We start from the raw sequence: 55,585 nt of genomic DNA, 5'->3' as shown, positions 1-55,585 counted from the left end.
AGTCACGAAAGGCGTCCGCGGGGCGCGTCATGTAGGCGAGGACGATGTCTTCCAGACCCAGCGGGCTCACGCTCCAGGACGGGTCGTGCACCGCGGTGTCGGTGCGCACCAGCAGCGTGGTCTGCCGGTCGGTGTGGCTGGCGGAGATGACGTGCAGGCCGGGCGGAAGGGTGGCCGGGTCGCGGCGCGGGCCGGTCAGGCGGTGGTGGGAGGCGACCAGGTCGTCGATGTCGCCGGCCACCTGCACCCGGGAGTCGACGAGGACGATGACGTAGTCACATGTGCGCTCCACATCGGAGACCAGGTGCGAGGAGAGCAGCACGCTCATCTCGTGCTCGGCGACGGCCTCCATCAGGTCCTGCATGAACTCCCGCCGGGCCAACGGGTCCAGGGCGGCCACCGGCTCGTCCAGGATGAGCAGCTCCGGACGCTTGGCGATGCCCAGGGTCAGGGCGAGCTGCGCGCGCTGGCCGCCGGAGAGTTTCCCGGCCCGCTGTTTGGGGTCCAGTCCCAGGCGGCGCACCCGCTCCTGGGCCACGGCCAGATCCCAGTGCGGGTTCAGGCGTCTGCCGAGGTCGAGGTGGTCGGCGACGCTCAAGGAGGCGTAGGTGGGGGTGTCCTGGGCGACGAAGCCGACCTTGGCCAGCTGCTCCACACTGTCGGCGGGCAGGGCTCCGCACACCTCGATGGCACCGACGGTGGGGGTGAGCAGGCCCGAGGCCAGGTTCAGCAGCGTGGATTTTCCTGCCCCGTTGGGGCCGACCAGGCCCACCACCCGGCCGGCGGGAACGTCCAGGTCGCAGTTCTGCAGTGCCCAGCGCTGCTTGTATTTCTTGCCCAGACCCTGGGTCCGTAAGACGGCGCTCACGCTACGTCCTCTCCTGCTGCGTTGTGAAAGGTGTTCACGAACAGTGCCTCGATGCTTTCCTCGTCGAGTCCGGCCAGGCGGGCCTTGGTCAGCCAGCGCTGCAGGTCCTTGCGCAGCGGTCCGTGCGCGGCGAGCGTGTCGTCGGCCAGTGTCCGGGTCACGAACGTCCCCACCCCGGGCCGGGCGGCCACCAGGCCCTCGTGCTCCAGCTCGCGGTAGGCCTTGAGCACCGTGTTCGGGTTGACCGCGATCTGCTTCGCCACGTCCTTGACGGTGGGCAGCTTGTCGCCCTCCTTCAGCAGTCCAAGGCGCAGTGCATGGCGCACCTGCTGGACCAGCTGCTGGTAGGGAGACAGACCGGACCGGGTGTTCAGGTGGAACTCAATCACCGGATCCTCCATTTAGCTAGTTGCCTAGCACTATAGCTCTCTAGGTCAACTGTGCGGCAAGCCCCTGGTCATGAAGTGGACTTGAGGGAGCGCCCCTGCGAGGCGTGCGGGCACGGCACCACGCAAGGGAGCCGACCCTGGGGGCTCAGGTTCCCCGGCGCCGAAGCCGCAGATGACGGGCCGGACGGTCTCCGAGGGGTCTATCGGCGCCGCCCCTGGCGCCCGTCAGGAGCCTGGCGGTTGCGTCACATCGTGAGCCCTCAAGCGTCAGAACCAATGCCGTTGCCCTGACGCCTCGTCAAGTTCGTACTCCAGCGCCCCTCGACGAGCAGCACTCGACCCCACGGCGACAGGCCCCGCAGTCGACCCCGGCACACCAGTTCCCTCACCGCGCAGAGCCGTCACCAAGTTCCCCCACGAACGAGGACGGACCGGAGAACCTTGCATGGCCCACACCCAGCCAGGTCTCTTCCTCCGCACGCCCGGAGATCGCATTCCGCCGCCAAGGGGCGCTGCTGAGGCGCGGTCCCAGACGCCTGCCGCCCGGAGTCTTGCCAGTCGCAACCTCCTCCACGCGGGCGGCGCAGCAGCCAACTCCGTGTCGCCGGTTGCCGGTGGCGGCGCCGTTCGTGGAGCAGTGCTGCGTTCTGGCCGCCGAAACCGCGACAGGCCGAGACGGTAGTTCACGACGGTGTAGAGGGGCTGGTCAGCGACGCGGTACTGCCACTATCGCAGCGATCCGCCTGCGACTGCGGCCATGAACGCGCCTAGACCGTCTGCTTCCGCAATCTGACCCACGCGGCGAAATCCTCTACGCCGTCGATGATCGCCTCGAAGCGGAAGGAGTGGAAGAGGTCGAAGGCGTGGTGTCCGCCGGGGAGTTCGGCGTAGACGACCGGGGAGGTGGAGACGGAGCGCAGCGCGGTGACCAGGGCCCGGGGGTTGTCGGTGTCCACCAGTTCGTCCAGGTCTCCGTGCGCGATGAGGAAGGGTGGTGCATCTGCCGTGACGAGGTTCACCGGCGAGGTCACGGGATCCCCGTCGAAGTACGCCCCGAGAAAGCCGTTGAGCGCGATGGCGGCGGTCACCGAGGTGTCCGCCTTCTCGAAGCCGGGCTGGTAGGCAGGTTCGTTGGGCGTGAGGGCGGCGAGGGCTGCCATGTGGGCGCCCGCGGAACTTCCCGATACGAACACCCCCGCAGCGGGGTCCGCGCCGTACTCGTGGGCATGTTCGCGGGCCCAGGCGATGACTTTCTTCGCGTCGATGAGATGGTCGGGGTGGGAAAAGGCGGGCCTCAGGCGGTAGTTGGCGCTGATGCAGATCCAGCCTTTGCTCGCGAGCCGGTAGAGCAGGGGCAGCGACTGGGTGTTCTTGCGGCCTTGGTCGTAGTGTCCGCCATGGAAGTGGATCAGTATCGGGCCGCCCTCGGGGCGCGAGCGGTGATGGTAGACGTCGAGGAGGTTGCGACGGCCTGCTTCCCCGTAGCTGAGGTTGGCCACCCGCCTGACATCGCCGCGGCGACGGAAGAAGGGTCTGAGCACAATGCGCGCCAGCGGCGGCCGGCGACGTGTACCCGTGCCGGCGCCGAGCGCCTCCTCCAGGGCAAGCCTGACCACGGACGGTGCCCGCATCCCCCGCCGGGCGACCACCGCGAGCCCGGCAGCCGATACCCCGGCCAGAGCGACGGCCAGCCGGTCGGCGACCGTAGCGATGTCTCCCTGCGCGAAGGCCAGCGCCGTAGATGCCACCAGCGCGTAGATGACAAGCAACGGCATCTCGTTGAAGACCAGACCGAGCCGGTAACTGAAGTAGAACAGCGGCTTCGGCCCGCGGATGCGGGTAAGGCAGAACACCGCGATCAGCGCGGCCAGTACAACGGTCACCAGATAACCGACAGCCATCAGAGTCACTCCCCGTTCGACACCCGATCCGAAAGCACCCCACCTGTGGTACCACGGATGGGGTACTTTTGGATACGTGAATCAGGAAAGACGCAATCGCCTGCGCGATGCAGCTATCGAAGTACTGGCGCAGTCCGGCAGCCGAGGGCTGACGCACCGGGCCGTCGACGCCGCGGCCGATGTACCGCTGGGCACCACCAAGAACTACTTCCCCACCAGGGATGCCCTGTTGCGGGCCGGCACGGAGCGCATCATCGAGCTGCACGAGGCCATCCCCAGAACCACGCCCGCCGACCTGCCGGGCCTCACCGTTCTGCTGCGCACGCTCCTGGAGCACGCCCGGGGACCCGGCCGGGTGCGGGTGCTCGCTCTTTTGGAGCTGCAGCGCGAGGCAACGCGGACTCCGTGGCTGGCAGCCCCGCTCGACGCCTTCGCGGCTGCCGACTTCGCCTACTTCGAACACGCCCAGCGCAGCGCGGGCCTACCCGTGACCCCGCGGCGCGCCGCCACCGTCACGATGGCCCTGCACGCCGCCCTCCCCCACCTGGTGGCCGAGAGCCCTGCCACCCGTGCGGCCGCCGGACTCGACGACCTCGACAGCTTCGTCACCGACCTCCTGGGCACGGTGTACCGAGCAGCATGAGGCTGCCGCCCACGCCCCGGACCTCCGGATCCTCCATCTGCAGCGAACAGCCCTCCAGACGCGGAGAAAAGCAGCTCAGGAGGGCCTTGTTCCTCTCCGCATTCGCCGCACTGTCCGACCCGGCCTCCCGCACTCACTACGACAGGAAGATCGCTTGGGGAAAGCACCACACCCCGGCCCTCCCCTGCCTCGCCCACCGCCGAGCCGACGTCCTCTCCGCTAGCAGCCAGGTTCCGTCACCCCGGCCCGGCGCATCGAGCGCCGCCGCAGTGGGTGGGTCGCCCTGTCCCTGACGAGGAACAGGTGCACTCCCAGCGGGAGCAGGAAGAGGGGCAGACACGCCCACACCAGCCCGGGCAGGCGGTACCGGCCCAGGGGCGTCCAGGAGTCGGCCTTGAAGCCCAGGGTCACGTACGCGTCGCCTTCGACGGCCCGGGCGTCCAGGAAGATCCCCGTCGGGTCGTCGTCATCTCCGGGCTTGTAGAAACCGCCGAGCGAGTAGTAGCGCCCGTAACGCTGCTGGCCCTCCTCGCTGAAGTGGACGACGACTTGCTGGCCGTACGAGAAGACGGAAGACGGCCCGCGGTCCGGCTGGTCCCACGTGATCACGCACCCCATCCCCCTGTCCTCCACACAACTGCCGGGCAACTCCAGGCGCACAGGGTCTCCGTAGCGCATGGCGTAGCCGGGTGTGTCGTACTGGGATGATGCGACCGCGCCGAACACGGCCACCAGTACGCCGACAGCGATGGGCAAGACGGTGAGTGTCACCCGGGCGCGGACCAGGGCCAGGACGGCTGTGGTCGCCGCCCCCACGACGGCGACGGCAAGCAGCATCAACGCCGGTGCGAGGGCCTGCGGCTCGGTGACGAAAGCACCGACGCTCAGACACCCCGCTGCCGTCGCCAGCGCGCCCGACACGTGTACGGCCAGCGGCAGACCGCGTACCCCGTTGTCGTACCGCACGAACGGCACCGTCGAGGCCATCAGCGCGGCGAGGCCGGCGATCGCCCACACGCAGCCGTTGTCGGAGATCACGTCCGCCATGGCCAGTTCCATCAGGACGATGGCCCCCAGGACGATGAGCAAGTTGCAGCGGTACAGGGGCGACATGTCGTCCCAGTCGCCGGGCTTGTCGCCCGTGTCCTTCGTGTCCTTGTTCAGCGTGACGGCCGTGGCGCCCGCGCCGGGCCGCACGGCAGAGGCGGACTGTGACCGTTTCTCCGCTGTTTCCACACCCCCGTCTCCCCAGATAGCCATTACGGCCGCGAAGGGCACGCCCACTACGGCTGCGGCAATCGCCGCAAAGATGCCCTGGACCACTGTCATGCGCGCCCTTTGTTTGTCGTGTGGATCGCCGGAGGGCCCAGCCTGTCAAGGGCCGGGCGCAGGGAGGTATCAAGAGGCAAAGACAACCGGTTCGAGGGAACCGAACCGCTGGCCGTGACGCGCGTGCCTCACCCGCCTGCGCGTCGTCTCGCACGGCGCCGACGGATCAGGAACCTCAGCACCACCACCCCGAACAGCGCGGCCCCCACCGGCAGGAGCCACCGCTGCACCACGGCCGTCACGCCCCCGCCGCCCTCTTCGCCCGCGGGACGCCCCAGAGCCTCCGAGGTGTCGCCACCCCGCTCCCGGCCCTTCTGCTCCTTGCCGCTGTCCTCCGCGGGGACGCCTCCGCCGAACCACATCTGCCCCTTCGCCCGGTCTTTGGTCGGCTCGTCGAGCGACCGGCCGACGTTGCGGGCCAGGGCGGGCCAGGCGGATTTCATCTGGTCGCCGCTCGCAGAAGTGAACCGTACGTCGGTGAAGTCGACGCCGCCGTAGATGTAGGTCCTGGTGTAGACGCGATCGCCCTTGCGGGTGCGGTGGGTTACCTCGAACTCGTGCTGGGTGTAGGAGCGCACATACGCGTCGAAGGTGTCCCTCGGCTTCCACTTCCCGCGCGTGGCGTACGCGTCGATGTCACCCTTGTCGATCATCTCTGCGTACGTCGTGCTCTTGCGCAGGCTCAGCTCCCGGTACCACTCGGCGGCAACCCTGCTGAGGTACACACGCCGCAGGTCGGCGTAGTCGGGGCCGGTGTTCACTGCCTCGACCACACCGGGCAGGATCATCCGCCGGAACACGGACTCGTTGTGCTCCTGGACCCGCGCGGACTGCTGCGGGCACGAGGCCGCGCCGGAGTCGCCGCGCTGCTTGCGGTACTGCGTCTCCATCTGCACGTTCAACGGCGCTTTGAGGATGTGCAGTTCGTCGCCCCTGGTGTGCACCGTCGCGGGCGACGGCACGATCCAGGTGCGGAACGAGGTGCACTCACCCGACAGCGACCGCCAGTACTTCGCACCCCGCTTCGTGTCCGGGTGGATCAGCTTGCCCGTCGTCTTCTTGAGCATCAGGTCCGCATCCAGCAGCACCCGTCCCGTGTCGGTGCGGCCGAGGCGGGAGTCGATGATGCGGTCGGGCTCGTCGGGGTTGAGGTTGACCCAGAAAGTCGAGGGTTGCAGCTGCAGCCAGGTGAAGAAGGAGTCGGAAGCCCTGCGTGCGTCCGCGAGGCCGGTCAGCGCACCGCCCCTGCCGGACTCCGTGGCCGACGGCGTGAGGGGCGCCCGGAAGGAGTAGCGCAGGCTGTGGCCCGGGCCCGGATCGGCGAGATAGCGCAGTTCGAGGCGGGTGAAGTCGATCCCGCCCGCGTCCCGGGCGCCGGCTGCCAGTCCCTGCGCCAGGCCGCCGGCCTTCTGCGGGCTCGGCTCGCCGCAGCCCGGGGTGCGGCGCACGGTGAAGGCGGCGTGCTGCAGGCCCGTACCGCTGTCGGGGCGCTGCACGCTGTGCGCCTGCGTCGGGGGGCAATCCGAGGGGCGGGCGGTGAACAGGTGTCCTGCCGCTTGCTTCAGCGCGGCGTTGCCTGCCTCGAACTCCCCGGTGTCGTAGCCGGAGTCCGGGTGGATGATGCGGACGTGGGGATCTCCCTCGTACAGTTTCGCGACCACCTCGGCCTGCGCCCTGTTGTCCGCCACGAAGACCACGTTGTCGGCCTGCTTGACGAGGCGGCGGACCTCGGGGTTCCTGCCCAGCTTGTTGTTCACGGTACTGGTGAAGTGCTTCAGGTCGTCAGGGGTGGTCTCGGACTCGGATGTGCCCGTCACATCCACGATGTCGACGCTCAGGAGCTGTCCGTTGCTCCACGCGAGCTTGAGCAGATCGGCGGTCGTGCCGGAGATCACGCCCGGGGCGATCGTCCCCTTGCGGACGTACTCCTCGAAGTCGTGCTGGACGACGTACGTGAATCCGGTCTTGGTCTTGGAGTCGAAGGCCAGCCCTGTCTTCTCCAGCTGCTCGATGATGAAGGGGCGGGCGTCGACCGCGTAGCTGTTGTCCCCCTCGGTCCCGAGGCGGTGCGGGACACCGTTCGCGTCGATGACGAAGTCGTGGCCGCCGATGGTCGTCTCCGTGAGCGGAGCACCCCACTTGGTGTACAGGGGCAGGGTGGGCGGGTCACCGGGGCCGGCCGCCGGTGCCATGCCGGCTCCGGCGCCGAGCAGCGCCGCGACGGCTGTGACGATCACCAGGAGCACCACTGCTGCCCGGTACTGCCGGCGCCCCGGCGGACCTGCCCAGGGGCAGATCATGTTCCGTCGATACATGACTGACCACACCCCGTGTTGCACTTGAGCGACATTCTTCGGAGGCCTGATCCATACACCGTTCTCGGCTGCAACGCCGTTCGCCGTGGACGTGTCGAACCGACAGGTTGACGCGGTGGCGGGCGTGGCCGGTCCAAGCCCGGTCGGTTGGAGTCAGTCCCAGTCGATCGGGGTCAGTTGCGGTCGGTTCTGCTCAGTGTTCCGGTGACGCTGATGCCGGGGGCGAGGCGTCGGGACGTGTGCGGGAGGGGGGCCTCGGTGAGCTTGCCGTCGTGGAGCATCCAGAGGCCGAAGCAGTCGTCCTCCTCGTCGCGAACGAGGACCTGAACGGAGTACGGGTCGGGCCATGGCAGGCCCTGCAAGTGGTCCAGGAGCATGTGCCAGTTGTGCCGGACGAACTGGATGACCCAGGTGTAACACATCTGCGATCCGGGGCCAGTGCCCGCGAAGACGGAGTCGTCGACGGGGGTGAAGCACTGATACCACTCACGCTCGGGGTCCGGGCGGGTCAGCGGCTCCATTACCTCCTCCGCGTCGCGGGCAAGGACGATGACCTCTGCGTATCTGCTCATGCGCTCAGTGTGCCGTGCGCCCGGGATGTCTCGGCGCTGCCCAGCGGGTCGCCGGGACAAGCCGCCGTCGCGGCCCTTCCGAGGCCGTGCCGCACACCGGGGTTTGCGGGCAGGTCGGCTCCAACTTCGCGCCCCGGGGCGCGACCCGGGCTCCCGGCTCCGTCATGGAAGCACAGGCGCAATGCATCTGCCGCGGATCTGACAACCCGGCGATAGCCCTCGCCACCCTCGCCTCCACCGCCGCGCCCGCCACCCGACCGCCCGCGACACCAGCCGCCCCGGCGGAAGGCCCCACCCCCTTGACCGCCCCCTGTTCCCAGCGGGCCGCCTACACCGTCGCCGACGGGGGCTCGATCGATGACACGCTCGCCTTCGCCCCCATGGCCGACCACATCGACCGGCACCGGGCCGCCATCACCGCACTGCCTCGGGAAACCTTCGCCGTCTCCGACCGCCTGGGCGCGAGACCGGCTGGAGCCGCATCACCGACACCACGGCCCCCAGTCCCGCCCTCCCGGACGTGACAACCAGCCGGGCCATTCCGCAGCCCTGCCGCCCGGAGGCCACCTCGCGCGCGGACCCATCGAGGGGGAGCCTCGATCCCTCGCGCCCCCGGCTGCCGCCGCACCAACGCGGCGGCGGCCGGCCACCCACAGCCTCCCACCGCGCGACCGGACCCCGTCCGCATACCCGGCACATTCCCCTGCCTGCCGGGGGCGCTTCCTCACGGCACGGCCGCGGACAGCCCGCCGGTCGCGGCCGGTTCAGCACGACCCCGCACGTTTTCAGATTGCCGCCCTGGTTGCCACGGTCGTGGCGGCGCGGGAAGCAGAACCGTGCTCTGTGACGGGCCTCTTGGGTGGCACGGGCGTGGCCATGGCCCTGGCCTCGAGGCGGACCGCCGCTGCGTGGCGCATCTCCCGAGCGCGAACCCGCATCTCCATGGCCTCCTCCTGCATGCGAAGGGCCAGTTCGGACGTCCGCCGGGCCCCGAGACGCAGCTCCTGGCACCGGGCTTTCTGACCCTGAGGAACGGTAGGGCGCATCATGACTCCGCAGTGTTGGGCGGGCAGTCTCAACCCACAGTGCCTCACGAGTGCCCCGAGCGGCAGAGGGCATTCAGGCCCGCCGGCACCCGGCGGGCGGTTTCGGTGACATATCCGAACCCTGGGCCGGAACTGAAGCACAACGGTCTCGAAGAGCGTTCAGCCCAACCGCCCGCGCGTAATCCCGTGCGGGTGCAGACAGGCCGTGCGGGTCGCGCTGAGGTTGCTCAGCGGCGCGTGGCGCCGGGGCTGCGATGGCCCAGCGGCCCCGGGTGACCCGGCTTTGGTGCGGCTCTCCCGCGGCAGACAGGCGCACTCACCCGTGCCAGCCGCGCACACGGTCACTCCCTCCGGTTGCAGTCCCTGGCCTCCCCCAGCGTCGGAAAGATTCGAAACATGCCTGGTGTCCCGGTGCCTCCAGACGTCGGGCCGTCGTGGTACTCACCGGGCCGGCACACCAGGGCAGATTCACTGACCGACTCAGGTGCCGCAGCAGCGCGTTCCACCCCTCGGCGCTCCTGACCTCGATGCAGGACACATCGACCGCGACCTGCCGACCCGCCAGGCAGGCACCTTCTGCGCCATGTCCAACAGATCAAGGTCCTTTCGGTACGCGACGCCGCCCTCCACCAACTGGGTCGCCCACGCGGTGACGAGCCCTGCCGGCCGCACCGGGGCAACAGCCCCACGTGCGCGCGAAGGCCGGCGGCCGCGTCTCGCCGATCCGTCGCCATCCGAGGCAGGACGAGCGCACACGGTCCCCCCTCGGCCTGCACACGAGTAGCCTTGCAGACACAGGACGTGGCCGCGCATCAGATGTCGGAGCGCTTGCACGGCACTCGGCCCGCTTCGGCTTACCGGAGGATGGATGCACCGGGAAGAGAACATCGCCCGCACCTTCGTGGAGCTGGCCGACACCCTGGCCGATGACTTCGACGTCATCGACTACGTGCAGCAGCTGAGCCTCCGCTGCCGCGAGACCCTCGACATCACCGACGTCGCCGCCCTGCTGGCCACCCCGGACACGCCCGCCTCCCCGGACTCCCACCTCTACGACCCGGCAGCGCCGGTCCGGGACCCCGGGAACACCGATCACGCCCGGGCCGCCCTCATCGACACGGCCGTGCGCGAAGGCCCCGGCGTCGACGCCTGCCGTACCGCTTCCATCATCGCCCCCGGGTACCTCGGCAGTGCCCCCGCCATATGGCGCGACTTCACCTTCCGGGCCCGCGCCGCCGGCTACACCTACGCCGGCGCCGTGCCCCTGCGGCTGCGCCAGGAGACCCTCGGCAGCCTGCTGCTCCTGCGCACCAGCCACAGCCCGATGCCGGACGCCGACCTCGCGCTGGCACGGGCATTCGCCGACGCGGCCGCCATCGGCCTGCTGCACGCCCGCGTTCTGCAGCAGGCCGACGCCCTCAACGAACAGCTGCGCACGGCCCTGCACACCCGCATCGTCATCGAACAGGCCAAAGGCTTCCTCGCCGCCCACCGCGGCATCACCCCCGCCGAGGCCTTCGAGACCCTGCGCCGCCGCGCACGCCACCACCGTGTACGCCTCGCCGCCATCGCCCAGGAGGTCATCGCCACACGAGACCTCCCCCAGACGCCCGCCGCCGCCCGGGATCCGGGCCGGGACAGGCCGACCACCTAAACCCGCGCTCAAGGGACTGTCGTTCGGCAACTGATGAGGGGGCATCATGCTCAACTCGCCCGACACCGGGGGAATCGCCGACTCCTTCGAGCGCTACGACCGGCTGCGCCGCAGGACCCGGGCGGCGCTGGACAGGGCCCTGCAAGTGCAGTCCGCGTCCGTGAGGGTGCGGCTGCAGGCGGTGCGGGCCCGCGCCGCCCGGCAGCGGCTCTCCGCACGCCGAAACCAGGAGGCGTGCCGGCCCGCACCGCCCGGCACACCCCCGCCCGACGGCACTCCGCGTACCGTGCGACTCACCGCCCTGGCCGCCTTCGTGCACGCCCGCCTCGACGAGGAAACAGCCGCCGCAGATCTCTGCCACGAACCCGGCTGCCCGGCCGACGATCCACCCGGTACGCGCGCTCCCGCCCTGTGCCACTGCCGCCGTCCGCGCCGCATCCGCCAGCAGATCGCCGAGCGCCGGAACACCGCCCGGATCGCTGAGACCACCATCCGCCAGGCCGACCACACTGCTCCCCACTGGCCCCGCAACGAGATCAACGCCCTGCAGGACCTGCAGATACTCGCGGCGCCCTACGAACTGCACGGACTGTGGCAGGAAGAATGGCGCCCCTGACATGCACAGGCCGCAGGCCAGGGCAGCCTCCACGGCGAGGTCTGCGCAGTGCTGGCGGAGCCCGCCCGGGGATCAACGGGCGGCAGACCCTGACGCCGCAGCGCCGGTCACACCCGCGCCCCCAGCCTCAACGTCAGGGGACTCCCGTCGGGCACACCCGCGCAGTTGTACGACCCGCTCCCCCGGGGCTGACGCCGCGTACTTGCGGATCGCAGCTCCAGTCCCGCAAATCTGCGTGGGCCATTCGCGGCGCGTGCCCTGACGGCGCTGAGCCATCTTCATTCGGCTTACGCGCCGAGCATGAGCGTCCTCAACGACGAGCCAGTCTGCGCACTGCGCAGACTGCCGCCTACGCCGTGACCATAGCCAGAGGTGTACTCGAGGTTGAGGGCACCACGAGAAGTCGCTCGATGCGGCCACGACGCACAAGAGGCCGTGTACGCCACTATCCGCGCGCTCAAGGACGCCTTCATCGCCCTCACCGACACTGACGAATCGTGAGCACGTTCATACAGACGGCGGGTGCCGCGTTGAACGAGATGCGATGACACCCCGACAGGCCGCATGCCGAAGCGATCACAGGGGGGCCGCCGGCGGCACTCGCGCAGAACTCAGACGACGAAGGCGATGAGCAGCACCATCACGAGCAGCACCACGACTGCGGCTGCCATCACGAAGACTGCTGCGACCGACCCGATCACACTCCAGGCAAACCTCGTCAGGCGCTCCTCGCGCTCGACGGCCTCCTGATAACCGCTGTCACCGTCCCAGTCCCGATCCCAATAGCGGTTCATCCATCCCCCCGCCTGAGACCATACAAGGCGCCCTCAGCACGACCACAACCAACTGCAGGCGCCCCTCGCCACCGTCCCCCTGACGGCCCGCCGTCTCCGTCGTACCGTCAGGAGCAGTCATGACCGAAGAGCTTGAGCGCTTCATCCGGACCTATCTGAACATGGAGCAGGCGCAGGATGTCCGGGGGTATCTGCGTCCGACATTGCACGCGTTCCGCAGCGCCTTCACCGACGGTGTCCGTCACGGACTCGAGCGCATATTGCGTACACGGGAACTGTCCGTCGGCGACTACGAACGGCTCACCGACATCGAATTCGCCGGCGAGAACGCCCTCTACGACTACCTGCACCAGATGCACCAGTACCTCTTCGCCGACCGGGCCCAGCAACCGCTCCCTCCCCAGTAGCACGCTCCGCTCGGACTGACCCGGCAGTGCACCCACTGGAGGATGCGGGCGGGATGCGCGATTCAGCGACGCCTATCGGGGCCCGAGAAACTCGCCTCCGTGTTGCGTTCGCGTGCTTCCCGGCCCGTGCACCGGTGTGCACCATACGAGTTCCTGGGCCGGGTCACCGTAGCCGCCGCCCCAGAACGACATACCGCCGAACGCCAGATGCGCGAACTGGGAATTGGGCAGGTCGGCGAAGCCAGTGTTCATCGGGTCCCCTAGACGCCGTATGGACCAAGCAGGCTGGAGCATCCGGCCCTCACCGTCCGGCCTGCACGGCTCAGTCCAGACATACCGCGAGGATCAACGCTGTCAGCGGCAAGCCGCTGTGCGCCAAGTCCCGTACTCAGCGTGCACCGTGTCCAATGCCTCCGAGGCCAACGAGGCGTTGGTAAAGGCAACTTCGGCACTCGAACCACGCCTGCCACCACCCCCGTAATCATCACGTCACTACCTCCGCTTGACCGGCGTGGATCTTCCACATGAGGCGAACGTGCCACCGCCGCTCGCCCGGCAATACGCGGACGTCCCCAGTGGAGCCGTCACGCCAACGGGCCTTCTGCGGTTACGGCCTGCAGCCCCGGGGGCGTCAACCAGAACGTTTCCTGGCGATCTGACTGGCCGAGTAAAACCAGGTGCAGCCGCTCGCCGCGATGGTGTGAGATGCGGGGCATGACGATCGTTCTGAACGAGCCCGGTGTCGACGGGCTGACCGGGGCCGTGGACGCCCTCCGCGTATGGCAGGACGACCGCACGCCGCTGCAACTCCATCCGGGAGACCTCGGCTGGGCCTGGGCGCTGGGCGCGGAGAGGCTGGCCGCGGCCGTCCGCACCTGGAGCGTGGCCGGACGGATCATCGCCGTCGGATACCTGGACGACCCTGATGTGCTGCGTCTGACGACCGCGCCGGACCTCCGGCAGGACCGTGATCTGGCGCGAAGGCTGCTGGCGGACCTCAATGATCCGGAGCGCGGGGTCCTGCCGCCCGGGAAGGTTGGCCTCGAGATCCCCGACGGCGCCCTGCTCCGCGAGGTCCTCTTGGAGGCGGGCTGGCATCTGGACGAGCCGTGGACGCCGCTGTGCCATGACCTCTCCGAGCCGGTGAAGGACTCCGGCCTGCGGATCGAGGTAGCCGGTCCGGATACGGCGGGGGTGCGGACCGCTGTGCACCGCTCGGCGTTCGGCAGCCCGGCGTTCACCGAGGAGGTCTGGCACGTCCTCGCGGCCGGGCCGGTCTATGCCGACGCCCGCTGCCTGATCGGCTACGACGAGCAGGACAATGCGGTGGCCGCAGCCACGGTCTGGTCGGCCGGGCCCGGCAAGCCCGGCCTGCTGGAGCCGGTGGGCGTGCACGCCGACCAGCGCGGTCGCGGCTACGGGACGGCGATCAGCGTCGCCGCTGCGGCGGCGCTGCGTGAACTGGGTGCATCAAGCGCGCTCGTCTGCGCCCCGACCTCGAACGCTGCCGCCGTCGCCGCCTACAGGGCGGCTGGATACGAGCCCGAGTCCGAACGGCTGGACGTCAGCCGAGCCGCCTGACAGTGATCAGGCGACGGCATCGGACAGGCCGCGTCGCCGGCCCCGGCCAGGGGCCGAGCGCCCTGTGCGGATATGAGGTAGGTCGAAATTCGATGCTGGTCGGATGATTCGTCGTGGTGCATCGGCCGATGCCGTCCGGGCGCATATCATGCCGCTGTTGCCGCGCTCCGTACGCGTGATCGCCGTGGCATCGGGCCGCAGCGACGAGGAGGCGCTGCGAGCCGCCGGAGCCGAGACCGTCCTCACCGACCTGCAGGACACCGACCGTCTGGCCAAGCTCGTGAACAACGGCACCTGAAGAGCCCGTCCTTGATGCGGGGTCCCAAGGGGGGTCTGACCGCGCCCGGCCTGGCGCACCTCACCGTCCACGCCGTCGACGCGCACACCGCCACCACGCTCGCCAGCGCCATCACCGCGCCCCTGAGCGCGACCGGCCCGTCCGAACCGCACGCGGTGCCAGGGGAGAGGGGGCCCGCGGTGGCCCTGCACGCGTACACGCACTCCACCGGCGGGCCGGGCACGGCAGGCTGACGGCATGAGTGAATCGTGGGGAATGGTCGCCGCCGCCATCGCGGCCGGACTGCTTGGCATCGGCGGTGTGCTGCTGGGGCTGGTCGTGGGCCGGCGGCAGGTCAGTGACCAGGCCCAGGTCGAACACGGCCAGTGGATGCGCGGCCAGCGCGTGCAGGCATACCTGGAGTTTCTGCGGGCGTGGGACGCAGCGCTGTGCGCGATGGAGGACCTGCAGGAGGACTGGGGGGAGGAGTGCGATGTGACCATCGAGAACGTCGGGGAGGCCGGGCTGGCCGAACGGATGCAGGGGATGGTGGTGGAACGGGTCAACGCGCCGCTGGCGGATGCGCAGGACGCCGCAGAGCGGGTCCTCCTGATGGCGCCGCCGCCTGTTGCGGTGCAGTCCCGCAAGGCGATGCGGGGCTTGCTGCAGCTGAGCTCGGGCATGCATTCCCGGGCGCGGGACCACGCCGTGGTGCCGGGGTGGGAGTCATGGGAGGGCGGGGCGCTGCAGGTCAGGCAGGAAAGGGCGGCACTGTTCCAGTTGTTGAGGGCAGATCTGGCGAGGGCACCTCAGCCGGGCACTGTGCGGGGCGGGCGTGGCCGGTAGACCCCGTCCCGGAACCCCGCATCGAGGGTTCCGGCTTGCGGCGTCCCAGCCATGACGGCGACCAAGCCTGCTGGCGGCATGTTTGCCCGGGTCATGCCCCCAGGTCCTCCGCCACGGGCAGACACTCGGCGAGCAGGTCGACGACGTCCCGCCAGGCTCGCTGCGCATGCCGCGGGTGGTAGCCGACCCCCGGGCGCACAGTGTGGTCGACCGTCGGATGGTGGAAGGCGTGCAAGGCGCCGCCGTAGACCACGAGGCGCCAGTCGACGCGCGCGGCCTGCATCTCGGCGGTGAAGGCGTCCCGTTGGGCGGGCGGCATGATCGGGTCTTCCGATCCGACTCCGGCCCACACCGGGCACCGAATGCGCGCTGCCTCGCCCGGCCGGCCCGTGGTCAGTGCGTTGACCGTACCGATCGCGCGCAGGTTGACGCCGTCGCGCCCGAGTTCCAGCGCGATCGCGCCGCCGGTGCCGTAGCCGACGGCGGCGATCCGGTCCGGGTCGGTCCGCGGTTCGGCGCGGAGCACGTCGAGCGCCGCGTGGCCGATGCCCCGCATCCGGTCGGGGTCGGCGAGCATCGGCAGGCAACGGGCCAGCATCTCCTGGGGGTCGCTTAGATAGCGCCCGCCGTGGAGGTCGAAGGCCAGCGCCACGTATCCCAGCTCGGCAAGCGCATCGGCCCGGCGGCGCTCGACGTCGCTGAGCCCTGTCCCCTCGGGCCCGACCAGGACCGCGGGCCCGCGGGCGACACCGGCCGGGAGCGCGAGGTGCCCGGTCATCGTCAAACCGTCGGCCGCGTATTCGACCATGCGCGTCGTAATCGTCGTCCTGAGACCGGACTGTAGTGATCATCGAGCCCGCTCCGGCCGCTGTTCTGCTGCTGGCAGAGCAGCGCGGGTATCCCCCGCAACTTAACCCGGCCCCGAAGGACCGGGCTTGGAGGTAGGCGCCACTGGATGTGACGTGGCCTCCTCCGTCCAGCGACCCCCCTATGGGGTGGCAGGGACGCGTGACTCACGCCCCGCAGTCCACACGTCCTGGCCCCTTCGGGCGAGGACGCGAAGCGTTCCGGTCGGCGTGTGCCACGACGCGGCGGCCTGTCCGAGCAGGGCGCGATTGTCCTGGTCGCCCTGTCCCATGAGTGCCGTACTCCGCCTGCCCTCTAGTGTGAGCTTCTGTGCTTTACGGAAGATCTGTGGAAATCAGCGCGCTCGACGAAGTGATCGCACAGGCCCGCCATGGCTCCGGCGGGGCGGTCGTGCTCCGCGGTGAGGCCGGCGCGGGCAAGACCGCCCTGCTCGATGCGGTGGCCGCGCGGGGTGCGGCGATGAAGGTGCTGCGGACCGGCGGCGTCGAATCCGAGTCCGACCTGGCATTCGCGGCGCTGCACCAACTGCTGCGGCCGGTGGCCGGATTGCTCGATGCTCTACCCGGTCCGCAGCGCGACGCCGTGCGAGCGGCCCTGGGGCACGCCGCCTGCGACGGTGCGGGCGACCGCTTCCTCCTGGGCGCCGGCGTGCTGTCGTTGCTGGCCGAGGCCGCCGCCCCGCAGGGTCTGATCTGCGTGGTCGACGACTTCCACTGGGCCGACCGTGCCTCGGCCGACGCGCTGCTCTTCGCCGCCAGGCGGCTGGGCACCGAGCGGATCGCGATGTTGTTCGCCGTCCGCGGGGATGCTCCTGTCAAGGGCGTGCCGTCGACAGTGGGCGTGCGCGGCCTGCCCGAGGACGCCGCGGCCGAACTGTTGGAGTCCCGGCACGGGCTGCTGGCCGCCCCGGTGAGACGGGAACTGATCACGCTGACCGGGGCGAACCCCCTGGCCCTGGACGAGATCGCCGCCCGGCTGACGCCCGCACAACTCGCCGGCCGCGAAGTGCTGCCCGACCCGCTGCCCGGTGGCGTCCGGCTGTTCGGCGACCGGGTCACCGGATTGTCGGCCCCCGCCCGGCTGGTCGCCCTGCTCGCCGCCGTCGAGACCGACCTCGCGGTGGTCCTGCGTGCCGCCGAGCGGCTGGCGGCCGGAGCGGCGGGGACGGGGGCGGCGGGGACGGGGGCGGCGGCCTTCGCCGAGCTGGAGGAGAGCGGGCTGGCCGAGGTGTCGGGCACCGGCGTGCGCTTCCGTCACCCGCTGATGCGATCCGCGGTCCACGAGGCAGCCGCCCCCGCCGAGGTCCGCCACGCGCACGCCGTCCTGGCGGAGCTGACCACGGGCGACCGTAAGGCCTGGCACCTGGCCGGAGCCGCCCTGAGCCAGGCCGAGCCGGTCGCCGTCGCGCTCGCGGAGGCCGCCGGGCGGGCTCGCGACCGCGGCGGGTACGGCGCCGCCGCCACCGCACTGGCCAGGGCCGCCGAGCTGACCCCCGAGCCGCGCGCCCGCGCCGTCCGGCTGAAGGACGCCGCCGTGGCGGCCTGGCTCGCCGGTCTGCCGGGACAGGCCGAATCGCTGCTGGCCGAGGCAGGCGAAGGGGCCGGCGCCGACATCACGCTCGTGAGGGAAATCGCCCAGCTGCGGGGCCGGTTCGAGCTGAACTCGGGCAACGCGGCCGAGGCCGTGCGGATCCTGGCGGCGGGCGACAGCCTGGACATGCTGGCCGACGCCGTGGAAGCGGCCTCCAACGTCGGCGACACGACGGCCGTCATCGAGCTCGGCCGACGGGCGGCGGCGCACCCCGAGGGGTTCTTGCGGGACACGGTGGCCGGGATCGGGCTGACTCTGGACGGCGACGTTGCCGGGCCGGCCTTGCTGCGGCGGGCGCTGGCGCGGGCGGGCGAGCTCGAGGACGCGGCCGGCTACCTGTGGGCGACGGCCGCGGCCAGCGCTCTGGGCGAGTTGGATGTGGCGACCGAGATGACCGAGCGGGCCGGACGCGTGGCCAGGGTGTCGGGGATGACCGGGCAACTGCCCGTCGTGCTGGGGTTCGTGGCGACCGCCGAGCGCCTGGCCGGGCGGCTCGCGCGCAGCCAGGCCGTCTCCGAGGAGGGCCTGGCGCTGGCGCGGGAGGCCGGGTACGAGAACACGGTGGCCGCACACCTGGCCAACCTGGCGGCGCTGGCGGCGCTGCGCGGCGAGGAGGAGCCCTGCGCACGCCAGGCCCGCGCGGCACTGGCCATCGCCCTGCCGCACCGGGTGGGACTGCACGCGGGGGTGGCCGCGTACGCACTGGCGATGCTCGAGTTGTGCCTCGGCCGCTACGCGTCGGCGCATGACCAATTCCGGGCGATCGCGGCGGCAGGGCCGGGCGCGGGGCATCCGATGGTGGCCTGGCGCAGCATGCCGGACCGGGTGGAGGCCGCGGTGGGCGCGGGCGACGAGGCCGGTGCCCGCGCGGCACTTGCGGCCTACGAGCGATCGGCCGAGCACGCCGCCACGTCCGAGTCCCGCGCGCTGCTGGCCCGCTGCCGAGGCCTGGCCGAATCGGCTGACGAGGCTTTCACCGAGGCGCTGGGGCTGCACACCAACCCGTTCGAGGCGGCCAGGACAGCCCTGCTGCTGGGCGAGCGTCTGCGCCGCGCGCAGCGGCCGGGCCAGGCGCGAGCGCATCTGCGGATGGCATGGGAGATCTTCGAGCAGGTCGGTGCCCGGCCGTGGGCGCGGCGCGCGCGGGAGGAGCTGCGGGCGGCGGGCGAGAACGGCAGCGCCCCGCCCCCTGATGTGCTCGACGCACTGACCCCGCAGGAACTGCGCATCGCCGGGCTGGTCGCCGACGGGTTGTCGAGCAAGGAGATCGCCGCCCGGCTGTTCTTGAGCCCGCGCACGGTCGAGTACCACCTGTACAAGATCTATCCGAAGCTGGGCATCGGCTCCCGTACGGATCTGGCGCGGCTAGTAGTTCTACGGAAGGCACCCGTAGCCGCGGACGACATGCTCTGAGGCATGCGAAACGTGAAGATCTGGAGTGAAGAGTTCGGCGCCGCGACGGACGCGCCGATCCTGTTGATCATGGGTTCGATGTCGCAGGGCATCCTGTGGCCGGACGAGTTCGTCGGCCGCCTGACCGCCGGAGGCCGCCGGGTGATCCGGTACGACCACCGTGACACCGGCATGTCGGGCACCGTCGACTTCGCGACCGAGCCGTACACCTGGGACGCCATCAAGGACGACGTCTACCGCGTCCTGGCGGCCCACGGCCTGGACAGCGCCCACCTGGTGGGCCATTCGGCGGGCGGGCTCCTGGGCCAGCTCATCGCCGTGGAGGCGCCGCAGCGGGTGCGGTCGCTGACCGCCATCGCCTCCTCGCCGCTCGGCTGCGGCGAGGGCCAGGTGCTCCTGCGGGCCCTGACGGGCCAGCCGCAGCCCCGGGGCAGCCTGCCGGAGCCGGGACCGGAGTTCGTGGAATTCTTCCGCGCCCTGATGGCCGCCCCGCCCGCCCGGGACCGCCGCGCGCTGATCGACAGCATGATCGCCGAGCAGCGCGTGCTGCACGGCACCGGGCTGCCCTTCGACGACGACGCGGTGCGCCGACTGCAGGAACGCGTTTACGGCCGGGCCCGCGACCTGTCCGCGGCGGCCAACCACCGGCTGGCCGCGGGGGCCGGTCCCGACTTCGAGCCGGTGGACGCGCTGCACCGGGTGCAGGCGCCCACGCTGGTCATCGAGGGCAGCCACGAGCCGGTCAAACCGGGGCACGGCGCGATCATCGCCGAGCAGATCCCGGGGGCGCGGCTGAAGATCGTGCAGGGCATGGGGCACACGCTGCCGCCGGAGACCCACCAGGAACTGGCCGACGCGATCCTCACGCACACGGCCGGGTGAGGAAATCCGTTGCACGGTCCCTGCGTTCCCTGCGTCCCCGGCGTCCAAGCGGCGGACCAGACACTGCCCGTCAGTCATCTCGCGTCGCCGCAACTGCCCAGTGCACCGCCACTCCCTCGCGGGCGTGTCCGGGCGCACTCGGCAGTGCGGTTGCCGCATGAAGCGGTCCGGTGTCAGGACAGGACGGCGCCGATGACCGCGACCACGACGATGAGCAGGAACATCGTCCTGACGAACCAGGGGCGGTCGCCGATGCCCTTCCAGTCGGCGGCCAGTGTCAGGCCGGCCACGGCCGCCACGGGCCACAGCAGCCAGTGCAGGCTGATGGGGTGGTCGATGAAATAGGCCAGTGGCATGTAAAAGACGGCGTAGCCGAAGGCGAGCATCGCCGCCCCGCGCCAGGGGACGGTCCGCCGGCCCGCGGCGTCGGTGTTGTGGGTGTTCACAGCAATCCCTCAGTAGAGGCAATCAGGGGCAGGGATGACGTCTACTTCAGGCCGTCGTAGCAGGCCTTTTTGATCGACTTGATGCCGAACAGCGTAGATCCGCCGGATCCGAGTGCGGCCATGGCACCCTTCTTGGTGTCCACGCTGGCGAGGGTGGCCAGGACTTTCTTGACACCGCCGGCGTTCTTGATCACCTTGAAGGCGGCCTTGCCGGGCGCGAAGGCCGCGGCGAGCGCCGCACCGCACTTCATCGAATTCCAGGTGTCGCTGACCATGCCGCCGGCGATCTCCTTGGTCTTGTCCCACCACTTGGGGTCGGCGACGACGGGGTAGGCGGTGGACTTGTCCGTACGGATGGTCTGGATGAGGGTGTCGCCCTCGAGCCGGTAGCTGGTGGGCACCGGCTTGCCGTCGGCGTCCCTGGCCCAGGGGGCGTCGAAGAGGCCCACTACCTCGCCGGCGCTGTCGCCGACCACGACGCCGCCTTCGTCAAGGAGCGCCGCGTGGGCCCCACTGGGCAGGTCCAGTTCGAAGCGGTACTCGGTGGGCGCCGACGCGTTCTTCAGCGTGATCAGAGCACTCGCGCTGCCGTCCCGGCCGACCTGAGCAGCCAGGTCGACGGGTCCATCGGGCCGGGTGTACATCACGGTGCCGTTGGCCGTGGCGCTTGCCGAGGCGGCGTCCGGACCCGGAAGGCCGATGCCCACACGCGTTCCCTCGGGGTCCGTCACGGCAATCCTGCCGGAGCCGGTGGCAGGCATCTCCACGCGCGTTCCCGCCGCGTCGGCGACCATGCCGTCCCCATCCGCACGCGGGGTGGTCAGGTGGGCGGTGCCGGTGGCGTGTTCCACCACGGAGGCCGCGGCGTCCGCGCCGGGCCCGGGCTGGCTCGCACCGGCGAACGCCGGAACCGCAGCCACGAACACGGCCGAGGCGGCCACCGCCGCTATGCCGGCCAGCGCCGGTGCTCTGTCAACGAAAAGCTTCATCATGTTCCCCCCATGGGATGTTCAGCCGTCACCGCGGTCGAATGGTGACGGCAGGTCAAAAATGATCATTCCATGGGTACAGGCGTCATTTTGCGCGTTATCGAAGGGATTAAGATCACTGGAACCAAGTAAACGAAGATCACATCCGCGTTCCGTCATCCACGCCCCGCACCGGCGCGTCACGCCGAAACCCCGTGAATCGTGAAGGCTCCAAGACCCGGGGTAGGCGTATCAGGGCCGGTCCCACTCCCCCGTGCATGCGCACCGACGTACGCAGTAGGCGGCGGACCATCACCACGAGCGCGTGACGATCGCGCAGCTGCCGTACGACAAGAAGTCCGCTGCCCGCTACCTGCCGGTGCCACATGGCGAGCGGACGCCCGGCCGGCTCAGCGCAGTCCAAGCACCGTCCAAGCGCGGGCCTACCCCCGCCAGCGACCCGACGCCTGCCCGCCCCGCAAGACCCGGCAAGCGCGCCGCATCCCGGACTGACGGCGGGCCCCCGCTTGTGCAGTTGTCTGGCCACGCCTTCCCCCTCTCCCGTACCTCGGGCACCGTGGCAGGACCCACAGTCGACCACCACCGGGGGAAACCATGCGTTCCAGAGTGCGTCTGGCCGCCATCGCCGTGCTCGCAGGCACCGCGATCACACTGACGGCCGGGACCGCCACCGCCGGCGACGAACAGTGGCCCCGGGGCACCGGTGTCGTACCCGCCAACGACGAGCCCTGGCCAAGCAGCGCAGGCGCAGGCACAGGAGACAGCCATCTGTCACCTCTGTACCAAGGCAAGGCCCCTTGGAGCGTGCCATCCGCCGGCACCGGCGACTACGGCCATCCCGCGGGTGTGGATCCCGACTACCCGCTCAGCGGGCCCGGCAATGAGTACTGGCCCAAGGGCAGCGGCTGATGCGGAATGACAACGGCCGCTCACCCGGGGACCGCGTGCCCGACAGCATCAACGAAGTGCACCTGCACCTGTTTCTGAGCCCAGTGCAGAGAGTCCTCTGCCGGGTCAGCCGGAGGAGACGTCGACCTCATGGCCGACAGCCCAGGTCCAGTACTCGGCCACCGTGCGGCCCGCGGTCCCGGTGCTCGTGGCGCGGGGGCCGATCGCAGCGGTGAGGCTGGTGAAGGGGGCCGGGCTGGTTTCCAGCAGAACGGCGTGGGTGTGTGTCTCCGGCACCCGCCCCGTGGCGAACACGTAGGACTCACCGTCCAACAGCGGGGAGGCGCCCTGCTCGTGGCTGACGGTGACCGTGCCGTCCAAGCCCCCCTTGAAACTCCGCTCGACGCGCACTTGGTACAGGTCGAAGAAGATGCCCGCGATGTCACGCTGCCCGGTGCGGTCCACGACTTCGCCGGCGAACACGTCGTCCGCGGTCCCCGCGACCTGCCTGGCGTCGCGCACGTCATACAACGTCACCGCCTCGCCCGCGCTTCCGGATTCCGCCACATCCGTGAGCCGGTACACGCCCCAGAAGGCACCGCTCAGCACGGTCAGTCCGGCCGCAGCGAGCGCATGTCCCCGGCGAAACGAGAGCATCGGTCTGCCTTTCACCCCCACAGCACGCGGTAGTTCTTGCGGTCCCGCCCGGTCGGAGCGCCGCTGGAGGGCATGTCGAAGGTGTGGCGCTGACCAGGGACAGGGCCAGCAGCGTAGCGACCACAAGCGCACTCTGCGGCCCGTTCTGAAGGCGTCGGAGACCGTACACCTGATGCCCAGCCCGCCCGGGGCAGAAGCGAGAGCAAGAGCGAGAGCCGATGACCGCGCGGAAGGGGCAAGGACGCACAGGGATCCGCTCGACGGGATGAGCTGAGAATCTTCGTAGCCTGCACGGCCGACCCACCCGTCGCGCTGCGGCACGCGCTTTCTCACCCGGACGAGACTTCAGCCCTGCCACAACCGCCGCAGCGAGCAACGCTGTTCGTCACCAACAGCCACGCCGGGGAGGCGAGAGCGGGTCAGTGGCCGCGCGGGGCGTACATGATGACCGCCATCCCGGCGAGGCACACCAGCGCGCCGATGACGTCGAATCGATCGGGGCGGTAGCCGTCGGCGACCATGCCCCAGGCGATGGACCCGGCGACGAAGATGCCGCCGTACGCGGCGAGGATACGACCGAAGTTGTCGTCGGACTGGAAGGTGGCCACCACTCCGTACAGACCGAGCGCGATGACGCCGGCGCCGATCCAGATCCAGCCCTTGTGCTCGCGGATGCCCTGCCAGACCAGCCAGGCGCCCCCGATCTCGAACAGGGCGGCGACGGCGAACAGGGCAAGGGAGCGGGCCACGAGCACGGTAGGAACTCTCCGGTACAGGGGAAACGAGCGGGAAGGGAACACGAGGTCAGGCGGCCGGGCCGAACAGATCGGTGAGCAGTCCGGCGCCGTCGGCCGGCGCGCGGATATCCAGGTGCAGGCTCGGGCCGTCGAGGTGGAGCCGGAAGTCGAAGAACGGGCAGCACTGTTGCTCGGCCGCCGCCAGTTCCGCCACCCGCGCCGTCCGGTCGACGGGCAGCGTCAGCCGTAGCCCGTCGGGCACTGCGGTGCGCGCGGCGCCGTCGACCGCCTCGCGCCACTGGACTATCCGCTCGTGCAGCCCGCCGCCGGTCAGGGAGCAGGCCACGGGCGCCGACCGCCACCCCTCCGTCTCGGCAGACTGGCGGCTGTGTGCGAGCACCGCATCCACCGGGCTCGTTCTGGTGACGGCCGGAGCCGATGGGGCAAGGAAGCCGCACTCAGGATCACACGGGCTCGCACGATCCGGCAGCGCGTCCAGGTGCTCCAGGGCCGTGTGCAGGGAAGCTGAGAACGCGGCCAGCTCGACGGCACGGGACTTGGCTTCGGCCAAGCGGGCGGCGATCCGCGGACGCAGGTCGGCCTTCACGTCCCGGCAGGCACCCGCCTCCCACACTCCGAGCAGCTCGCCGATCTCCTCCAGCGACAGCCCCAGTTGCTTGGCCGCCCCGATGAACGCCAGCCGCTGGACCGCGTCCTCGCCGTACACCCGGTAGCCGGCCGGGGTCCGGTCGGCGGGCAGCAGACCGGCGCCCTCGTAGAAGCGCAGAGTGGTCGCCGGAACGCCGGCGCGCTCGGCGAGCTGGGAGATCCGCATCATGCTCACACCTCGACGGTAAACCTTCGATCCAGCTCGAAGGTCAAGCCGCCCGGGCAAACGGCCGGCTACTACCCCACACTCACTGGCTCATGACCGCCCGGGGCCACACCAGGTGTCACCGGGTGCTCCAGCCGGCCATGGTGAGCAGCCAGTTGGCCACCCGGGGCTGAGTCGGCTGTGCGGGGCTCAGTCGTGACGGGCGAGCTTGACGGCGGAAACGAGTAGGATCACGGCCAGCGCTGGGATGAGCACCAGGTCCGGGAACACGCCGAGCAGCAGCCCGCCGAGCACCGCCCCCGCGATCGAGCCTGCAACCATGACCAGGGCGAAGCGGCGGTTTGCGCCCAGCACGGCGAAGCTGCCGTCGCGGCTGTAGCGGGCAAAGGCCACCAGCATCGTCGGCAGTGACACCAGCAGCGAAAGGCTGCCGGCCGTCTTGATGCCCTGCCCGAACAGCAGCACGATCGTCGGGATCAGCAGCTCGCCCCCGGCCACACCCATGATCGCCGCGACCACCCCGATGCCGAACCCGGCCACCACTCCGAGCGGCACCTGCGCCCACGGCGACAGGTCGAGCGTTCCCAGAGCGGAGATGTGCGTGACCAGCAGGGCCGCGGCCATGAGCACCATCAGCGCGGCCAGCACCTTGTAGAGGGTGGCGGAGCGCATCCGCACCGCCCACGACGCGCCGGCCCAGGCGCCCAGCAGGCTCCCGGCGAGCAGGTTGACCGCGACGGGCCAGTGCGCGGCCACCTGGGAAGCCGACACGGCCGCCAGGCGGGCAGGCAGCGCTGTCAGGACCACGACCAGGCTCATCGCCTTGTTCAGGATGACCGCGGAGAGCGCGGCGAACCCGAACAGGCCGATCAGCAGCGGCAGCCGGAACTCCGCCCCGCCCAGCCCGATCATCCCGCCCAGCACGCCGATCGCCGCCCCGGCACCGAACACCACGGGCATCGAGTGCGTCGAGCGCAGGGGTGCAAGGGTCTGCTCGGTGGTCATGACGGGCATCCTCGCCGGTGGCCGGCTCCGCCCGCTACGAAAGCGCTGCACCTTCGGGGAAAGACACCGGGGACGTGGTCAGGGTTCGTCCGGACCTCCGACTGCCCGCCGTCCGGGCCCCGGGCCGCAGCGGCCCCGGGGTGCCGACGCAGCGGGCCCCGGCGTGCTGCCGGGGCCCGCTGCCGGACAGGGCATCGGTCAGTTGCAGCAGTCGCATCCGGGACGACAACCGCAGGCGTCCGTCTCGTGCCGTTCGGCGGGGACCGCGGCGGCCGGGGCCGCGCAGCAGCCCTTGCCCTGCCAGGCGTCGTGGCCTTCTACAGAGGAAGAAACGTCTTACAGGACACCGCCTGCCAGGGATGACGACCAGGGCCCGAAGCACAAAGAGACAACGGCAAGCTCGGCACAAGCGGTCAACGGTCACCCTGCAACCGGAGCCACAAAGACGCCCGCACTCCCCTGCGCGGGCAGGTGCTCGTACCAGGCGAGCGCGGCCTGCGGATCGCCGTCGCGGTCGTGAGGCACACGAGGAGGCCGCCGACGGGCCTGCCTCCGGGGTTATGACGCTGGGTGTGACGAGTCATCGAAGGGCGGCAGCACCCCGGACCACGTCAGGTGACTCGGTGCTCCGTTGGGTGCCTGAAGCGAGTCACGGGCATACTTCTCGGTCCGCTTGAGCTGCTCCCGCATCTGTTCCTCGAACCGAGCCAGGTGAGGATCCAGCGTGTCGGTGCCCTCCCCCTGCCCCACGAAATAGCCACTGAACATTCCAAAAGTCAGCAGGGTCTCGCTAATGAGATCCGCGACGGTCTCGTCCGCCTCCAGGCGTGCCGTCATCATCACCGTGTTGAGCTCTTCGAGGGTCTCCGTGAAGCGTCGCGTTTCCGCTTCTCGCTCCTCCCGATTCATGAACCGGCGGTTGAACATGGCAGTCGTCATGTCGCGGTGAAGCCTTCGACATGTGCCGAGCAACTGCACGTACGCCTCACGCCGGAGCTGACGCAGCCACTGTGCATGAGCGGCTTCTGCGGTCCTGTCAGCTTGATATTTGGCCCCCTGCAGGGCGATCCTGGCGGCGCCCCAGGCCCCACCGGCCCCCACAGCGGCACCACCAAGAGCACCGATCAACCCCGCCAACGCTGCGTCCATGTCTCCCCCGGTGATGAAGCGTCTTAGCTCTCGGGCCTGGCCCTCTCCAGGTGCGGGCGCAGACGCCGAGCTGTGCTCCTGCGGCCGGCTCGGAAGGCTCGTCGGTTTCCGGCACGGCCCCTGTTGTAACAGTCCTCACGTCCAGGAACTACAGCATCCTTCCGCACATGGCAGACAGAGCGCCACCGGCGCAACGAGGCCGCCGCCACGCCGCCGCCCCGATCGCACGGGCGCACCCGCTGGACACCAAACCCGCAGGCGGGAGACCGTCGGTGTCGCAACGGCTGCCGCTGCCGCCTGACTTGTTCGACGAGCTGTGCCCGTGCTCGCTGCTGCCCGTCCACTCCGGTGACAAATGGGCGCCCATGGCCCGCGCGCCTTGGGCGACGCCCCGCGCAGATACTCCGAACTCCCCGTGCCACTGCGCTGGTAATCGCCGAAGCCGGACAAGAGCCGGCGCCTTCGGAAGACACGGAAGGGCGGGCCGGCCGGCACATGAGCCGCTACGCACGCGACCGGCACGGCGAACTGCTCCACATCGACGTCAAAGAAGCTGGGGCGTATCCCCGACGACAGCGGCCATCGCGTGCTGGGACGGACCGCGGTCAGCAAGAACCGCGACAGGGCCCACCTGGCCTTTCTGCATACGGCGTTGGACGCCGCTCCCGGCTCGCCTGTACCAAAGACCTGCCCGACGAGAAGGCGGCAACCTGCGCGGCTTCCTGCAGCGGGCCGCCGACCGGTTCGCCGCCACGGCATCACCGTCGAATGGGTACTGACCGACAATGCCCGGGCCTGCGCAGCTCCGGTACGCCCCCCGGCCCGAGAGCCGTGTTCCTTGACGCGGGGTGCACCGCGGAGCACGGGCGCGGCCGGTAGCGTGATCACTCGCCGCATGGATCGCCCATGCGGTCGGCCGGCCCGTGCGAGGGATTCCGGTGGCGAGCGAGGGGACCGTGATGAGCGAGCCGACGAAACCCACCATCAAGGTTCCGGAGGGAGAAGCGCCCACCGAGCTGACGACCCGGGACCTTGTAGTGGGAGACGGCCCCGAGGCGCGGCCGGGCAACGTCATCCGCGTGCACTACGTAGGAGTCACCTTCGCCTCCGGAAAGGAGTTCGACTCCTCCTGGGAGCAGGACCGGCCGTTCAAGTTCGCCGTGGGCGGCGGCAAGGCCATCAAGGGATGGGACCGCGGAGTGCGGGGCATGAAGGCCGGCGGCCGGCGCGAGATCATCGTTCCCCCGCGTCTCGGTTACGGCCGGCAGTCACCCTCTGCGCTCATCCCGCCGGACTCGACACTGATCTTCGTTGTGGACCTGCTCTCGGTCGTGGACGGGACCGCCGCAACGCGGCCCGGAGCGAACGGCCCGGCCTGAACCCGGCGCTGCGGGCGTGGTCGAGGGGGCGCTATCGATCTGGCCACAGCTCGACGCTGGTGCGCTGGTGGTGTCGGACCGGCGAGGAGAGCCGGCGCCCCGCCCCAGGGGGTTGGCCCGTCGGGTACGGTGCCGCATGGGCGACTCACCGCACCCGAACGGCTTCGCATCGACAGCCGGCCCGCCAGTCGTCCCAAGAACGTCATCACGCCGATAGCCCGCTGCCCGACCCGGCCCTGCTGCTCCCCCATCGCAGCGCCGCCCCGGCCCTCCGCACTCGTCGCGGCGGCGTGACCCTCGCCGGGGGCGTTTGGACCTGCGGTTGGTTCAGCGACGTGCGGGTTGTCCTGCTAGGGCCTGTCTGACAATTCCCGTCGGATCAGCGAGAGTTCGTCGAGCTGGCAGCCCGGATATGCGCCGACATCTGGCGGGCATTGCCGGGCAGGACCTACGAGCGGCGGGCCAGCAGGTGGGCGTCGAGGAAACCCCGTTCAGAGGCCGGATCGTGGAGCAGCCGGGCGAAGGGATCGAGCCCGGCATCGGCCAGCAGTTCGGCGAGGCTATCTGCCGGCCAGCTGTAGGCGGGCGCCACCTTGTGGTCGAACCGGACCGGTTCTTGTCCGTCGGTCCCGAAGAAGGAGACCAGGAGCAGGCCATCCGGCGCCAGGACGCGTACCTGTTCGGAGAGCAGCTCCGGCAGCTCCCCCGGAGGGGTGTGAATCATCGAGTAGTGGGCCAGTACACCGCCGAGCGCGCCGTCCTCGATCGGCAGGGATTCCATCCGCGCCTCTTGGAAGCGCAGCGCCGGATGGGCCCGCTGGGCGTGGTCGACCATGCCGGGGGCAAGGTCGAGTCCGAATGCCTCCAGGCCCAGTTCGTGCAGCATGGCTGTCAGATGTCCGGGCCCGCACCCGACGTCCGCTGCCCGCAAGTTGCCCGTCGCGCGCACCAGTTCGGCGAAGGTGCCGATCATGGCCCGGGAGAAGGGCTGTGTCTCCAGCCGGTCTGCGAACAGCGATGCGTACAGCTCGACGACACCGTCGTAGGCCGTCCTGGTCTCGTCCTGATGATTCGCCACGGGCAGGACTCTATAGCCGGTCTGATAATTGATCTTGTGGCGGGTCGAGGTGAGTTGACGGATGCGGCATGGGGGCGAATAGAGCCCCTGTTGCCGCAGGTGGACGGACGCGGCCGTCCGTGGCGTGATCACCGGCAGGTGGTCAACGGGGTGCTGTGGAGGCTGCGGACCGGGGCTCCGTGGCGCGACCTACCCGAGCGGTATGGGCCGTGGCAGACCGTCTACGAGCGGTTCGCCCGCTGGGAGGCCGATGGCACATGGGCGAAGCTGCTGGAGCACGTCCAGGTCCGTGACGATGCGACGGGCCGGGTGGAGTGGACCGTCGCCGTCGACTCCACGGTCAACCGGGCCCATCAGCATGCCGCAGGCGCCCGTAAAAGGGGGACGTGGACGGGGACGAAGTGGAAGATCCGGGCCGCTCGCAGGCGTGCCAGGCACTCGGTCGGTCTCGGGGCGGGTTGACCACCAAGGTCCATCTCGTCGTCGACGGCCGGGGGCTGCCGCTGTCGGTTGTGCTCACACCCGGAAACGTCAACGACGCCACAGCGTTCGCCGATGTCCTCGATGGGGTACGCACTCCTCGGGCCGGCACGGGCCGTCCGCGCACGACACCGGACCGTGTGCTGGGTGACAAGGCGTATTCAAGCAAGGCCATCCGTCATCTGCTGAGGCGTCGGGGCATCGCTGCCACGATCCCCGAGCGCCGCGACCAGGTGGCCAACCGTCGGCGCCGGGGGCGCCGCGGTGGTCGGCCACCCGTCTTCGACACGGAGATCTATCGCGACCGCAACGTGGTCGAACGATGCTTCGCTCGCCTCAAACAGTTCCGTGCGATCGCAACCAGGTTCGACAAGCTCGCGAACCGGTACCGCGCGGGAGTCGTCCTAGCCTCCCTGATCCTCTGGCTCCGTGAAGCGGCCAGGTGATCATTTGTCAGACAGGCCCTAGTACGCGAGCTGTCCGATGCCTCCGTCCACGCGCAGTACGGTCCCCGCCGTGTAGGCGGACTCGTCCGAGGCGAGGTAGACCGCCGCCTTGGCCAGCTCGGTGGCGGTGCCCAGGCGGTGGAGCGGCACGGTCTGCCGGAGTTCCTCGTAGAGGGCGCTCTGGCGCTCGGGGCCCAGGGGTGCGAACGCGTTGGTGATCGTCGGGCCCGGGCTCAGTCCGTTGACGCGGATGCCCCGGTCCCTCAGCTCGTAGGTCAGCCCGCGGGTGTAGGAGAGCAGTCCCGCCTTGGCCGCGCCGTAGACCGTCGCGTTCTCGTGTCCGATGTAGGCGGAGACCGAGCCGACGAGGATGACGGAGGACTGCTGTGAGAAGAGCGGCAGCAGGTCCTTGATCAGGAAGAACGGCGACTTGAGATTGGTCGCGAGGAGCCTGTCGAACGCCTCCTCGGTCCATGCCTCGATGGGGAGGTGGGTGATGTCGGCGGCGTTGCTCATCAGGATGTCGAGCTTCGGCCATTCCTGACGCAGCCGCGCGGCGAGCGCCGCCTGGCCGGGTACGTCGCCGGCGTCGCTGGCGATGGTCAGCAGCGGGCCCTCCAGCTGCCGGGCCGCCTCGTCGAGCTTTTCTTGTGAGCGGCCGGTGATGGCGACGGTCGCTCCTTCGGCGAGGAACTGGCGGGCCGTTTCCAGGCCGATGCCGCTCGTTCCCCCGGTGATCAGTGCGTGCTTTCCCGTAAGACGGTCCATGGTTGTCTCTCTCCTCAGATGGCGGTGCGGCCGCCGTCGGCGGCGACGATCGCCCCGGTCATGTAGCCGGCCCGGTCGCTGGCGAGGAAGGCGATCACGTGGGCCACCTCGGCCGGGTCGGAGGTGCGCTTGAGCGCGGTGGTCAGGCCCATGCCGCCCATGTCCGGGCCCATGGCCGCGACCACTTTGGAGGTGCGCATCGGGCCCGGTGAGACGGCGTTGACCCGCACGTTCGAGGCGGCGAACTCCGCCGCCCAGGTGCGGGTCAGCGATTCGAGCGCGGCTTTGGTGGCGCCGTAGACGGCCATGCCCGGCATGCCCAGGCCGGCCGCGGTGGAGCTGACGTTGACGATGCTGCCGCCGCCGGCCGCGGCCATCTTCTCCGCGAGCAGGGCGGTGAGCAGGAACGGGGCGCGTACGTTGACCGCGAAGGCGGCGTCGTAGCCCGCGAGGTCCTGCCCGGTGGTCGGGGCGAACGTCATCACGCTCGCGTTGTTGACCAGGATGTCGACGGCTCCGGTCTCTTCGGCCAGCTGCCGAACGCCCGCCGGGTCGGACAGGTCCGCCGCGACGAAGCGCACCGACCCGGATGACTTGCCGCCGGCCGTCCGGAGGTCTTCCACGACCCGGGCACCGCGCTGCGGATCGGTGCCGGTCAGGATCAGGTCGGCTCCGGCCGCGGCCAGCACCCCGGCCGTCGTGTGTCCGAGCCCGCCGATCGCGCCGGACCCGGTGACGAGCGCCGTCTTGCCCGCAAATTCCATGGTTTCGCCCTTCGTGCCGGTCAGAGCGACCGACTTCTGTGCAACCGTTCAAGAAGTGCCGTGACGGAAGCTACGACTTCTTGAACGTCCAGTCAAGAAGTCGTACTCTTGGACACGTGACACGCACCGGACGCCCCCGCGAGTTCGACAGACAACAGACGCTGGAGCGCGCACTCGAACTGTTCTGGTCCCGGGGATACGGGACGACATCGATCCAGGACCTGGTCGACGCGCTGGCCGTCGAGCGCGGCAGCCTCTACGGCGCATTCGGCGACAAGCGCCGCTTCTACCTGGACGCCGTCAGGCTCTACTGGGAGGTGTACGAGCGGCACCTGACCGCCGCGCTCGACACCGCCCCGCTCCTGCCGGCGCTGCGCGAGATCCTGACCCACCCGGCGCGGCTGGACGAACTGATCTCCGAACGGGGCGTGCCGCAGGGCTGCCTGATCGGCAACACCACCGCCGAGCTCGTGCCCCGGGACAGCGAGGCCACGGAGATCGTCACCCGCTCGTACGGCCGCTTCATCGACATCGTCGCCGGCGCACTGCGCCGCGCACAGGCCGCCGGCGAGGTCACGACCAACTCCTCCCCCGAGGCCCAGGCACAGCTCCTGCTCTACATCGTCCAGGGCCTGTCACTCGTATCGAGGGCGGGACTCGACCAGCGGGCGGCGCTGACGGCGATCGACACGGCGGTGGACGGATTGCGGGCGTAACCAAATCCTCCCGCGCGCGACCGGTTCGCTCCACAGGCACCCGGCGGCACAGCCACACCTCACGGGGCCGGCCCGGTGCGTCAGTCTTCGTCGACGCCGTCTCCGGGATCGGCGAGTGGAGTGCCGGTCTCCAGCAGGGTTTTGAGGCTGGAGAGGATGGGCGGCCATCCGTGGATGCACATGCCGTACAGGGCACCGGCGGGGTCGAAGTCGTGGGTGACGGTCAACTTGACCTGGTCACGTTGAGGTTCGAGATCGAAGGTGACCTGAGAACGGCGCTCGGCCGCGAGCCGGCTACGCACTTCCTCGCTGACGCCCACAGCCTGTGCCCACTGAGGGGTGAACGTGTGCCAGGTGTAGGCGAGCCTGCGGTGGGGCCGGCAGATGAGGATGACCTGATCGGGGTGGGTGATCTCCGCTCCACCCTGTGTCCAGACGAGGGGCGAGCCCTCTGCCCAGTCCGTCGTGAAGCGTACGCCCCAGTAACGGTCGGTCAGGGGCGCGTCGGTGAGGGCCTGCCAGAGCCGTTCGGGGGTAGTGCGGATGTACGTCGTGTACACGAAAGTCTTGCTGTCCGTGCTGTCCATGGGGGCGCTCCAGAATTTCGGATGTTCCAAGGCTCTCTTCAGTTCCGCGAGCGCGGTCGCCCGCTGACGGTCGAACCGGCCGCTGCACCACTCCGACTGCGTCGACCGGCGCAGCGTCGAGGTGAAGCAGCTCTTGACTGACCGTTCACCGGACCATGATCAGCCCGGTGAACCCTTCGCGCAGGGTCGGTGACAGCTGAACGGCTGCATGGTCGTCGGCTGCCGGCCGCGCAATGGCCAGCGGAGATGCGCGGACCGGGTCCCGAAGTTCCCAGCCGGAAGCGGCCGTGATGTTCGCTCAGCAGCGCACCAAGGGCCCGCCGCTCTCCTGGCCCGCCAGGACACATGCCGACCCGTCATGCCAGGACACGTGTGAGACCTCACGCGGATCCCTTCCGGCCGATGCCATCGGCCGCAGTTGCGCCAAGTGACACAGTGGTGGCTATGCCGAGCGAGAAGCGGACAGCCAGCCATGCCCCTTCACCGTCGGGCGCGTTCCAGCCCTTCTCGCTCAGCGGCGGTGCACCGGTGGTACGCGTCGGCGTGGAGGAAGAGTTCCTCGTGGTGGACCCGGTATCCCGACAGCTCAGCAGTCGCGCGGACAAGGTCGTCACCGAAGCTGCCACCGAACTCGGCAGCAGAGTCACCACCGAACTGACCCGCTACCAGGTCGAGGTCCGCACCTTGCCCCACACCGACCTCACGGGCCTGCGGGAGGACCTGTGCCTGACCCGCCGGGCGGTCGCACGCGCCGCCGCCCGCCTGGGCCTGCGCATCATCTCCAGCGGCACACCTGTCCTGGGCCAGGACACTCCCCCGCCCCTGTCGGCAGGAAAACGCTACGCACAGAGTCTGGCCACCTTTCGCGCCCTGGACCACGAGCAGACCGTGTGCGCCTGTCACATCCACGTCGAGATCCCCGATCTCGCCACCGCGCTCGCCGTCAGCAACCACCTGCGGCCCTGGCTGCCCGCACTGATCGCCCAGTGCGCCAATTCGCCCTACTGGGACCGACAGGACACCGGCTACGACAGTTGGCGCACCCTGGCCTGGGGGCGCTGGCCCGTAGCGGGCCCCCCGCCCTACTTCGAGTCCGCTGCGCACTACGAGGACCTCGTCGGCCGGCTCATCACCAGCCACACCTTGCAGGACCGCGGGGGCGTGTACTGGGACATCCGCCCCTCGTACCATCTGCCGACCCTGGAAATCCGGGTCGCCGACGCCGCCCCCACGATCGACGACACCCTTCTGCTGGCCGCCGTCGTCAAGGGCCTCACCGCGACCGCTCTCGGCGCCCTGCGCGACGGACAGTCCGCGCCGCGTCCGGAAGCAGAGTTGCTCCGGGCCGCCTACTGGCGCGCCGCACGTGACGGCAGCCGGGGGCAGAGCATCGACTTGTCCACCGGCAGGCTCCAGTCCGCCGCCCGCCACCTCGGCCAACTCTGCGACACCGCCCTGCCCGCCCTGGGCCCCGACGACCTCGTCACCGTCCGCACCGCCCGTCAGCGTCTGGCCGGGCAGGGCAATGGAGCCGACCGTCAACGCGCCGCCTACCTCCCCCGCCACAACCATTCGGACGTGGTCGACCACCTCATCCGCCAGACCGCCCCGTGAACGTCCGCCTCCTGCCCGGCCGTCCGGTGGCGCCGCCCACCCGGTCTGTGGGCTGCCGGGGTCAGGGCCGATGCCGTCCGAAGCTCAGGTAGGCGAAGCTCTCGCCCTCGCGCGGAGCTCGCGTCCAGGACCGGGTGGTGCACATCGGCAGGCTGCCCCGGGTCAGGGCGAAGCAGGGCAGAGAGAGTCCGAGTTCACGGTGCAGGGCGTGCAACACGGTTGTTTCTGCGTCGGATTGCGTGTCGTGTTGGCCGAACAGTCGGTCGGGGGTGAGGGCCTCGGGCAGGGAGCCGGAGGTCTGGATGTCCGTGCCTCGTACGGTCAACGCGTAGAGCTCCTGGCCCCGCGCGGCCACCGACAGGTGCACGGCGGCCGGGTGACTGTCCCGGGAGTGGCTCAGCGGCTCGCGCCAGACCACCACCGCGCGGCCGGGTGTGGAGGCGGCCGGTGCGGGAGACTCAAACAGGTGGTTCATGCTGTGCCCGGACTGGCCGTCGAAGGCGAAGGCCCATCCCTCGGCGGTGCGGCCGACGGCGGCTTCACCGCGGTCCTCCCACAGCTCCACGCCCTCTCCCTCGTGGTTTTGCCGCCTGCGCTGATACGCCCTGCCGGCTTCTACGGGCGGGCTGAGTGCGGCGCCCTCCTCGCCGATCAGGGCAGGCATCGTCGAGGGGTCGACGTCCTCGACCCAGATGCACCGGTAGCCGTCGAACGGCCGCCCGTATGGCCCGGTTGTCGTCAGCCAGGCCAGGCCCGGCGGGTCGAGATCCGCCACCGGTTCGGGCCGGGGACCTGGCTCGCCGGACCGCGGGGTCGCCAGGATTTCCCGCCCGCGTTCGGGGGTGATGAGCGATGCCAGAACCGGATCGGCCAGCAGACCCAGCGGCGCGATCAGCTGCGGACCGGGAGCTTGCCAGTGCACGAGAGCCTCCCGCAACACGCGCCACGCGGCATCGGTGGCACCCCAGCGAGCCGACTCGCGGGCTTCGGCGACCGCCCGGCCCCACACACCCGGCGGCGCATAGCGATGAGTGCCCTCACGCATGGTGCGCAACAGGTCCCGAGCGACTGCCCGGTCCACGCCGCGGGCAGCGATCATCCCCAGCCAGTGGTCGTCGTCTCCCAGCCGCCACTGGCCGGCTGCCGCTTCCCGGGCCTGTACCGGAAGCAAGTCGGGAAGATAGCGCGGGTCGGCCACCAAGAAGCCGTAGTCCTGAGTGCTGCGCGGAGCCTGCAGGTGCCGGATCTGGCACAGCAGCCAGTAGCTGTGCGGCCGGCCGAAGGAGGACGCCTCCTCGAGCAGGACTACGGCCTCCTCGTAGCGTCCGCCCAGAGCAAGGAGGCGGGCGGCCTCGACGTGTGCGTCCTGTGCCCGTGTGGTCGCGTTGTCGAAGTCGGGGCGTTCGACCCGGTCGGCGTGAAAGCTTCGGTACATGGCCTCCATGTACGCGCGAAACGACGGGTAGCGGTCGGGGTATTCACCGCTCCAGCCCTTGTAGATGTAGAGCGCCCACTCGCCGTCCTCGTCGCGGTCGCCCGGGTCGAGCAGGGCCAGGGTCATGTCGGAGTCCGTCTCCAGGCGCAGCGACCGCTCCCACATGCCGGCCAGCAGCACGTCCTGCTCACTCGGGTCGTCGTCCAGGTTCTCGGTGTACAGCGCGGTCAAGTCGTACGGGTCGCGGCTCCAGTCGATGTCCGCGACTCCGCCGAGCTGGTAGACCCCGGCCGTCTGGTCCACGTGCCAGCCGTCGCTCACGGCAAGAAACTGCCGGTACGAGGGCGGCAGCCGCAGCCCCAGACGCGTCTCGGCAGCGGCTATCTGCGCCTCGCTCGCCCCGGGGCTGCCCGGAGTGATGGCATGCTCCTCGCCGTCCTCCTCCTCATGGTCCGCGCGCGGGACCCACTCCTGCTGCCAACGGCCGAGGAACGTGTTCCAGTTGAAAGACTCATCACTCATGCCCGGGAGCTTGCCATCCGGCACTGACATTTAGCTTTGTCCACGGCCCCTCGAGTGCTCCCGGGCCACCGGCCTGTTCTGGCGGAGCTGCACGAGCCCGGGCCTGTGCTGAGGCGGGCGTCGCGGAGTGAAAGGCGGGCCTGTCAGTGGTGTTGACGCCGGCACCACCCCCCTGCCGCGTCAGTTGGTCCGCCCCTCTTCCAGGGCCCGCAGCGTGTGGGCTGCCGCCTCGCGTACGGCATCGAATGGGTCCGATGCCAGGGCGGTGAGCCGGTCGTGCAGCCGCTCCGCGTCGGTGGGCAGCGTGCCCCTCTCCGCCACCCAGTGGGCGATCGCCTCCGCGGCGGCCCGGCGCACCCACATATCCACGTCGTCCAAGTGCCGTACGAACAGCGGCAGATCGTGCGGGGTGCCGGCGTCCGTCGCATTGTGCGGGTCCAGGAGCGACAGCGCGGCGGCCCGCATAAGGGGGGAGGTGGTCTGGTCCACCAGTTCCCGCAGACCGGGCAGGGCTTCCGCCAGGCCCGTGAGAACCCGTGCTGCCACCAAGGCCAGGGGGGCGTCGACGCCGAGACGGGCCACCAGCGCCCGGGCGACCGCCGCGCGTTCCCAGGGCCGGAACCCCCTGTCCGCCATGGCGTCCAGGCCGCGCAGCGCCCCTTCGTACGCCCCGGGCTCGGCATGCTCCAGCAGCGGGAGCAGCAGCCACACGCCGTCCCATCTTCCCAGCGCACCGTAGGCCGTTGCTGCCGCCTCCAGGGTGCGGGCAGCCGTTGCCGGGTCGGTGAGCAGAGCCCGCAGGAGCCGCGTGGCGCTCTTGCCGCCGACGGACCCCAGGGCAATGGCGGCCGAGGGCCCCGCCCGCTCATCGCTCAGCCAGCGCGAGGCCGGACCCAGCAGCCGTTGGTCACCCGATCGCCCCAGCAGGAACAGCAGTTGTGTCGCCATCTCCGGGTCGCGTTCCGCCTCCAGGACAGCGAACAGCGCATCCCGCACCTCGGGGCGGTCCACCCGCTTGAGCCGGAAGGCCACAGCGCTGCGCACCTCGACCGAAGGGCCGTCCGTCAGTTCCTTCAGCAGGGACGGCAGCAGCCGGTCGATGTGCCGGTCGGGCAGCATCCACAGGGCGTGCGCGCGGGCGGTGTCCTCACCCCATTGGGCCGTACGGACCAGCTCGGCCTCGACGTCCGGGTCCTTCTCGCAATCGACGACCAGAGCCCGCGCCCGGCCCCAGACGCCAGATGCCGGATCACCCATCAGCCGGACCAGCGCGGGAACATCACCGGGCACGCCCAGCTCCCGCAACGCCTCCAAGGCGTTGATCCGCAGGTGGTAGTCCGGATCGCCCAGCAGTCGCCCATAGGCGTGCACGACCTGGCGATCGCGCAGCTCGAGCCGGATAGCTGCCAAAGAGGCCGCTCTGCGCACCCACGGATCGTCGTCGCCCATCAGTGCGCACAGCGTCCGCGCCCCGGCCGCGGCGGCTCCCAGCCGGCCCAGGCCCACCGCCGCACCTTCCCGCACCTCGGGCGCGGGGTCGGCGGCTGCCCGCAGGAGCACCGCGGCGTGCTCGGTGTCACCGAGTTTCCCCAGCCCCTTCGCCGCTGCTGCCCGCCGCCAGGTGTCGCTCGTCTCCAACTGCCTCAGGAAGAAGGCAATCTGATGATCTGCCGTCATGTGCACCCCGGCAAGTAAGACTGCCGAAACGACGGGAGGTTGCACCGACGGCGGCCCCTGTCAGTCGTCTGAAGCGTGTTGCACAAGTCCGTGCTGGCTCTGGTCAGGCTTGTGCTCGCAGATTTCTGGTCTTGATGCTGGGGCCAGGTGCAGGTGGGGGTGCCCCTGCAGGGGCTCCCCCTCCACGCATCGGGAAGTCACCGCGCTTGTTCCAACCTCTGCGCCGGCCACCCACGCGAACCCTGGGGAACGGAAAAGGCGTGGCCTGGGTTGCTCGCTGCTCGGTACGGTCGCGGCCATGGCGATGGCGATGGCTCCGGGATGGATGGTTCGGCGTGCGGGCACGGGAGTTGTGGCCGGGCTCGTGCGGCTTGCGCGAGGGGCAGTGTCCGTCGCTGAGGCACGAGGGGCGACCGGGCGATGCAAAGGGGGAGCAGCGCATCCGTGTCCGCCGTCCCCGCGGCCCGAAAGAGCGGACGCTCCCGGGCCCTGCTGCTCGTCCCGTGCGGAACGATCTTCCTTGAGGGCAGTGGCGTCGCCATGCTGGCCGTTGCCGTCCCCGCCATCCGCGCCGACCTCGCCTTGAGCACCGGCACGGCGGCGTGGGTGATGAGTGGCTACGTGCTCGGCTACGCCCGGTTTCACCGTGCTCGGCGGGCGCGCCGTCGATCTGCTGGGCAGGCGGCGGATGTTCCTTGCCTGGCTGGGCGTCTTCATGGTCTTCTCCATGCTGGGCGGCGTCGCGATCGAGGGCTGGATGCTGGTGGTGGCCCGGATCGTCACCGGTGTGGCGGCGGCCTTCATGACCCCGGCCGCCATGTCGATCATCACGGCCTCGTATCCGCAGGGGCCGCAGCGCGACAAGGCCCTGCTGGTCTTCGCCGGCGTCGGCGCCGCCTGCTTCTCCTTGGGCCTGGGCATCGGCGGGCTGCTGACCGAATTCGGCTGGCGCTGGGTGTTCTTCGCCCGGTGTTCGCGGCCGGCGCCATCCTGCTCGCGGCGCTCAGGCTGCTTCCTGCCACAGAACCGCACCCGGACCACAGCCTCTGAGTTACGTCGCGTGACCCGCCATGACCGGCTCCCGCCTGACGGCGGTGAGTACCCGCCCGGCCCGCCGGCTCCGGATGCGGCCTGGACGGAATTTCGGTCCCACCGGTTGTGTCGTAGTGGAAAGTTTTTGGGCCGCGTATGGAATTACGTTGGCTTCATGAAGGCTATGCTCAAGTTTCCCTCAACTGAGTTGATCATGCGTTTCGGAAGTGCGTAGCGTGCGTGCAAGCGGAATTGACCGTCCGCTTTACAAGTAAAATCAGGGGAACAAATGATCGAACGTAAGACTGCGGCCATCGGAGCAGCCACTCTGGTAGCTCTGTCGGGAATCGCAATGGCGCCCGCAGCGCACGCGAAGGGCGGGGAAACCACCAGTACCAAGGTCTGGGAATTTTATCCGGGCGGCGGTGCCGGGAGTACCCGGACCGGGGAGATCGACTTCACGGTCACGACCGTGCGCGACAGCAAAGGCCGAATCGCCCGCGTCACGGGCTCACTCTCCGGCCACAACAATGTCCAAGGCCAGGCGCTCGGCATCAAGATGGACTTCACCCAGCCGTACGTCGTCTCTGGCAACAGCGCCCGGCAGCACCTCCGCGGGAAGGTGGTGCTCCAGTCGTGCCTCGCCAAGCACCTGCCCGCCTGCGGCCCCTCCTCGACCGTAACCTTCGATGCTACCGTGAATATGTACGGTCCTCAGACTCCGGCGACGGCCAAGTCGTCCAATAAGAAGCTGTGGCCGATCTACAAGACTAAGTAAGGATCTCCGAGGTGAACGCAACGCAGCCGAGGAATATTTGGCCGAGCCTCTCGGGGGTCATTCTAGGTCTGCTTCTCATGTCGGTCGGGGTGGGATATATCGCCTCGGAACCTCAGAAGTCGAATTGGATTATCGCTCTGGGCGCCGCATTGCTCGTGGCGGGTGGATTCATCTTCCGGAGGTTCCTCAAGAAGATGCGCGACTACCGCAACGTGCCTCGGTGATTCCGTGAACTGGCAGCGTTGACGGAAGAGACGCCGAACCACGCTTTACAGGACCGCGGGGCCCCCTGGGATGCATGCTTCCCAGGGGGCCTTTGTCGATTGGAGTGCTCCGTCGGGCGGCTCACAGGCGAAGCGGCCAGTGGGTTCAGCCGAGCACGCTCAACACCACCAGGACCCCCAGCGACTCCACCAGCAGCACGACTACCCCGTATCCCAGGACCTGCCCTGCAGACCACACCCGGCGACCCGCGTCCGCGCGCACAACCGTGCTGTGCGCGGCCAGCACTGCCGGCATGCAGATGCAGTAGACGGCTGATGCGTACAGCAGCCAGTCGAAGATGTCCTGCCACGAACTGAACCCAGGCCCTCCCCCGTTGAAAGCCACGGCCAGCAACAACAGGCCCACAATGAGCACCAACACCAGCAGGGCTGCGGCCATCACCCAACACCAACGCCTCCCGCTGCCCCTGCGCTCTGCCACCCAATGACCGAGGGCGACGGAAGGCAGCACAAAGACGGCAGAGAGCAGCGCGGCGACGAAGAACAGCACCAGCACAACGAACGGGAGCGAAATAACTGCCCTCGCGTCCGGTATCGCTCCGAAGAGCGGCCTGGCCAGAATCAGGCCGATCCCCTCCACCCACAGCACAGCCATCGATACCGACGACGGTGCGGTGCCCCGTTCTTCCCGAAAGCCCCTGCGCACCAGTTGCGTCATCCCGCCCCCCCTAGCCGCCGATCAGTATCGCGGACAGGGCAGATGCAGAGGCACCCGCCTCCTCAGTGCCAGCGCCGGGCGCAGGACATGACCTCCGCACAAAGGAGCCCGGCCAACCGCGAACCAGACGACGTGAACCGCCCCTGCCGAAAGAGACGGGCCCGCTTTGCAGCGCCCATGAGGACGTGTGATCAGCGGGAGGGGCGCGGAGGGCGTCTTCCGATGATCCCTTGACCGTCATCGAGTAGGCCCGCGTTCGCAGCGCGGGGCGGGAAGGGCACGCCCGTGCTCAGCGTAGTCACCGACGACGGCGCCACCCAGTCCGGCTCCCTGATCGACGAGATCGTCCGCGAGGGCGCCCGCCGGATGCTCGCTGCTGCGCAGAATTCCGAAGTCAACGCGTACATAGCCGAGTTGGCAGGCGAGCGGGACGAGAGTGGGCACCGTCTGGTTGTCCGCAACGGCCATCACCGGACCAGGACCTTGATCACCGCGGCCGCCTCGGTCGAGGTCACCGCGCCGCGGGTCAACGATCGCCGCGCAGACGACGAGACCCCTTCGCGAAGACCTACGGAACGAAGTGGCCCAAGGCCGTCGCGAGGATCACCGACGACGCTCACCTCGTGCCCCTGGTCCGCGCTGGTGCCGTGTTCGAGAACGGCCTCCTCGTCGAGCGCGGGCAGCGGGCAGCGGGCAGCGGGCAGCGGGCAGCGGGCAAGCTTGATCACGTCAGAGAGCGCCCGGCCGAGCCGTGGCGGGGCCAGTCCAGCTGCTTAGCTCTTGATCTATCCTCGGTCCTTCACGACCGGGACAGGGGCGATCAGACATGGCGTATCGGGTTGGCGACGAGGTGACCGTCTCCTGCGAGCCGGCAAGCGCTCGGGTCATCTCGGTGAACGCGACCCACATCCGTCTCCAATGGCCATGGGGAGAGATCGACGACTCCGGAGAGTTTCACTGGGACGGCACATTCCACCTCCCGTGGGCCGATTCGAGCCGTGAATGGACGCCGTATCACTTCGATCCGGCGCCTCCTGCCCTCCGAGCAGGAGATGTCTGCACGGTGTCGATCCCTCCCACTCGCCTCTGCGTGGGGCACTACGAGGAGTACGACCCGCCTCGTGACTTCGGCCGGGTCCCCGTCCCCGCCGCCGGAATCTACGTCGTACCGCCGGAGAGCTTCGCCCCGGAGGACGTGGACGAGACTGCGGGGTGCATGCTCTACCTCGGCGGAGCCGAGCCTCACAGAGTAGAACCTGTCCAGGACTGAGTCGCCAACCGCACGTCATCTCCCCCACAGGTCTTGACTATTGCTCCAATCCGGTCGGCGGTGCCCGCTCCAGTCACGCCGCACTAGGGTCCCCGACATGGGGTGGATCCGGAGAGGCAGCAGGGTACGACTGTGCAACTGGTGCGGGGAGCGGGTCGAGCAGACCAGGCGTTGGCGCAGGCGCCGATACTGCTGCCGCAGTCATCATCTGAAGGCCAGCGCACTCGCCCGGATGCTCGACGCCCTCGACTTCTAATTGGTCGGGGCCGGGCAGCCCGGGTCCAGCCGCACGCCCAGCGGGCCCCCATGACCGCTGCCATCCCGGCCGACCGTGCCCGCCTCGGCCTACCCCCACAGGGCCACGGTCCAACACGCCTCTGGCGGCACGGATTCTGTTGCCTGCCGATGCGCCGGGAACGGCGCGGCGGCATCCACGGATGCTTATGCGGTCTGGTCGTCTGCCACGGCTCTTGTCAGCGCCGCTATCCCCACAGTTCGCGCAAGGCGGCGTTGACGGTGGCGGATTGCTGGGTGTGGGGGTAGTAGCCGGGGACGAGCAGCAGTCGGGCGTCGACGGCGTCGGCCACGGATTCGGCGCAGGCGATCAGCGGTTCGCCCGCGTACCTGCGGTATGTCTCGGGTGCGTCCTGCCAGGTTCCGCAGATCACCAGCGTCGGCCACGGCGCGGCCTGCAGCGGCTCCAGGAGCACGGTCGCTTCCCACACGGGACGTTCGCGCATCGACGTGGCCACGGCCCGAAGGCGCTGCGGGGTGGCGTCGGGCATGGGCATGCCCAGGCCCTCCGTCGAGGCGCGCAGGTACTGCTCCGGCGTCACCGAATCCGGCACCGCCGCGCTGTCCCCTACCCGCTCCAGCATGGCCTCGACCACCGGGTGACCGGCAGCCGCGGAGAACGCGGAGGGCTGAATCAGCGTCAGGGACCGTACGAGGTCCGGGCGGCGCCCGGCGGCGAGCATGGCCGCCAGGCCTCCGTTGCCGTGACCGACCAGGTGCGCCCTCGCGTCCTGCCGCTCCAGCAGGGACACCAGGTCGTCGGCGTCGGTGTCGAAGTCGCTGCGCTCGGTGTCGGGGCTGGCGCCGTAGCCCCGGCGGTCCGCCAGCAGCAGGCGGTAGCGGTCGGCCAGCGGCCGCTGGGCCGCGAAGCCGTACGCCTCATCGCTGCCCCAGGTGAAAATGCTGTGGGCGAAGACCACGGGGACGCCCCCGCCCCCGGTCTCATCCCACACTGTCACGTGAATTGCGGCCATCAGCTCCCCGTCTCATCCCGGCCTGCCGCTCCCGGACACACGAACATCTGACGGGCCGCTCCCCCACCGGCCGCAAGACGCCCCGTGTTCCCTACGAGCGCAGCCTACCCAGCCCGGCGATTGAGCCGACGTCACAGTGGGCCCGAATTGCCGCACAGGCCGATCACGCCAGCCATAGCAAGACCTCGCCTGTGGCCGGCGGTTGCGGGGCGCTCCTCAGACAACAGCGCTCAAGGCCAGGGTGGCGATGGCCAGCAGAAGGAACGGGTACTGCAGACCGAAGGAGTAGTCGCGTGCTCTCAAGTGGGTCACGATGGCGGCGCCAAAGAAGAGAACGAGACCGGCCGCCGCAGCTACGGCGATCACCGGTATCCAGAAGCCGATGAGCAGTCCAAGTGCGGCCGCCGCCTTGGGAACTCCCAACCAGGGCATCCACGACCGAGGCACGCCCGCCGCGTCCATGGCGACGCCGACACGCTCCCAACGCACGAAATCGGCGCCCGCCGAGAACAGGCAGTACGCGATGGTCATTACGGCGACGACGACATAGGCAACGGTCACGGGGCTCAGCTCCAGGGGTCTCAGACAACAGCCGGCAGGGCACTTCCGCCTCTAGGACGGCTGAGCCGGTTCAGATGTGACAGGAGTCGGGGCGAGCGCACCTTCACCCGACTCCCGGGCCGCACACGGGACAGGCCTTGGCCCCCTGTCCGGCCGCCGGAAGCGCAGGCGAGCTTCCGTCGGGAACTCCCGATCCCTTCGGCTACCGGCGGATGATGACGGTCACCCGGGCGCCTTTGGTGACAGCAGCGCCCACAGCTCCGGCGGCAACGGCAGCCTCCGCCTGCCCGACAAGGGCCAAGGCGCACACCACCAGAACACGCGGCGGACCGGCGAGCAGCGAGAGCCCTGCGAGCGGGCGCGACGATCGGTGGCGTGCGATCCCGGCCCGAGCCGGTAAGGGGTCACTGACCGTCAGGCGCCCTGCCGTCAGGGCGAAGCAGGCTGCGGCTGACCATCCGCGACGGCGCCGCTGCGGTTCCGGGACGGACACTCACGGCCCGCGCCGTCCCGGAACAGCCGCCACTGGACAGGTAGTTGACGTGTCATATAGAAAGATGACGCGTCAACCACATTGGTTCATGCGCGCCCCGCACTCCCGAGGAGATCCCTGTGAGTACGTCGCCGAAGGTTGGCCTCGACGCCCTGCTGACCCCCGAGGAGAGCGTCCTGGTACTGATCGACCACCAGCCGTACCAGTTCGCCAACCTCCACAGCCACGAGCCGATGATGGTCACCAACAACGTCGTGGGCCTGGCCAAGGCGGCCAAGGGATACGGCGTCCCGACGATCCTGACCACCGTCGTCGAAGACCGCGGCGGCCTGCTGATCCAGCCGCTGCAGGACGTCTTCCCCGACCAGAAACCGATCAACAGGACCTTCATCAACACCTGGCAGGACCCGCAGGTGGTGGATGCCGTGAAGGCCACCGGACGCAGGAAGCTGCTCATCGCCGGGCTGTGGACCGAGATCTGCGTGGCCATGCCCGCCATCCAGGCAGCGGGCGAAGGCTTCGACGTCTATGCCGTCACCGACGCCTCCGGCGGCGTGTCGGCCGAGGCCCACGACATGGCGGTGCAGCGCATGATCCAGGCCGGGGTCACTCCCATCACCTGGCTGGCCATCATGGGCGAGTGGCAGCGCGACTGGGCCCGCACCGACCTCATCACGCCCGAGGACCAGACGGCGGCCCTGGCGCACGCGGGCGCCACCGGCATCGCGACCATCTGGGAACAGCAACTCCTGAACACCCCGACCGCCCAGACCGCCGGGGCGTAACAGCGAGGCCGGCGCGGCGGTCCCGCTACCGCGGAGTGCCGCCCGCTGTCCCGCCCCACGCGTGGCCCGCCCGGCCGGACAACGCAGCCCGGGCCGCGGCGGCGGCGCCTGCACCCGGCCGGTCCGATGACGCGTCAACCAGTTCACTACACTCGCCCCCGTGACGGACCCTGTGAACTGGCTGACGGCGGAGGAGCAACACGCATGGAGGTGTTTCGTCCGGCTGCATGAGCGGCTGATGGGCCGCCTCTCCCACCTGCTGCAGACCGAATCCCATCTGGCGGCCGCGGACTATGCGGTCCTGGTCAACCTGACCGACGTACCCGAGGGCCGCCGGCGTTACCAGGACCTTGCCCGCGCCCTGGAGTGGGAGAAGAGCCGCATGTCCCACCACATCACGCGCATGATCAAGCGCGGACTGGTGGAACGGGAGGAATGCCATGAGGACGGGCGCGGCGCCTTCGCGGTGATCACGGAGGCGGGACGCGAGGCCATCGCCGCGGCCGCCCCCCTCCACGTCGAGGCCGTCCGCTCCCTCTTCCTGGACCAGCTCACCGAGACGGAGCTGCGAACCCTGGCCGAGATCTCCGTCCGCGTAGTGGAGAAACTCGACAACGACTCCTGAAGGGCGGGCTCCGGAGCGCCCGTCCCATCATCCGCAGAGCGCTGCGCATAGCAGCACCGCGCGCCTGTTCCGCTGCGCCTCACCCTGCAGCGTTATTCGCCCTGACCCCCGCCAACCGCTCTCGCCGAGGTGAGTTGGCCCCGGCCTCTTGCCTCCTCAGGGACATGGCGCCGGTTGAGGTGGCGTCCGTGCCGTCGGTTCTGCTCGTTGATCTGCGTCCATCGAACTGTGTACTTGGGCTTCGTTCGCCAGGGTGAGGAGCGTGCGCAATCCGGTGCCTAGGCTGGCATAGCCAGCGTGACGTGCACTGGTTGGCACCCCTGGGAGGCGGTCGTCGATGGGTAAAGCTCCGAAGAACCTGCTGGAGGGGGTTGTCACCTTCGTGCTCGGCCTGGCGCTGTGGCTCTTCACCGGTGGTGTGGAGATCCCCGTGATGACGCTGACGAAGGTCGGCGTCGTCCTGATGTGTGTCGGCGGCGTGCTCGTCGCGGTGGGTCTATTCGAGGCTGCGCGCCAGTCGAAGTCGATAGGGAGGTGACGACCGCCGACGCCTTACCCGCGACACCGGTGGCCACCAGCGGCGCGTTCGCGTTTTGGCGTACCGGCCTCCACCACAAGCACCGCCACCAGCTCCGCCGGGACTATCTGCTGCTGACGCACCGACGGAATGGGCGGCGTCGTGAACACGACGCCGCCCATTCCGCGTTCTCAATCGTCTCGGCGGTCGGGCAACTCCGGGCGGCGGTCTGCAGGCGGAAGACAGCCCGGGCACAAGCGGCCCGCACCTCTACACACGCTTCGATCCCGAGCTCCGCAGCGGCAAGTCCTCCTGCCCCTCATGAGAGGGGCCGGTATTGTCCATCTGCTTCCAGACCGCGAAGATCACCGGGCAGAGCGTGGCGAGCAGATACACAGCGCCAACCGTCAGCAGCGTGAAGGGCAGGTCGGCCGAATCCACGAGGAAGCCTGCAGCCAGTGCGCCCAGCGGAGTGACCAGCTGGATGGAGGCTGTCGTCGCGCTCAGCACGCGGCTGCGCAGTTCTTCGGGCACCGTCTCATACGTCACGGTGGCCATGATGGGGTTGAGCACACCGCAGGCGAGACCCTCCACCGCCATGATCACGGCCAGCGGAGCGAAGGTGTCGGTGAAGGCGGCCACCACGAAGCGCGGCAGGCCCACGATGAGAAACGCGATCGTGAACACGGGCCACCGCCGAAAGCGACTGCCCACCGCCCCGTAGACCAGCGCCCCCGTGAGTGCGCAGATGCCGAACGCCGCGTTCAGCACACCGAGATCCACGGAACCGCCCAGCTCCTCACGGGCATGCACGGGAAGAAGCACGGCGCTCCATCCCTGGTCGAGTCCCCTGGTGACCAGCGTCATCAGGCACAGGCCCAGCAGCAACGGTGTGGCCGCCATAAAGCGGTAGCCTTCCGCGAGTTCACGGCGGTAGGCACGCCACGATGCCGGCTCGGTCTGCCGCTGGGCTTGGGCCTCAGGCAGGCCGCGCACCCCGAACGCGAACAGCGGCGCGGCCACGGCGAAGGTTGCGGCATCCACCAACAGCACGTTCCCGGCTCCGAATACGGCGATCAGCACGCCTCCGAGAGCCGATCCGGTCAGCGCCGCACAGCGTGCCGCACCGTCGTACAACCCGGCAGCCCTGGCCAGCGGCATTCCGGCGCGTTGGGCGAGCGTGGGCAACAGCACACCGCGGGCCGTTTCACCCGGCGAGCGGAACAGCCCGGTCAGCGCCATCAGCACGCACAGCATCCAGAACTGCAGGATCCCGGCGAACTGCAGCAGCGGGATGGCCGCCACCGCGATCCCGCAGGCGATATCGGAGGCGACACTCACCCGCCTTCGCCCGATCCGGTCGATGACCGGACCGCCGACGAGCGCAGCGAGCACCACGGGCAGCAGTGTGCAGAGTGCGACGGCCCCCACCTTGGCGGCACTGCCCGTGCTCTGCAGCACGAACCACGGCACACCCATGTAGGTGAGGCAATTCCCCGTGACTGAAACGAGGTTGGCGGCAAGAACCGCCGTCAGAGGACGGCGATCACTCGTCAAGAAGTCTTCGGGCACGACGGTGGTCTCCCATAAGGGGAAGCGCCCACCGCACACGAAGCAGTCAGCCGGCGGGCGAAGCGAAGTGGTCAGCGTCTGGCGCGCATGGCGAGGCGCACCGCGATGCGGTGTCCACAAGCAGCGCCTCCAACACTTCGCCGGGATGACCATCCGGCACCTGAACGCATTGTCACCTCGGGCACCGGTCCTCTGCAATGACGGTCCGTTCGCCAAAGGGGACTCGTACGGGAGGCCGGGAAACAATCGACGTGCGCGTGCGAACTGCCACAGAGATCCGCTTCCTGCTGGGAATGACCGCGGATCAGGTGTCGGCCGCGCACCCCGCAGTGCGGGCTGGGGCCCGACAGATCGTGGAGGAGTAGGAGAACGGCGACAGCCTCGAAGTGACTGCGCGCACGACGCGGACAAGCTCGAATGCCTCCTCCAAGCCGTCGAGTACCGCGAGCGGGGCTGCTCGAACGTCCATCCCTGGATCGACAGCAGCGTCGCGATGCTCCAGACGGTTTCCGCGCAGCGCCTGGCCGAGGCCGCGCTGAACATGACCTCGATCGAGTGGCAGCAGACGTACCTTCGCTGACCAGACCCCGGTGACGCGACCGGCGCCCCTGCAACTGGCCGCCTCAACTCCCCCGGTGCGTGGCGCGGCGGCCCGGGGTGTACCCCCACCAGCCTCTGCTGCCCTGCCCCTCACGCTGCGGCGCCGTTCGCGCGACACGGCGACCGAGTCCGGACACCTGCTCGGACGTCACCTGCTGACCCACGCCCAGGTGTCATGCCCCTGATGCACTCGGATAGGGTCCGCGTGCACCGTGACGGTCCGCCACGCGGCGCACGCACCACTCCTTTCTTCACGTACGGGGTACCCACGACATGGATTTCGTCTTCCACATACTCTTCCCGCTGCTCATCGTGCTGATGTTCTGGGCCGCCTACGCGATCGTGAGCCGGACCAGGCAACGGCGCACGGCGTGGGAGAGCGGACTCACCGCGCAGGGGCGGGTGGTGCGCGCCTGGGTCACCGTCCAGATGGTCAACAACATGGCGCGGCGCATCCAGTGGCACCAGTACGACTTCACGGCCGCGGACGGCCTGGCCGTCCGGTTCAAGGAAGCAGGCGGCCCGGCGAGCCGCGAACCGGGCGATGCCACGCTCGTGTACTACGCGGGCGACGAGCCGGACAAGGCCACCGCCTCCGAACCCCAGCCGGGCAAGGACATGTTCGGGACGGTCATCGGCCTCGGCATCATCGGAGTGGGGGTCGTCATCCTCACCAAAGTGATGATCCAGTACTGGTGACAGCGCCCCCCGCCCGCCGGCAGAGGGCCTGACTCGGGCAGCGCCCGCGCCGACGCGGCCGGGCGCCGGAAGCTGTGCCGCCGGACGACAACCCCACGTTCTCGAGACCGGTTGTCCTCCTCAGCGAGGCAGCCGATCAGCCCCTGCCGTCTCCTCCACATCCGCTCGAGCCGCATGCCAGCACGCCCGCTCCCCTCGAACGCGCCTGCGGCACATTTGAGATCAGGGGAACTCCCGTCATGGACGCTGGACTTGCAGGGCTCGTGGGGCACTGGGGGGCGGGGCAGTTGGCGCCCCAGGAGCCCGGGGTGCGGCCCTGATCGCCTTGCGTGGCGCCCGCTATCAGGCTGACGCGCAGACCAAGAGCACACACGAGCAGTGGCTTCGCCAGATCCGACGTGCCGTGTATGCCGCCATGTTGCTCTTCACGACGGATAGTGCAGGTCGGGCCACGGAGCGCGCCTGCCCTCCCCGACCGGCAGACCGACACTGCTCAGACGCTCGATTACACCAGGACCTGCCTGTACACGTCACCCGCCAGCCCCCCGCGCCAAAGGGCTGATGACTGCCCGGTAGTTACTGGGGAGAAGGGCCGCGTTCTTGGCGCCGCAGGTCCTGCTCCACATAGTCTTCAAACGCGCGAAAGGACTCGACTTCCTCCCGCCACGCGACGGCGGCAGTCGGCACGGTCTTCTCGTTGCGGTTCGCCAGACACAGCTTCAAGTCCGCCCGCGCCAGGTGGGCAATCTCGTGGCCGGAGCGCCGCGTGAAGTCGTACAGGTAGTGCTCGTCGCGGGATGCGAAGGCGAGCAGGTCGACGGAGTCCTGCATGCGCGCACGTCGGGCGGCGTCCGGAAATTGCAGCAGAGCGAGCGCGAACTTTTCAGCGAATCTTGCCCGCTCCTCCCACGTCGAGTGGTCGGGCAGGGCACCACGGTGCAGCAGGACCGTCATCTCGGACATCGCCTGGTTCTGGATCTGCTCCTTTCGTGCCGCCCGTGCATCCCTCACCACCAGCCAGGTACCAAACAGCGCAATGGCTGCACCGACCAAGGTGCCGAGGAAGCTGCCGAACAGCGCTGCCAGCATGGCCGGAGTATACGAAGCTGACGGCTTCGGCGGGGCGAGACCGCAGCACGCTCTCACCGTGAGCGCAGACGGCGGGGCGCTGCGGCGGGGACGTAGAGGTTGCCGTGCAGCGTAGTCAGGGCGTCGGTGACAGCCATGGCGGTGGGCCTGGCCGTGGGCTCAGTTCCCCTACGCTGCTGCGGTATGGACGACGAAGCGCCGTACATCGACCCCGATGTTGACGACCCGGCCCGGCCGGTGTGCGGGATCTGCCCGTCCAAGCGGCTGCCCCGCGAAGCGTTCGTGGTCTATGACCGGCCCAACCGCGAGGCACCGTTCAACCCCGGCGACGGCCTCCGCTACACGGCCGCGGGAACTCCGGCCTGCGTCCACCCCCACAAGATCGGGCTGGAGCCGGACCGGGTGGCGCCGGCCGACGAGCCGGAGCGTCTCGACGATGGGAACGCTGCGGCGACAGCGCCGGGGCGAAGTCGATGGCGACTGTTCGCCCGCGGCCGGTGACACCGATCACCGCGTACTTCGCGTCGAGGATCATCCGGCGCCGCTCGGCCTCGTCCGTGTCGATCCAGTAGCGCTCGTTCACCGGCCCGAACACCGCCCGGTACACCTGCTGGGTCTAGTCGCCGACCCGCCACGGCGTGTTGCTGATCTGCTCGCTCACGGTGGAGTGCACGAACCGGATGCCGGCGCGCTCCCGAATGTGGAACCCGGCGGTGAACTGGGCGCACAGTGCGTGACATCCACGGCAAGGAGGACTGCAGCAATGCGCTCAGCCTTCCGCCGATGGTCGGTCTTCCGCTGATGTTCCGGATGACATCCGAGGTGTTCGCGCGAGGCGGCCAGGGTGGCGGCCGAGAGGATGGCGCCGCGGCCGAGCAGGCGGTGCACCATCTCTTCCTGTCCGAACCGGACCGCCCAGTCCAGGGCGGTCCTGTGCTTCATCACCGCGTTGATGTCCGCCCCGCGGTCCAGCAGCAGGTCCACCGTTTCCGGGTGCCCCTCATTGCAGGCGGTGGCTGCCATTACCAGCGGTACGTAACCCCGCCGCCCCTGGGCGCCGGTGGGGGCGCCGGCATCGAGAAGAACCCCGACAGCCGCCGTGTGCCCCCGGTGCGCCGCCAGGCACAGAGGCGTCACGTCCTGGTACTCCCCCGCAGGCTGGCCCAGATCGGCTCCTGCTGTGACCAGTTGGCGGACGACATCAGCGTGCCCCTGCTCCGCCGCCCGGTCCAGCGCCGTACGCCCGTCACGATCCGGCGCATCCACCACGGCGCCCTGCCCCAGCAGCCGGGCTACGCCGCTCACGTCGCCGTCGCCCGCCGACCGCACCAGTTGATCTGCGATATCCATGCCTCCATCATTCCGGGCCTCTGCCCCCGGGGTCGCCCGACGGTCCGATCCGCCTGCCGCCGTCGAGGCCGGGCGCCGAACCGCGGCTTCCGGTCCGGTCCAGTTCCGCTCTCGCGAAACCACGGCAGCGGTCAGGGCGACGAGCCTCGCGTGGTCGAGCTCCGCGACGCGATCGGCTTCGTCCTGACGCCTGGCATCGCGTGCTCGCCCTCTGCCGTAAAAGCCCCGGCAACTGCCGCCCCGCCCGATACGCCGATCATCCCGATCACGGCCTCTGGCATGCCCCGGATGATGTCCGAAGCCGGGTACGCCCACACGAGATGCGAGTTCCGGCGGTCGTGCCCGCCGCCCTGTTGAGCCGGGGCCGGCCGGTCATGCGCTGCGGCGGCTGCCGTCGTTGTCGCAGGGGAGGTCGGCGGGTTGGTGGTGGGCGAGGAAGTCGCGGGTGGCCTGGCGTTCCACTTCCGCGATGGCGGTGGGTTTGACGCTGACGATGCCGGCGAAGGGCCGGTCGACGTCACGAATGATGCACAGCGTCGTGGTCAGGAGTGCGGTGATCACCGTGAGCGCGATGAGCTGGCCGCGGTTGTTCTTGCGGGGCAGGCAGACGGCCAGGGCCACGACGGTGATCGCGAGGGTGACAAGCAGGAACCAGAAGATGGTGCCGGGAATGCTGGCGGTGGCCTGAGTGAGGCGTTCCTCGCGTTCGTCGGAGCGTTTGTTGTCCGCGGCGATCAGCATGCCGAAGACGGGCTTGCCTTCCAGGTCGCGGAAGGAGCGGCGGACGTCGGTGGACCAAACGTTGGGCGCGTCCGACCCGCGGCCATCGGCCATCGCGGGCCATTCCGCGGTCCGCACGGCGCGTGCGTAGCAGATGGCGTCGGCCTGGACCCGTTCGCGCTCCGACGCCGGCGTGTACTCGGCGATCTCGGTGAGCTGGTCCAGGGCGCGGGCCTCGCCCCGCGCGGCGACCTCGGCCTTGCCGTACGAGCCCGAGGCAGTGACCAGGACGAAGGCCAGCAGCAGGACGGTCAGGGTCAGAAGAGGCCCGACAAGGTCCTTGACTGCCATACCCGTGTCGTCACCGTCATCGGGCAGCAACCGCGGGCGCAGGAACCGGTTCGCCGCCAGCCCTGCGCACAGAGCCAAAACGGCGACGACGATGACGAGAAGCACTGCGACCTCCTGCACAGACGAAAGACCCCGCTGCAGCGGAACCCTCCGTGATCATGACCGGGGCGGCACCTCCCGCAATCTCGGACACCTTCGCCCGCCCCCGAACGAGCGAAGCCCTTGCACCAAAAGCCCCCTCCGGCCACCGCCCACCCGGGCGGGCTGAAGCAGACCCGGGCCCCTCCGACACCCAACCGGCACCCGCCACCTCACGCACCGGGCGCCCTACCGGCCGCGCCCCGGCTCCCGGCCCGTCGTTGCGCAGACCACGAGAAAGATGATCACTGCTGTCGCGCCCGGCCTGCCGATTACCGCCCTCGACGCTCCCGAACCAGAAAACGACGCGGCCAACGACAGCATCTTCGACCGTGCGCGGCGCACACGGCTTCGATGCGGAGGCCGCGACCGAAGAGCGCTACGAAACACGGCAACTCGCCCTGAAGGGGTCGGCCTTCGCCGAAGATACGACGTCAAGCCGGCAAACGACCGACGGGTGAGGGGGCTGGGCGGCCCTTCATTGGGTTTGGCCGCGTCCGCGGCTCGCGTGCGCCTCGTTCCACGCCCATCTGTTGCTCAGAGTCCGAGCGGCTCTCAGCATTCCGGGCGCTTCCGTCCGGACGGTCCGTCTCGTTGCCAGAGCGCGGGGGCTTCGCTATGAGGACGGTCTCTCGTTTCTGTCTGCCGCTGGTGCGGCAGGGTTGCGCCAGCTGCCCGCCCCGCCTGCGCCATGCGGCTCGGGCGGGCGGCGCGGGTCTTGCGGTCGGCTCGACGAGGCTTCGACACCGGCTGTGCGGTGTCCTGGTCTCCGGCCACTGCGCTACCAGGTACTGCGGCCGCCGCGAGGGCGGCGAGGCTGGGTGCGGCGTTGGCGTCCCGGTCGATGACCGGGCCGCAGGCGTCACAGTGGTAGGTCCGCATGCAGCGGCAGCTTGGCTCGCCGCCCGGATCGAAGCCGGCGCGAGAGAAGAAGCGGTCCCCCGATGGCCCGGGCCTACCCGGTCTCTTCCAACTGGCCCCGCACGAGCGGATCCTCCCAACAGCCGCTCCCGGAGCCTGGGGCGCCCTGCTCCCGGGGCGCCCCGCTGCTCGATCAGCTCTTCAGGGGCACCCACGGCCCGAGCATGTCCCTCATCGCGTCCGCCATCGCGAATTGCAGCAGCGGCCCGTAGGTGATGCGGCCGACGCCGAGGCGGCGGAAGCGTTCAAGGTCGTGCTTGACGGGATGAGCGGTGGAGTTCACGGGAACGGTGACGGCGGCGGTGACCGCCGCGAGCAGTGCGTCGTCGTCCTGGATACCCACCGGGTAGACACTGTCGGCGCCGGCCTGCTCCATGGCCCGAAGGCGCTCGATCGCCTCGTCGAGGACGCCGGAGGCATTCTCGGCGTGCAGGAAGAGATCGGTGCGCCCGTTGACCCACACCGGGACCCCCGCGCCGTCGGCCGCCGCGCGCAGGCCGGCGATGTAGGTCGCGTGCTCCTGCGTGCTGCGCACGCGCCCGTCCTGCGAGTGGACGGTGTCCTCGAGGTTGAGGCCGGCGCCGCCGACTTCGATGAGTCCGGCGATGAGATCCCCGGGCTCCTGGCCGTACCCGGCCTCCAGGTCAACGGAGACGGGGACGTCGACCGCCGCGATGATGGGCCGGACGGCGGCGAGTACCTCCTCGAAGGTCTGCCCCTCGTGGTCGTCGGCCCCCCGGGAGTCGGCGAGCGGATGACTGCCGACGGTCAGTGCGCGGAAACCGGCGTCGGCTGCCGTCCGCGCGGACCAGACGTCCCAGACGGTCGGCAGCACGAGCGGCTGGTGCTCGGCGTGCAGCTGCTTCAGGCGCTCAGCGCGCTCAACGGCGATGCGAGTATTCATGGCGAGGACGCTACCGCCCGCGCGCATGGGACGGGCCCCCGACCGGCCGTTGCAAGACACCCGCAACGCCTTCGACGGCCGACTCAACGCCGCGCACCGCTGACCTCAACAGGCCCCGGCTGCACCTGTGTTTGCACGGTTTCGCTGGTGCGGAGCGGGAGATGTCTACGACCGCCGCCTCCCACGGCCCCAGATCAGCCAGTCACGTCAGGTCGGCCGCGATGTACGGTCCCGCGTCAGCGCGGGGACGCCGTCGAGGTTGCGGCGGGAGCCGGATGCCGTGTCGAAGGTGCGCGCGGGGGTTCTCATGGGCTTCTCATCCCTGGAGGCCGATGGAAACGGAGACGACATGCGCCGGCTGTGAGGATCCAAGGACCGGACACGCAGCCCCATATGCACGGAGATCCCTCATGAAGAAGCCGACAGCATTCGCCGTGTTCGCGCTCATCACGCTCGGGACGCTCGGGATAACCGCCGTCGTCTCGGACGCGTCCGCCGCCCCGGGGCAGGGACGCAGTCACAGCGTTGAGCACCCGGCCGGTACCGAACTCCCAGCCCGCGCGGAAGAGCGGTGAGGGCTCGTCCTCCACGACACTGAACGTTGCGGCCGGGACCGGCGGCACGCCCCCGCCTCACGTTCGGTCCCTGTGCCTCGCTAGGCGGGAGGCCTGCTGAGCGAGCTGAGAGGGAGACTGCTGCAGTGACTCCTCCCTCTCATAAATGAGGGGGCTTCTCGCTATGCCGGGTTGGCGTCGCGACGGACCAGCCCGGCCCGTAGAACGTTGAGTGCTCCGACTACGTCGGCGTG

53 protein-coding genes and 5 pseudogenes (1 of these 58 cut by a window edge) are annotated in these 55,585 nt (G+C 69.7%); 27 read left to right on the top strand and 31 right to left on the bottom strand.

The features are described from left to right. The 3 genes from ACWFR3_RS06450 to ACWFR3_RS06440 form a co-directional block, all read right to left on the bottom strand. A protein-coding gene (locus ACWFR3_RS06450; protein ID WP_453733418.1) for an ABC transporter ATP-binding protein crosses the window boundary here: on the bottom strand, positions 1-868 show its 5' portion. It extends 29 nt beyond the left edge of the window; the window shows 868 of its 897 coding nt (coding positions 1-868); its start codon is at positions 866-868; the stop codon falls past the left edge of the window. Next, on the bottom strand, positions 865-1,269 hold the full coding sequence (locus ACWFR3_RS06445) for a GntR family transcriptional regulator (protein WP_453733417.1): 405 nt from the start codon (positions 1,267-1,269) through the stop codon (positions 865-867). Before ACWFR3_RS06445 ends, ACWFR3_RS06450 begins: the two co-directional genes overlap by 4 nt. Before the next feature lie 755 nt (positions 1,270-2,024). Further along, on the bottom strand, positions 2,025-3,158 hold the full coding sequence (locus ACWFR3_RS06440) for an alpha/beta hydrolase (protein WP_453733416.1): 1,134 nt from the start codon (positions 3,156-3,158) through the stop codon (positions 2,025-2,027). Between the two features lie 76 nt (positions 3,159-3,234). Here ACWFR3_RS06440 and ACWFR3_RS06435 point away from each other — a divergent pair, with 76 nt between their 5' ends. Then, the gene (locus ACWFR3_RS06435; RefSeq protein ID WP_453733415.1) at positions 3,235-3,801 is read left to right on the top strand and encodes a TetR/AcrR family transcriptional regulator; all 567 of its coding nucleotides are present in this window, start codon (positions 3,235-3,237) and stop codon (positions 3,799-3,801) included. A 2-nt stretch (positions 3,802-3,803) separates the two neighbouring features. Further along, a pseudogene (locus tag ACWFR3_RS06430) lies at positions 3,804-4,094 on the top strand (transposase); the annotation flags it as partial. Here the strand turns inward: ACWFR3_RS06430 and ACWFR3_RS06425 are convergent. From ACWFR3_RS06425 to ACWFR3_RS06415, 3 genes are all read right to left on the bottom strand, one after another. Continuing rightward, entirely contained in the window at positions 4,021-5,037 is a 1,017-nt protein-coding gene (locus ACWFR3_RS06425; protein ID WP_453733414.1) for a hypothetical protein, read from the bottom strand. The pseudogene ACWFR3_RS06430 and the gene ACWFR3_RS06425 sit on opposite strands and share 74 nt — an antisense overlap. A gap of 221 nt (positions 5,038-5,258) precedes the next feature. Further along, positions 5,259-7,445: a hypothetical protein gene (locus tag ACWFR3_RS06420; RefSeq protein ID WP_453733413.1), complete on the bottom strand. Its 2,187-nt coding sequence runs from the start codon at positions 7,443-7,445 to the stop codon at positions 5,259-5,261. 173 nt (positions 7,446-7,618) lie between these two features. Then, positions 7,619-8,017 carry a hypothetical protein gene (locus tag ACWFR3_RS06415; RefSeq protein WP_453733412.1) on the bottom strand — a complete coding sequence of 133 codons (399 nt, stop codon included), beginning with the start codon at positions 8,015-8,017 and terminating at the stop codon, positions 7,619-7,621. A gap of 1,914 nt (positions 8,018-9,931) precedes the next feature. Between ACWFR3_RS06415 and ACWFR3_RS06410 the strand changes: the two genes are divergently transcribed. Beyond that, positions 9,932-10,717: an ANTAR domain-containing protein gene (locus tag ACWFR3_RS06410; protein ID WP_453733411.1), complete on the top strand. Its 786-nt coding sequence runs from the start codon at positions 9,932-9,934 to the stop codon at positions 10,715-10,717. A gap of 46 nt (positions 10,718-10,763) precedes the next feature. Next, positions 10,764-11,333 (top strand): DUF6221 family protein, encoded by a 570-nt coding sequence (locus ACWFR3_RS06405; protein ID WP_453733410.1) that lies wholly within the window; start codon positions 10,764-10,766, stop codon positions 11,331-11,333. Positions 11,334-11,944: 611 nt separating this feature from the next. Here the strand turns inward: ACWFR3_RS06405 and ACWFR3_RS06400 are convergent. Then, on the bottom strand, positions 11,945-12,127 hold the full coding sequence (locus ACWFR3_RS06400; protein ID WP_453733409.1) for a hypothetical protein: 183 nt from the start codon (positions 12,125-12,127) through the stop codon (positions 11,945-11,947). Positions 12,128-12,246: 119 nt separating this feature from the next. Between ACWFR3_RS06400 and ACWFR3_RS06395 the strand changes: the two genes are divergently transcribed. The 5 genes from ACWFR3_RS06395 (at position 12,247) to ACWFR3_RS06375 (ending at position 15,238) form a co-directional block, all read left to right on the top strand. Next, the gene (locus ACWFR3_RS06395) at positions 12,247-12,534 is read left to right on the top strand and encodes a hypothetical protein (RefSeq protein WP_453733408.1); all 288 of its coding nucleotides are present in this window, start codon (positions 12,247-12,249) and stop codon (positions 12,532-12,534) included. Positions 12,535-13,248: 714 nt separating this feature from the next. Then, positions 13,249-14,115 (top strand): GNAT family N-acetyltransferase, encoded by an 867-nt coding sequence (locus ACWFR3_RS06390; protein ID WP_453733407.1) that lies wholly within the window; start codon positions 13,249-13,251, stop codon positions 14,113-14,115. 157 nt (positions 14,116-14,272) lie between these two features. Beyond that, positions 14,273-14,413: a hypothetical protein gene (locus ACWFR3_RS06385; protein WP_453733406.1), complete on the top strand. Its 141-nt coding sequence runs from the start codon at positions 14,273-14,275 to the stop codon at positions 14,411-14,413. A 14-nt stretch (positions 14,414-14,427) separates the two neighbouring features. After that, positions 14,428-14,646 carry a DUF6207 family protein gene (locus ACWFR3_RS06380; RefSeq protein ID WP_453733405.1) on the top strand — a complete coding sequence of 73 codons (219 nt, stop codon included), beginning with the start codon at positions 14,428-14,430 and terminating at the stop codon, positions 14,644-14,646. A gap of 4 nt (positions 14,647-14,650) precedes the next feature. Then, a complete protein-coding gene (locus ACWFR3_RS06375; protein ID WP_453733404.1) occupies positions 14,651-15,238 on the top strand; it encodes a hypothetical protein in 588 nt (195 codons plus the stop codon). 91 nt (positions 15,239-15,329) lie between these two features. Here the strand turns inward: ACWFR3_RS06375 and ACWFR3_RS06370 are convergent, their stop codons facing one another. Continuing rightward, on the bottom strand, positions 15,330-16,016 hold the full coding sequence (locus ACWFR3_RS06370) for a dienelactone hydrolase family protein (RefSeq protein ID WP_453733403.1): 687 nt from the start codon (positions 16,014-16,016) through the stop codon (positions 15,330-15,332). A 398-nt stretch (positions 16,017-16,414) separates the two neighbouring features. Here ACWFR3_RS06370 and ACWFR3_RS06365 point away from each other — a divergent pair, with 398 nt between their 5' ends. Both ACWFR3_RS06365 and ACWFR3_RS06360 read left to right on the top strand, forming a co-directional pair. Then, positions 16,415-19,108: an AAA family ATPase gene (locus ACWFR3_RS06365; RefSeq protein WP_453733402.1), complete on the top strand. Its 2,694-nt coding sequence runs from the start codon at positions 16,415-16,417 to the stop codon at positions 19,106-19,108. Positions 19,109-19,111: 3 nt separating this feature from the next. Continuing rightward, entirely contained in the window at positions 19,112-19,990 is an 879-nt protein-coding gene (locus tag ACWFR3_RS06360) for an alpha/beta fold hydrolase (protein ID WP_453733401.1), read from the top strand. Between the two features lie 173 nt (positions 19,991-20,163). Here ACWFR3_RS06360 and ACWFR3_RS06355 read toward each other — a convergent pair whose 3' ends face one another. After that, a complete protein-coding gene (locus ACWFR3_RS06355; protein ID WP_453733400.1) occupies positions 20,164-20,436 on the bottom strand; it encodes a hypothetical protein in 273 nt (90 codons plus the stop codon). A 41-nt stretch (positions 20,437-20,477) separates the two neighbouring features. Next, positions 20,478-21,425, bottom strand: a complete 948-nt coding sequence (locus tag ACWFR3_RS06350; RefSeq protein ID WP_453733399.1) for a hypothetical protein — start codon at positions 21,423-21,425, stop codon at positions 20,478-20,480. A 594-nt stretch (positions 21,426-22,019) separates the two neighbouring features. On the opposite strand from ACWFR3_RS06350, the gene ACWFR3_RS06345 reads away from it, so the two are divergent. Beyond that, entirely contained in the window at positions 22,020-22,334 is a 315-nt protein-coding gene (locus tag ACWFR3_RS06345; protein WP_453733398.1) for a hypothetical protein, read from the top strand. 105 nt (positions 22,335-22,439) lie between these two features. On the opposite strand, the gene ACWFR3_RS06340 is transcribed toward ACWFR3_RS06345, so the two are convergent. From ACWFR3_RS06340 to ACWFR3_RS06315, 6 genes and pseudogenes are all read right to left on the bottom strand, one after another. Then, complete coding sequence (locus ACWFR3_RS06340; RefSeq protein WP_453733397.1) at positions 22,440-22,970, bottom strand: hypothetical protein; 531 nt, start codon at positions 22,968-22,970, stop codon at positions 22,440-22,442. 419 nt (positions 22,971-23,389) lie between these two features. Continuing rightward, positions 23,390-23,725, bottom strand: a complete 336-nt coding sequence (locus ACWFR3_RS06335) for a YnfA family protein (protein ID WP_453733396.1) — start codon at positions 23,723-23,725, stop codon at positions 23,390-23,392. Positions 23,726-23,774: 49 nt separating this feature from the next. After that, the gene (locus tag ACWFR3_RS06330) at positions 23,775-24,545 is read right to left on the bottom strand and encodes a MerR family transcriptional regulator (protein WP_453733568.1); all 771 of its coding nucleotides are present in this window, start codon (positions 24,543-24,545) and stop codon (positions 23,775-23,777) included. A gap of 186 nt (positions 24,546-24,731) precedes the next feature. Further along, positions 24,732-25,547, bottom strand: a complete 816-nt coding sequence (locus ACWFR3_RS06325; protein ID WP_453733395.1) for a sulfite exporter TauE/SafE family protein — start codon at positions 25,545-25,547, stop codon at positions 24,732-24,734. A 198-nt stretch (positions 25,548-25,745) separates the two neighbouring features. After that, a pseudogene (locus ACWFR3_RS06320) lies at positions 25,746-25,865 on the bottom strand (cation transporter); the annotation flags it as partial. 240 nt (positions 25,866-26,105) lie between these two features. Continuing rightward, complete coding sequence (locus ACWFR3_RS06315) at positions 26,106-26,696, bottom strand: hypothetical protein (protein WP_453733394.1); 591 nt, start codon at positions 26,694-26,696, stop codon at positions 26,106-26,108. Positions 26,697-27,655: 959 nt separating this feature from the next. Between ACWFR3_RS06315 and ACWFR3_RS06310 the strand changes: the two genes are divergently transcribed. Continuing rightward, on the top strand, positions 27,656-28,075 hold the full coding sequence (locus tag ACWFR3_RS06310; RefSeq protein WP_453733393.1) for an FKBP-type peptidyl-prolyl cis-trans isomerase: 420 nt from the start codon (positions 27,656-27,658) through the stop codon (positions 28,073-28,075). Positions 28,076-28,523: 448 nt separating this feature from the next. Here ACWFR3_RS06310 and ACWFR3_RS06305 read toward each other — a convergent pair whose 3' ends face one another. After that, on the bottom strand, positions 28,524-29,153 hold the full coding sequence (locus ACWFR3_RS06305) for a class I SAM-dependent methyltransferase (RefSeq protein WP_179183970.1): 630 nt from the start codon (positions 29,151-29,153) through the stop codon (positions 28,524-28,526). A gap of 36 nt (positions 29,154-29,189) precedes the next feature. On the opposite strand from ACWFR3_RS06305, the pseudogene ACWFR3_RS06300 reads away from it, so the two are divergent. Beyond that, positions 29,190-30,101, top strand: a pseudogene (locus tag ACWFR3_RS06300) (IS5 family transposase). On the opposite strand, the gene ACWFR3_RS06295 reads toward ACWFR3_RS06300, so the two are convergent. Both ACWFR3_RS06295 and ACWFR3_RS06290 read right to left on the bottom strand, forming a co-directional pair. Next, on the bottom strand, positions 30,098-30,847 hold the full coding sequence (locus ACWFR3_RS06295) for an SDR family oxidoreductase (protein ID WP_453733392.1): 750 nt from the start codon (positions 30,845-30,847) through the stop codon (positions 30,098-30,100). The pseudogene ACWFR3_RS06300 and the gene ACWFR3_RS06295 sit on opposite strands and share 4 nt — an antisense overlap. 14 nt (positions 30,848-30,861) lie before the next feature. Next, positions 30,862-31,611, bottom strand: coding sequence for an SDR family NAD(P)-dependent oxidoreductase (locus ACWFR3_RS06290; protein WP_453733391.1), 750 nt, complete (start codon positions 31,609-31,611; stop codon positions 30,862-30,864). A gap of 116 nt (positions 31,612-31,727) precedes the next feature. Between ACWFR3_RS06290 and ACWFR3_RS06285 the strand changes: the two genes are divergently transcribed. Next, positions 31,728-32,327 (top strand): TetR/AcrR family transcriptional regulator, encoded by a 600-nt coding sequence (locus ACWFR3_RS06285; RefSeq protein WP_453733390.1) that lies wholly within the window; start codon positions 31,728-31,730, stop codon positions 32,325-32,327. Between the two features lie 80 nt (positions 32,328-32,407). Here ACWFR3_RS06285 and ACWFR3_RS06280 read toward each other — a convergent pair whose 3' ends face one another. Further along, entirely contained in the window at positions 32,408-32,914 is a 507-nt protein-coding gene (locus ACWFR3_RS06280; RefSeq protein WP_453733389.1) for an SRPBCC family protein, read from the bottom strand. A gap of 444 nt (positions 32,915-33,358) precedes the next feature. Between ACWFR3_RS06280 and ACWFR3_RS06275 the strand changes: the two genes are divergently transcribed. Then, positions 33,359-34,528: a carboxylate-amine ligase gene (locus tag ACWFR3_RS06275; RefSeq protein ID WP_453733388.1), complete on the top strand. Its 1,170-nt coding sequence runs from the start codon at positions 33,359-33,361 to the stop codon at positions 34,526-34,528. Between the two features lie 61 nt (positions 34,529-34,589). On the opposite strand, the gene ACWFR3_RS06270 is transcribed toward ACWFR3_RS06275, so the two are convergent. After that, positions 34,590-36,485 carry an SMI1/KNR4 family protein gene (locus ACWFR3_RS06270; protein WP_453733387.1) on the bottom strand — a complete coding sequence of 632 codons (1,896 nt, stop codon included), beginning with the start codon at positions 36,483-36,485 and terminating at the stop codon, positions 34,590-34,592. Positions 36,486-36,665: 180 nt separating this feature from the next. Continuing rightward, positions 36,666-38,162: a HEAT repeat domain-containing protein gene (locus ACWFR3_RS06265; RefSeq protein ID WP_453733386.1), complete on the bottom strand. Its 1,497-nt coding sequence runs from the start codon at positions 38,160-38,162 to the stop codon at positions 36,666-36,668. A 420-nt stretch (positions 38,163-38,582) separates the two neighbouring features. Between ACWFR3_RS06265 and ACWFR3_RS06260 the strand changes: the two are divergent. The 3 genes and pseudogenes from ACWFR3_RS06260 to ACWFR3_RS06250 form a co-directional block, all read left to right on the top strand. Continuing rightward, positions 38,583-39,197 (top strand): annotated as a pseudogene (locus ACWFR3_RS06260) (MFS transporter); the annotation flags it as partial. Between the two features lie 286 nt (positions 39,198-39,483). Beyond that, positions 39,484-39,972 carry a hypothetical protein gene (locus tag ACWFR3_RS06255; protein ID WP_453733385.1) on the top strand — a complete coding sequence of 163 codons (489 nt, stop codon included), beginning with the start codon at positions 39,484-39,486 and terminating at the stop codon, positions 39,970-39,972. Positions 39,973-40,049: 77 nt separating this feature from the next. Further along, positions 40,050-40,196: an LPXTG cell wall anchor domain-containing protein gene (locus ACWFR3_RS06250; RefSeq protein ID WP_453733567.1), complete on the top strand. Its 147-nt coding sequence runs from the start codon at positions 40,050-40,052 to the stop codon at positions 40,194-40,196. Positions 40,197-40,341: 145 nt separating this feature from the next. Here the strand turns inward: ACWFR3_RS06250 and ACWFR3_RS06245 are convergent, their stop codons facing one another. Beyond that, positions 40,342-40,914 (bottom strand): hypothetical protein, encoded by a 573-nt coding sequence (locus ACWFR3_RS06245; protein WP_453733384.1) that lies wholly within the window; start codon positions 40,912-40,914, stop codon positions 40,342-40,344. A gap of 285 nt (positions 40,915-41,199) precedes the next feature. On the opposite strand from ACWFR3_RS06245, the pseudogene ACWFR3_RS06240 reads away from it, so the two are divergent. Next, a pseudogene (locus tag ACWFR3_RS06240) lies at positions 41,200-41,481 on the top strand (transposase); the annotation flags it as partial. Here ACWFR3_RS06240 and ACWFR3_RS06235 read toward each other — a convergent pair. Next, a complete protein-coding gene (locus ACWFR3_RS06235; protein ID WP_453733575.1) occupies positions 41,382-41,642 on the bottom strand; it encodes a hypothetical protein in 261 nt (86 codons plus the stop codon). The pseudogene ACWFR3_RS06240 and the gene ACWFR3_RS06235 sit on opposite strands and share 100 nt — an antisense overlap. 335 nt (positions 41,643-41,977) lie before the next feature. On the opposite strand from ACWFR3_RS06235, the gene ACWFR3_RS06230 reads away from it, so the two are divergent. Further along, a complete protein-coding gene (locus tag ACWFR3_RS06230; RefSeq protein WP_453733383.1) occupies positions 41,978-42,184 on the top strand; it encodes a hypothetical protein in 207 nt (68 codons plus the stop codon). A 482-nt stretch (positions 42,185-42,666) separates the two neighbouring features. Here ACWFR3_RS06230 and ACWFR3_RS06225 read toward each other — a convergent pair whose 3' ends face one another. Both ACWFR3_RS06225 and ACWFR3_RS06220 read right to left on the bottom strand, forming a co-directional pair. Further along, the gene (locus tag ACWFR3_RS06225; protein WP_453733382.1) at positions 42,667-43,452 is read right to left on the bottom strand and encodes an alpha/beta fold hydrolase; all 786 of its coding nucleotides are present in this window, start codon (positions 43,450-43,452) and stop codon (positions 42,667-42,669) included. Positions 43,453-43,668: 216 nt separating this feature from the next. Further along, positions 43,669-44,013: a DoxX family protein gene (locus ACWFR3_RS06220; protein WP_453733381.1), complete on the bottom strand. Its 345-nt coding sequence runs from the start codon at positions 44,011-44,013 to the stop codon at positions 43,669-43,671. A gap of 612 nt (positions 44,014-44,625) precedes the next feature. On the opposite strand from ACWFR3_RS06220, the gene ACWFR3_RS06215 reads away from it, so the two are divergent. The 3 genes from ACWFR3_RS06215 (at position 44,626) to ACWFR3_RS06205 (ending at position 46,454) form a co-directional block, all read left to right on the top strand. After that, positions 44,626-45,291 carry a hydrolase gene (locus ACWFR3_RS06215; protein WP_453733380.1) on the top strand — a complete coding sequence of 222 codons (666 nt, stop codon included), beginning with the start codon at positions 44,626-44,628 and terminating at the stop codon, positions 45,289-45,291. Positions 45,292-45,451: 160 nt separating this feature from the next. Next, positions 45,452-45,916: a MarR family winged helix-turn-helix transcriptional regulator gene (locus ACWFR3_RS06210; RefSeq protein ID WP_453733379.1), complete on the top strand. Its 465-nt coding sequence runs from the start codon at positions 45,452-45,454 to the stop codon at positions 45,914-45,916. A gap of 337 nt (positions 45,917-46,253) precedes the next feature. Continuing rightward, entirely contained in the window at positions 46,254-46,454 is a 201-nt protein-coding gene (locus ACWFR3_RS06205) for a DUF5708 family protein (protein WP_453733378.1), read from the top strand. Positions 46,455-46,703: 249 nt separating this feature from the next. On the opposite strand, the gene ACWFR3_RS06200 is transcribed toward ACWFR3_RS06205, so the two are convergent. Beyond that, positions 46,704-48,005, bottom strand: a complete 1,302-nt coding sequence (locus tag ACWFR3_RS06200) for an MFS transporter (RefSeq protein WP_453733377.1) — start codon at positions 48,003-48,005, stop codon at positions 46,704-46,706. An 873-nt stretch (positions 48,006-48,878) separates the two neighbouring features. On the opposite strand from ACWFR3_RS06200, the gene ACWFR3_RS06195 reads away from it, so the two are divergent. After that, positions 48,879-49,304, top strand: a complete 426-nt coding sequence (locus ACWFR3_RS06195) for a hypothetical protein (RefSeq protein WP_453733376.1) — start codon at positions 48,879-48,881, stop codon at positions 49,302-49,304. Between the two features lie 576 nt (positions 49,305-49,880). Here ACWFR3_RS06195 and ACWFR3_RS06190 read toward each other — a convergent pair. After that, positions 49,881-50,393 carry a hypothetical protein gene (locus ACWFR3_RS06190; protein WP_453733375.1) on the bottom strand — a complete coding sequence of 171 codons (513 nt, stop codon included), beginning with the start codon at positions 50,391-50,393 and terminating at the stop codon, positions 49,881-49,883. Positions 50,394-50,576: 183 nt separating this feature from the next. Here ACWFR3_RS06190 and ACWFR3_RS06185 point away from each other — a divergent pair, with 183 nt between their 5' ends. Beyond that, positions 50,577-50,894 (top strand): hypothetical protein, encoded by a 318-nt coding sequence (locus ACWFR3_RS06185; protein ID WP_453733374.1) that lies wholly within the window; start codon positions 50,577-50,579, stop codon positions 50,892-50,894. Positions 50,895-51,050: 156 nt separating this feature from the next. Here the strand turns inward: ACWFR3_RS06185 and ACWFR3_RS06180 are convergent, their stop codons facing one another. The 3 genes from ACWFR3_RS06180 to ACWFR3_RS06170 form a co-directional block, all read right to left on the bottom strand. Then, positions 51,051-51,743 carry an ankyrin repeat domain-containing protein gene (locus tag ACWFR3_RS06180; protein WP_453733373.1) on the bottom strand — a complete coding sequence of 231 codons (693 nt, stop codon included), beginning with the start codon at positions 51,741-51,743 and terminating at the stop codon, positions 51,051-51,053. A 372-nt stretch (positions 51,744-52,115) separates the two neighbouring features. Further along, on the bottom strand, positions 52,116-52,919 hold the full coding sequence (locus ACWFR3_RS06175) for a bestrophin-like domain (protein ID WP_453733372.1): 804 nt from the start codon (positions 52,917-52,919) through the stop codon (positions 52,116-52,118). 1,087 nt (positions 52,920-54,006) lie between these two features. Then, positions 54,007-54,777, bottom strand: a complete 771-nt coding sequence (locus ACWFR3_RS06170) for an isocitrate lyase/PEP mutase family protein (protein WP_453733371.1) — start codon at positions 54,775-54,777, stop codon at positions 54,007-54,009. 410 nt (positions 54,778-55,187) lie between these two features. Here ACWFR3_RS06170 and ACWFR3_RS06165 point away from each other — a divergent pair, with 410 nt between their 5' ends. Beyond that, on the top strand, positions 55,188-55,352 hold the full coding sequence (locus tag ACWFR3_RS06165; protein WP_453733370.1) for a hypothetical protein: 165 nt from the start codon (positions 55,188-55,190) through the stop codon (positions 55,350-55,352). The last annotated feature ends 233 nt before the right edge of the window (positions 55,353-55,585 follow it).

It is taken from the genome of Streptomyces sp. NPDC055189 (assembly GCF_053606765.1).
This window is presented reverse-complemented; position numbering and strand designations above follow the sequence as displayed.

Coding starts and splice junctions, on each gene's coding strand:
- ACWFR3_RS06445 (WP_453733417.1), bottom strand. CDS start 1,269: ATGGAGGATCCGGTGATTGAGTTCCACCTGAACACCCGGTCCGGTCTG.
- ACWFR3_RS06440 (WP_453733416.1), bottom strand. CDS start 3,158: ATGGCTGTCGGTTATCTGGTGACCGTTGTACTGGCCGCGCTGATCGCG.
- ACWFR3_RS06420 (WP_453733413.1), bottom strand. CDS start 7,445: ATGTATCGACGGAACATGATCTGCCCCTGGGCAGGTCCGCCGGGGCGC.
- ACWFR3_RS06415 (WP_453733412.1), bottom strand. CDS start 8,017: ATGAGCAGATACGCAGAGGTCATCGTCCTTGCCCGCGACGCGGAGGAG.
- ACWFR3_RS06410 (WP_453733411.1), top strand. CDS start 9,932: ATGCACCGGGAAGAGAACATCGCCCGCACCTTCGTGGAGCTGGCCGAC.
- ACWFR3_RS06405 (WP_453733410.1), top strand. CDS start 10,764: ATGCTCAACTCGCCCGACACCGGGGGAATCGCCGACTCCTTCGAGCGC.
- ACWFR3_RS06400 (WP_453733409.1), bottom strand. CDS start 12,127: ATGAACCGCTATTGGGATCGGGACTGGGACGGTGACAGCGGTTATCAG.
- ACWFR3_RS06395 (WP_453733408.1), top strand. CDS start 12,247: ATGACCGAAGAGCTTGAGCGCTTCATCCGGACCTATCTGAACATGGAG.
- ACWFR3_RS06390 (WP_453733407.1), top strand. CDS start 13,249: ATGACGATCGTTCTGAACGAGCCCGGTGTCGACGGGCTGACCGGGGCC.
- ACWFR3_RS06380 (WP_453733405.1), top strand. CDS start 14,428: ATGCGGGGTCCCAAGGGGGGTCTGACCGCGCCCGGCCTGGCGCACCTC.
- ACWFR3_RS06375 (WP_453733404.1), top strand. CDS start 14,651: ATGAGTGAATCGTGGGGAATGGTCGCCGCCGCCATCGCGGCCGGACTG.
- ACWFR3_RS06370 (WP_453733403.1), bottom strand. CDS start 16,016: ATGACCGGGCACCTCGCGCTCCCGGCCGGTGTCGCCCGCGGGCCCGCG.
- ACWFR3_RS06360 (WP_453733401.1), top strand. CDS start 19,112: ATGCGAAACGTGAAGATCTGGAGTGAAGAGTTCGGCGCCGCGACGGAC.
- ACWFR3_RS06350 (WP_453733399.1), bottom strand. CDS start 21,425: ATGAAGCTTTTCGTTGACAGAGCACCGGCGCTGGCCGGCATAGCGGCG.
- ACWFR3_RS06345 (WP_453733398.1), top strand. CDS start 22,020: ATGCGTTCCAGAGTGCGTCTGGCCGCCATCGCCGTGCTCGCAGGCACC.
- ACWFR3_RS06340 (WP_453733397.1), bottom strand. CDS start 22,970: ATGCTCTCGTTTCGCCGGGGACATGCGCTCGCTGCGGCCGGACTGACC.
- ACWFR3_RS06330 (WP_453733568.1), bottom strand. CDS start 24,545: ATGATGCGGATCTCCCAGCTCGCCGAGCGCGCCGGCGTTCCGGCGACC.
- ACWFR3_RS06325 (WP_453733395.1), bottom strand. CDS start 25,547: ATGACCACCGAGCAGACCCTTGCACCCCTGCGCTCGACGCACTCGATG.
- ACWFR3_RS06315 (WP_453733394.1), bottom strand. CDS start 26,696: ATGGACGCAGCGTTGGCGGGGTTGATCGGTGCTCTTGGTGGTGCCGCT.
- ACWFR3_RS06310 (WP_453733393.1), top strand. CDS start 27,656: ATGAGCGAGCCGACGAAACCCACCATCAAGGTTCCGGAGGGAGAAGCG.
- ACWFR3_RS06295 (WP_453733392.1), bottom strand. CDS start 30,847: ATGGACCGTCTTACGGGAAAGCACGCACTGATCACCGGGGGAACGAGC.
- ACWFR3_RS06290 (WP_453733391.1), bottom strand. CDS start 31,611: ATGGAATTTGCGGGCAAGACGGCGCTCGTCACCGGGTCCGGCGCGATC.
- ACWFR3_RS06280 (WP_453733389.1), bottom strand. CDS start 32,914: ATGGACAGCACGGACAGCAAGACTTTCGTGTACACGACGTACATCCGC.
- ACWFR3_RS06275 (WP_453733388.1), top strand. CDS start 33,359: ATGCCGAGCGAGAAGCGGACAGCCAGCCATGCCCCTTCACCGTCGGGC.
- ACWFR3_RS06270 (WP_453733387.1), bottom strand. CDS start 36,485: ATGAGTGATGAGTCTTTCAACTGGAACACGTTCCTCGGCCGTTGGCAG.
- ACWFR3_RS06265 (WP_453733386.1), bottom strand. CDS start 38,162: ATGACGGCAGATCATCAGATTGCCTTCTTCCTGAGGCAGTTGGAGACG.
- ACWFR3_RS06255 (WP_453733385.1), top strand. CDS start 39,484: ATGATCGAACGTAAGACTGCGGCCATCGGAGCAGCCACTCTGGTAGCT.
- ACWFR3_RS06250 (WP_453733567.1), top strand. CDS start 40,050: ATGTCGGTCGGGGTGGGATATATCGCCTCGGAACCTCAGAAGTCGAAT.
- ACWFR3_RS06245 (WP_453733384.1), bottom strand. CDS start 40,914: ATGACGCAACTGGTGCGCAGGGGCTTTCGGGAAGAACGGGGCACCGCA.
- ACWFR3_RS06225 (WP_453733382.1), bottom strand. CDS start 43,452: ATGGCCGCAATTCACGTGACAGTGTGGGATGAGACCGGGGGCGGGGGC.
- ACWFR3_RS06205 (WP_453733378.1), top strand. CDS start 46,254: ATGGGTAAAGCTCCGAAGAACCTGCTGGAGGGGGTTGTCACCTTCGTG.
- ACWFR3_RS06195 (WP_453733376.1), top strand. CDS start 48,879: ATGGATTTCGTCTTCCACATACTCTTCCCGCTGCTCATCGTGCTGATG.
- ACWFR3_RS06190 (WP_453733375.1), bottom strand. CDS start 50,393: ATGCTGGCAGCGCTGTTCGGCAGCTTCCTCGGCACCTTGGTCGGTGCA.
- ACWFR3_RS06185 (WP_453733374.1), top strand. CDS start 50,577: ATGGACGACGAAGCGCCGTACATCGACCCCGATGTTGACGACCCGGCC.
- ACWFR3_RS06180 (WP_453733373.1), bottom strand. CDS start 51,743: ATGGATATCGCAGATCAACTGGTGCGGTCGGCGGGCGACGGCGACGTG.
- ACWFR3_RS06170 (WP_453733371.1), bottom strand. CDS start 54,777: ATGAATACTCGCATCGCCGTTGAGCGCGCTGAGCGCCTGAAGCAGCTG.
- ACWFR3_RS06165 (WP_453733370.1), top strand. CDS start 55,188: ATGAAGAAGCCGACAGCATTCGCCGTGTTCGCGCTCATCACGCTCGGG.